The organism is Pseudarthrobacter sp. CC12 (assembly GCF_039907755.1).
In the GTDB taxonomy this organism is placed as follows: domain Bacteria; phylum Actinomycetota; class Actinomycetes; order Actinomycetales; family Micrococcaceae; genus Arthrobacter; species Arthrobacter niigatensis.
Genome location: NZ_JARDJH010000025.1, coordinates 1 through 55,584, shown reverse-complemented (window position 1 = coordinate 55,584; position 55,584 = coordinate 1). Strand labels below are relative to the sequence as shown.

The following is a 55,584-nucleotide window of genomic DNA, read 5'->3' as shown; positions in this document are numbered from 1 at the left end:
CCTTGCGTCCGTCCAGGATGAAGAGCAGGATCAGCGGAACGAAGGTTGCCAGCAACGGCGCCTGGCGGCCCACCATGGCACCAATGTCCGTGGCGTGCAGGCCGGTGAGTCCGGCAGCAGTGGTGATCGGGATGGCCATGGCACCAAAGGCGACCGGGGCGGTGTTTGCCACCAGCACGGCAGCAGCGGCCCGGAGCGGGGGCAGTCCCAGGGCAAGCAGCATGGTGGCGGTGATGGCCACGGGCGCACCAAAGCCGGCAAGGGCCTCGAGCAGGCCGCCGAAGCAGAACGCGATCAGGACGCCCTGCAGCCGGACGTCGCCGCCGCCAATGACATCGAACACCCGCCGGAGGTCTTCAAATCGGCCGCTAAGTACCGTGACCTGGTAGAGCCAGACGGCCATGACCACGATCCACAGCACAGGGAAGGCGCCGAAGACTCCGCCCTGGGTGGCGGACAGAAGCGCCAGTCCGGCGGGCATCTTGAAAGCCAGGATGCCTACCGCCAGGGCCACCAGCAGGGCGAAGGCCCCGGCCACGTGGGCTTTGGTCCTGACGACGGCGAGAAGGACAAAGAAGGTCAGCAGCGGCAGCAGGCCGACGATGGCCGACCAGGCAACGCTGTTCAGCACCGGGTCTGTGCTGGGGGTGAAGTGGTCCACGAAGTTCCTCCACGATGAGGGCGATGGGGATGGCTTTGGTCAGACCACAATGGTCCGACCACAGAAGTGTAGCCCACTTTCGGCCAAGATGTGAGCCGGTTCACCCTCCGCCGGCGGGGTTGTCAGTGGCCGCCATCACGTGGTCTACTGTGGTCAGACCATACCCTCACCCTTCCGGAAGGCCGTCATGAGAATTGCCTTGTTCGCCACCTGCATCGTGGACGCGATGTACCCGGCCACGGCGAAGGCCACAGTCAGGATCCTGGAGCGGCTGGGACACGAAGTGGTGTTCCCCTCCGGCCAGGCCTGCTGCGGCCAGATGCACGTCAACAGCGGCTACCTCAAAGAAGCTGTCCCGGTGGTCGCCAACCACGTGGCCGCATTCGATACCTCGGATTACGACGTCGCCGTCGCCCCGTCCGGGTCCTGCGTGGCCTCGGTCAAGCACCAGCACCCCATGGTGGCGCGCGCCTGCGGCGACGCTGCCCTGGAAGCCCGGGCCACCGCCGTCGGCACCAAAACCTACGAGCTGTCCGAACTCCTGGTGGACGTGCTGGGCGTGACCGACGCCGGGGCGCAGCTGGGTTCCTACTTCCCGCACCGGGTGACCTACCATCCCAGCTGCCACGGGATGCGGCTGCTGCGGCTCGGGGACAGGCAGTCCCGCCTGCTGCGGACCGTGCAGGGAATCGACCTTGCCGAGCTGCCCGAACAGGACCAGTGCTGCGGCTTCGGCGGCACGTTTTCCGTGAAGAACGCCGATGTTTCGTCGGCCATGCTCCAGGACAAGGCGGCCAACATCGAGTCCACCGGGGCCGAGCTCTGCACCGGCGGGGACGCCTCCTGCCTGATGCACATCGGCGGCGGACTGTCCCGCCAGGGCAGCTCCACCACCACCCTCCACCTGGCTGAAATCCTCGCCAGCACCTTGGAAGAACCGGCGTCCGTCACCGGCGAAGTCCGCGTCTCCACCGGAAAGGCCCTGCGATGACCACCTTCCTGGGAATGCCCTCCCTGCCGGCCTTCGGCTCGGGCAACCTGTTCGCCGGGGAGTCCTTCCCCACGGCGGCGCACCGTGAACTGGGCAACGCGCAGTTGCGCGCCAACCTTGGCCATGCCACCCACACCATCCGCGACAAGCGCCAGGCGGTGGTCTCCGAACTGCCTGACTGGGAACAGCTGCGTGATGCGGGGTCCGCCATCAAGCAGGCGGTGATGTCCAGGCTGCCCGAGCTCCTGGAGGAGTTTGAAACGAACTTCACCGCACGCGGCGGCGTGATCCACTGGGCACGCGACGCCGGGGAAGCCAACGAAATCGTGGCCGGACTGGTCCGGGACACCGGCGAAACCGAAGTGGTCAAGATCAAGTCCATGGCCACCCAGGAAATCGGTCTTAACGAGTACCTCGAGGAGCAGGGCATCGGGGCCTTCGAAACCGATCTCGCCGAGCTCATCGTGCAGCTGGACCACGACAAGCCCAGCCACATCCTGGTTCCCGCCATCCACAAGAACCGCACCGAAATCCGGGACATCTTCCTCCGTGAAATGCCCGGTGCCGATCCTGCGCTGACCGACGATCCCTCCGTCCTGGCCATGGCTGCCCGCGAGCACCTGCGCCGGAAGTTCCTCACGGCGAAGGTAGCCGTGTCCGGGGCCAACTTTGCCCTTGCCGATTCGGGCACCCTGGCGGTCGTGGAATCCGAAGGCAACGGCCGCATGTGCCTCACGCTTCCGGAAACGCTGATCACGGTGATGGGCATCGAGAAGCTGCTGCCCACCTGGCAGGACCTGGAAGTGTTCATGCAGCTGCTCCCGCGTTCTTCCACCGGGGAACGGATGAACCCGTACACCTCCCTGTGGACCGGAGTGACGGAGGGCGACGGGCCGCAGAACGTGCACCTGGTGCTCCTGGACAACGGCCGCAGCGCCGCGCTCGCCGATGAAATGGGCCGCTCCGCCCTGCACTGCATCCGCTGCAGCGCCTGCATGAACGTCTGCCCGGTGTACGAGCGCACGGGCGGCCACGCCTACGGCTCCACCTACCCGGGTCCCATCGGCGCGATTCTTTCCCCGCTGCTCACCGGCATCCAGGCGGAAGAAAACAACTCCCTGCCGTACGCCTCCTCCCTGTGCGGTGCCTGCTACGACGCCTGCCCCGTCAAGATCAACATCCCGGACATCCTGGTGCACCTGCGCAGCGTGGATGTGGACAGCAAACGCGGCAAGAAGAAGGTCCCCAGCCAGATGGACGTGGGCATGAAAGCCGCATCCTGGGCTTTGTCCTCGGGCAAACGGCTGGGCCTGGTGGAGAAGGGGCTGCCGCTGGGCCGCCTGGCTGCGGGGCCGGACAGGAAGATCACCAAGCTGCCCGGCATCGCCGCCGGCTGGACCCAAAGCCGCGACATCCCGGCGCCGCCGGCACAGTCATTCCGGGACTGGTGGGCCAAGGAACACCGGAACGCCGGCGACGCTCCCGGCACACCGGAAGCCGGTCCGTCCCGCACGCCGTCCCCAGACACAAAGGAAACCCCGCAATGACCGCACGCGAAGACATCCTCTCCCGGATCAGGGCCGCATTGCAGGACAGCCCGCAGGCGCCGCAGATTCCGCGGGACTACCGGGCAGCATCCGAACTCGACACGGACGCACTCATCGAGCTCCTGGTGGACCGGCTGGTGGACTACAAGGCGCAGGTGGCGGTGGTTCCGGAAACGGAGGTGCCCGCACGGATTGCCTCGCTCCTTGACGGGGCGAACAGCTTCGTCGTGCCCGAAGGGTTCGACGCCGGGTGGCTGGCAGGGACCGATGAAGGCGGCGGCGGCGGGTCCCGCCGCCGCGTCGACTCTCCGGCGGCACCGCTCAGCGTCGCCGAGCTCGATGGCATCGATGCCGTGGTCACCGGCAGCGCCGTGGCCGTCGCGGAGACGGGAACCATCATCCTGGACGGCAGCGCCAACCAGGGCCGCCGCGCCATCAGCCTGGTCCCGGACCACCATATCTGCGTGGTGAAGGCCGCCGATATTACCGGGATCCTGCCCGAGGCGCTGGGCCGGATCGACGGGACCCGGCCCATCACGATGATCAGCGGGCCGAGTGCCACAAGCGACATCGAGCTTGAACGCGTGGAAGGCGTCCATGGCCCGCGCAGGCTGGACGTCATCATTGCCCGCTAGAGTCATCCCATGACCACTGCTGCTCTACGGCCTGTCTACTTCCTGTCGGACAGCACCGGCATCACCGCGGAAACCCTGGGGAATACGCTGCTGACGCAGTTCCCCGTGGACAACTTCGACCGCGTCACCATCCCCTTCATCACCACGGCTGAACAGGCCCGCTCCGTAGTGCGGACCATTGACGGCCTGGCTGCCACAGGGCCGCAGCCGCTGGTCTTTTCCACCGCCGTCAGCAGCGAGATACGGCAGATCCTGGCCGGCTGCAAGGGTGTCATCGTGGACCTGATCGGTACGCACGTGGGGGTCCTGGAACAGGCGCTGGGGGCACCGGCCAGCGGCGAACCGGGCCGGGCGCACGGGCTGGGGAACGCCGCGCGCTACCAGTCCCGGATGGCGGCGGTGGAGTACGCGATGGAGCACGACGACGGGCAGAGCCTGCGTGCGCTGGAGAAGGCCCAGGTGATCCTGGTGGCCCCGTCCCGGTGCGGCAAGACGCCCACCACCATGTACCTGGCGCTGCAGCACGGGATCTTCGCCGCCAACTTCCCGCTGGTGGATGAAGACTTCCAGCGGGACGGGCTGCCCAAGCCGCTGAAGCCCTTCGTGTCGAAGTGTTTCGGCTTGTCGTCCAACCCGCTGCGGCTCAGCCAGATCCGCACCGAGCGCCGCCCCAGTTCGCCGTATGCGTCGCTGCGGCAGTGCGGGTTCGAGCTCCGCAGCGCCGAGCAACTGTATGTTTCCCACCGGATTCCCTACCTCAACTCGGCCACCGTATCCGTGGAGGAAATGGCGGCCACCATCCTGCAACGGATGAACCTCAAGCACTAGGGCATTTCACAAACGTGGCATGGGCCACATCATGTGGAAAGTCCGCCCAAGACCTGAAACTGTTAGCAGGGTTTTTCTTCCGGCCGGCACTACCGTGGGTGGCCGGCCCTGCCTACGCCACCCCACTGCAAAGGAGCAGCAATCATGACGACAGACGTTCTGTGGTTCTCTGAACTTGGACTCAAGGACCTGGACAAGGTGGGCGGCAAGAACGCCTCCCTGGGCGAGATGGTGCAGAACCTGACCTCCGCCGGCGTCCAGGTTCCGGATGGTTTCGCCACCACGGCGGACGCGTACCGCAGGTTCCTGTCCGATTCCGGCCTGGACCAGAAGATTGCCGACCGCCTGGTGGGGCTGGACACCGATGACGTGACGGCCCTGGCTGCGGCCGGCCAGGAAATCCGCTCCCTGGTCCGCGATACGCCCTTCCTGCCGGACTTCGAGGCGCAGGTCCGCGAGGCCTACCAGCAGCTGGTGGACAAGCACGCCGGCTCCGCCGACCTGTCCTGGGCTGTCCGGTCCAGCGCCACCGCGGAGGACCTCCCCGATGCCTCCTTCGCCGGGCAGCAGGAAACCTTCCTGAACGTCCGCGGGATCGAGAACATCCTGCAGGCCATCAAGGACGTCTTCGCCTCGCTCTACAACGACCGTGCCATCGCCTACCGCGTGCACCACAAGTTCGAACACGCCGAAGTGGCACTCTCGGCCGGCATCCAGCGCATGGTGCGCTCCGACGTCGGCGCGTCCGGCGTCATGTTCACCATGGACACCGAGTCAGGCTTCCAGGACGCCGTGTTCGTCACCTCCTCCTATGGGCTGGGCGAGGCCGTGGTGCAGGGCGCCGTGAATCCTGACGAGTTCTACGTGTACAAGCCCGCCCTGGAGGCCGGCCGCCCGGCGATCCTCAAGCGCGGCCTGGGCGAGAAGGCCCTGCAGATGACGTACACCAACAGCAGCGAGATCGGCCGGACCATCGATTTCGTGCCGGTGGAGGACTCCCTGCGCGCGCGCTTCAGCCTGACGGACGACGACGTGGAGCAGCTTGCGCGGCATGCCGTCGCCATCGAGAAGCACTACGGCCGTCCCATGGACATTGAGTGGGGCAAGGACGGGACCGACGGCGGCCTGTACATCCTGCAGGCACGCCCGGAAACCGTGCAGTCACGCCGCGCCCCCGGCAGCATGAGCCGGTTCCGCCTGAACGAAAGCGGTCCCGTGCTGGTGGAGGGCCGTGCCATCGGCCAGCGGATCGGCGCCGGCAAGGTCCGGATCCTCACCTCCATCGACCAGATGGCCTCCTTCCAGACCGGCGACGTCCTGGTGGCGGATATGACGGACCCCGACTGGGAACCCATCATGAAGCGAGCCTCCGCCATCGTCACCAACCGCGGCGGCCGTACCTGCCACGCCGCCATCATCGCCCGCGAACTGGGGATTCCCGCCGTCGTGGGCACCGGCAACGCCACTGACTCGCTGTCCGACGGCCAGGAGGTCACTGTCTCCTGCGCCGACGGCGAGACCGGCACCATCTACCAGGGCCTGCTGGACTTCAGTGTTGAGGAAACCGGCATCACCCAGCTGCCCGAGGCGCCGGTGAAGGTCATGATGAACGTCGGCACCCCGGAGCAGGCGTTCACCTTCGCCCAGCTTCCCAACCACGGCGTGGGCCTGGCGCGGCTGGAGTTCATCATCAACCGGCAGATCGGCATCCACCCCAAGGCCCTGCTGAACCTGGACAGCCAGCCCGAGGACGTGGCCGCCGAGATCCGGGAGCGGATCAGCGCCTACGACAGCCCCCGCGACTACTACATCAAGCGGCTGGCCGAAGGCGTGGCCACCATCGCCGCGGCATTCGCGCCGGAGCCGGTGATCGTGCGCATGTCCGACTTCAAGTCGAACGAGTACGCCAACCTGATCGGTGGACCGGCCTACGAGCCGCACGAAGAGAACCCGATGATCGGTTTCCGCGGCGCGTCCCGGTACCTGGAGCCGTCCTTCCGGGACTGCTTCGACCTTGAGTGCGAGGCGCTGTCCTTTGTCCGCAACGAGATGGGCCTGACCAACGTCAAGCTGATGATCCCGTTCGTGCGGACCCTGGACGAGGCGCAGGGCGTCATCGAACTGCTCGCCGAGAACGGCCTGCGCCGCGGCGAAAACGGCCTCGAAGTGATCATGATGTGCGAGCTGCCGTCCAACGCCCTGCTGGCCGACGAGTTCCTGGAGCACTTCGACGGCTTCTCGATTGGCTCCAACGACATGACCCAGCTGACCCTGGGCCTGGACCGCGACTCGGCCATCGTGGCCAACAGCTTCGATGAGCGGGACGCGGCCGTCAAGAAGCTGCTCAGCATGGCCATCAAGGCCTGCCGGGCCCGCGGAAAGTACGTGGGCATCTGCGGCCAGGGCCCCAGCGACCACGCTGACTTCGCCGAGTGGCTGGTGAAGGAGGGCGTCAATTCCGTGTCCCTGAACCCGGACACCGTGGTGGACACCTGGCTCCGGCTCGCCGGCGCGTCGGAGGAGACGCCGGATGTCGCCGCAACTGCCGGCGTCTAGCGCCTAGCCACTACCCCTGGGCCGGTTCGGGCAGCAGCCCGAGCTGGCCCAGGAGTTCCAGTTGGTCGAAGTAGGCATGGTGCGATGTGACCACGCCGTCCTGTACCGCGGTGACATCGCAGCTCCTGACCCTGACCTGCCTACCGGTGGGCGGCAGCGTACCGCCCGTAGGCAGGCCCAACTGCCCGGTGTTCGTGCCCACCACAAAGCCTTCGGCAACGGCCACGTCCCCGGCCTCATGTGTGGCTGTCCGTTCGTACCTGACGTCAGGCATCGCCTCCCAGAAGTGTGAGTAATAGTCCGCAATCGCCGTCCGGCCGCTGATGCCGGCCTGGTCAGTGGTCCGGATGACCGCGTCCTCGGCATAGCAGCCGGCCAAAGCGTCCCTGTCCTTTGCGTCCATGGCCGCCATCAGGCGGTCCATGGCATCACGTGCCTGTCCCATGTGAGCCTCCCCTGGGTGCCGGACGCCGGGCCCGGTGCCCGGCATCCATACAGGGAAAGTACGACGACGGAACGCACCGTTGCGATCCCCTCGCCGGGGGTTTCTGGGCACACTGGAATCCCCCCAACCAGGGGATTGCCGCACTGGCCGCCGGGACGATACTGGAAGTATGTGGGAGGAGCGCGCGGAGCGTGCCCGGCGGGAGATAGCGGCCATGGCCGCCGCCGGGATAGACCTGGCAGACCTCTACGCCTCGGCGCTCGCCGTCGTGCAGCGGGAGGTACCGTTCGAGCAGGGCTGCTGGGCCGGCGTCGACCCCGATTCGATGGCGATGACCTCCATTTCCAACTGGCAGCCATGGCCGGTGTCCAGCCACCAGTTCGAGGAGTACTTCCTGCGGTTTGCCCAGTCGGAGTACACCGGCCGGGAGCCGAACACTTTCGTGGAACTGCTGCGGCGTCCACGGCCCGTGGCCAGGATCTCGGACGCGCCGCACCGGGAGGTGGCCGGCAGCGTCCGGATCAACGACCTGCTCAGGCCGCTGGGCCTGGAACACGAGCTCCGCGCCGCGTTCCGGGTGGACGAGGCGTGCTGGGGAGTGGGCAGCATCTTCCGGGAAGCCGGCCGGGATTTCACCGACCGGGAGGTGGAGTTCCTCTCCGCCATCACCGCCACCCTGGCTGCGGCGACCCGCGCCGTGGTCCGCGTGGCGCGCGCCACTGGACCGGCCGCCGTCGGGCCCGTCATTGTGCTGGCCGGCCTGCACGGCGACCTGCGCGCCGCTACCCCCGCGGCCGCTTCCTGGCTCGCCGCCGTGGAGGATGCGGCGCCGGGGCGGTTCAGCCAGACGCTCTATGCGGTGGTGGCGCAGGCCCACGCGGCAGTTTCCGGGACAGCCCGGGCACGGATGCGGGACGCCGCGAACAACTGGGTGGTGCTGCAGGCCAGCCGGCTGATCACCGGCGATGACCCGCAGCAGATGGTGGTCACCGTTGAACCGGCCACCACCCACGAACTCGCGAGCCTGCTGCTGATGGCGTACGGCGTCACAGCCCGGGAACGCGATGTGTGCCTCGAGGTGCTGACGGGCAGCTCGACGGCGGAAATCGCCCGGCACCTGTTTATCTCACCGCACACCGTCCATGACCACCTGAAATCGGTCTACGGGAAGGTGGGGGTCGGCAGCCGGGGCGAGCTGGTGGCGCGGCTGGTGGCGTGACTGGCTGCGCCGACCTGCGTGGGGTGGCAGGGAGATGCCGGGCGGGATCGAACCGGTCGAAGGACGAAGCACCGATCCACGCCGCGTCAGCCAGTGCTTTCCTCCGCCAGGATCTGTTCGCGCAGGATGTCCGCGTGGCCGCAGTGCTGCGCCAGTTCGCGGAGCATATGCAGGTACAGCCAGCGCAGCGGGACGGGTCCCCGCCTGTTCCCGGTTACCACGTCATCCAGGCCAAGGGGAGCGGCCGCGGCCCGGGACGCGGCGCAGGCCTCCCGGTGGGCTGCCCGGACGGAGGCGATGGTGTCGCCGGCATCCAGGATGAATGACTCGTCCGGCGTGGCAGGGATGCCGATCTCGCGGCGCGGGCGGCCGGTAAAGGCCTCATCGAACCAGACCTTCTCCACGAACGTGGCATGCTTCACCAGGCCCAGCAGCGTGGTGCGGGACGGGACCAGCCGCCGCCGTGCCTGCTCCTCGGTCAGCCCATCCAGGCAGGCGTCGAGCCCTGCCCGGTGCTCATCCAGGAAGAACTCGAACTGGACGCGCTCAGGCTCGTGGATGACGTCGTCCATGGAGTGGAAGTGGGAGGCCATACGCAGACCCTAGCAAGTGGACGTCAGCTTCGCGGAGCCGGGGGCCGCCGGTGCCGGTGGTGGAGCTCGTAGTGGTCGAACACGTCGGAGGACGTGTCTCCCACATGGCCGAACTTTCCGCGCAGCACGCCCGCAAGGTCCTCCAGGGCCGCGTAGAGCATTCGACCCGCAAACCGGAGTTCGGTGTTGTCGCTGTCCTGGGCTTCTGACGCCAACTGGTGGGCGTAGGCGAGGGTGGCCGGCAGCGATCCCCGCTGTTCCACCTCGTGGAAGTAGTACGTTTCGTGGAACGACAGGAGGTCGATGCTGACGGACGCCACATTTTCGGCCATCGACTCCAGCAGTGCCGCCGCGTGGCGGGCTTCCAGGGAGGCGATGCCGGCGGGGCCGGCCGCTTCCCGGAACAGGTTCAGCTGGTGGGCCAGGGCGCGGCGCCGGCTCAGTGCCGGGTAGGTCTGCAGGATCCAGGAAACCGTGGCCGTGAGCAGGCCAAAACCGGCCACCGCCTGGAAGGCCATCACCAGCCGAAGTATCGGATGGACGGCAACGATCTCGCCAAATCCCGCCGTGGAGAGTGCCACCAGCGAGATGTACAGCGCCTCGGCGAAGTCGGCCTGGCGGGGGATGTCGCTGGAGTAGGAGAAGCCGGCGGGCAAATGCGGAAGGTACAGCAGCGCCCAACCCACCGCGGCCAGGGTGGCCCAGGCGGCGATGACCGCAGCCATGGCCAGCGGCGCGGCGACGGAGGAAGCACCGCCCCTGAGCTTCCTGGACAGGAGCCAGAACCCGCGCATGATGGTCCGGCCCACCGGTCCTGAACCATGCGGATAAAGCAGGGTGTGGAAGACGTCGGCGATCATCAGCAGGATCAGTGCCGCCCCCACCGCCGTCAACAGCACGCCTTCGAAGTCCATGCCTCATTTTAAGTGCACCGGGATTAAGTACCGCGGAGTGCCCGGTCCGCTGGCTAGGCTGGCGCAATGGACTTTCAACTTCGCCAGGCCACGCCGGGGGATGCCGAAGCGGTGGTGCTCATGCAGACGCAGGCTCACGAGGAGTGCTACCCGCACCTGCTGTCGCCGGATTTTTTCCAGCGGCGCAGGGCGGCCATCCCGGAACGGGTGGAACGGCGGCGGGCTTTCCTGGACACCGAGGAGCCGCGCATCCTTGCGTTCGACGCCTCCGGCCAGTTGGTGGGCTACGCGGACGCCGGTCCCGGACGCGAGGATGACGCCCCTGAAGCGCTGGAACTGTACTCGATCTACACACTCCGGCGGACCTATGGGACTGGCCTGGGGGCAGCACTGGTGAGCGCCGCCGTCGGCCCCGCCCCCACGTACCTGTGGGTGCTCGAGGACAATCCCCGAGCCTTGGCGTTCTACCTGAAGCAGGGATTCCGGCCGGACGGGAAGCGCAACACCCTCCCGCCCGAATGGGAGGCGCTGCCCGAATTCCGGCTGGTGCGGGCGCGGCTTACAGCGCTTGCGCCAGGGACCGTCCCACGGTCAGGCCGGTGAAGATGCAGCCTCCCAGGAAGGTGCCTTCGAGCGCGTTGTACCCGTGGGCGCCGCCGCCGCCGAAGCCGGCGGCCTCGCCGGCAGCATAGAGCCCGGGAATGGGATCGCCGTCGCGGTCCAGTGCCTGGCCGGAGAGGTTGGTCTGGATCCCGCCCAGCGTTTTGCGCGTGACCACATGCAGGCGCACGGCGATGAGCGGACCTGCGGCGGGGTCCAGGATCCGGTGCGGCCTGACAGTACGGAACAGCCTGTCGCCCAGGAAACGGCGGCTGTTGCGGATGCCCGTTAGCTGGGCGTCCTTGGAATAGGGGTTCCGTATTTCGGCGTCGCGCTCCTCGATCTGCCGCGATATTTGCCCTTCATCCAGCAGCGGCTGGTCCGTCAGTGCGTTCATCCCGCGGACCAGGTGCGGCAGGGTATCCGCCACAATGAAATCCGCGCCGCGCTCCTTGAAGGCCTCGATGGGGCCGGCGGCGCCTCGGCGCAGCCGGGTCTTTAGCAGGAGCTTGAGGTCCCGGTTGGTGATGTCCGGGTTCTGTTCGGAGCCGGAGAGGGCGAACTCCTTTTCGATGATCCGCTGGTTGAGGATGAACCAGGAATGGCTGTACTGCTGGATGTCCGGTGTGGTCCGGAGGAAGCGGAGGGTGCCCAGGGTGTCGTACCCGGGCAGGCCGGGGGAGGGGAGCCGCCGGCCCAGCGCGTCGAACCACATGGAGGAGGGGCCCGGCAGGATCCGGATGGCGTGGTCCGGCCAGATGGGGTTCCAGTTCTGGATCCCCTCGGTGTAATGCCACATCCGGTCCCGGTTCACCAGCCGCACCCCGGACTGGTCGGCGATGTCCAGCATCCGCCCGTCCACGTGCTGCGGAACGCCGGTGACCATCCTGCGCGGCGGTGTTCCCAGCCGGTCCGGCCACCAGCGCCGCACCTGCTCATGGTTGCCGCCGATCCCGCCGGAAGCGATCACCACCGTCTGCGCCCGAAGCTCAAAGTCCCCAACAATGTCCCGGTTGGAGGACATCCCACGCGGCGACGCATCAGGTGCCAGCACGGCGCCGTGCACCCCGGTGACCGTGCCGCCGTCGTAGCTCAGACCATCCACCCGGTGCCGGAAGTAGAACGTGACGCTGCCTGCCGCGGCAGCCTCGCGCGCCTTGTCCGCGAACGGTTCCGACACCCCCGTACCGGTGCCCCACGGGACATGGAAGCGCGGGACCGAGTTGCCGTGGCCGCCGGCCCTGCCGTCCCCGCGCTCGGCCCAGCCCACCAGCGGCGTGAACCGGACGCCCTGCTCCTGCAGCCAGGAGCGTTTCTCACCTGCGGCGAACTCCACATACGCCCGGCCCCACTGCGCGGCCCACTCGTCCTCCGGGTGCGGGCCGTGCAGCCGGTCCCATTGCGCCGAGCCCTGCCAGTCCTGCCACGCCAGCTCGAAGGAATCTTTTACGCGCAGCCGGCGCTGCATGGGGGTGTCCACCAGGAACAGGCCGCCCAGCGACCAGAACGCCTGCCCGCCGAGGTTGGCGGCGTTTTCCTGCTCCACTATGGCCACGCGCTTGCCGGCGCGGACCAGCTCGTTGCTGGCCGCCAGCCCGGCCAGGCCGCCGCCGATGATGATGACGTCCGCGTCCATGCGTGCCTGCCTGGTTTCGAAAGTTGTTGTGACTGCTTGCCAAGCTATCGCACGTTTTGGCCTGTGTCCGGCTTTTCATGCCCGGCGCGCAGCGGCCGCCTGCCGCCTGCTAGTCTGTACGCCTGATGCGACGCGGCTGGGTCCGCAAGCAGGCGTCCGCGTCAGGCGATGCCGTCCCCAGCTCCGCCCTGCCGGGCGGGTCGGCGCCGGGGCGGGAACAGGTGATGGCCGCGGCCCTGTTTGCGTAGGCCGCCAGGACGTGCAGGTCACCGGGAGCAAGGGCCGCCAGGCGGGGTCTTGCCCCGGCTCCCAGGAGATCCAACTGCGACAGGCCGGCAATCAGGGCGGCCATGAAGGAGTCCCCCGCCCCGACCGTGTCTGCCACGTCAACAGGTTCGCCCTGCAGTTCCACCCTGCCCTGCCTGGTCAGGAGCACGGGCCCCTGCGCGCCGCGGGTCAGGGCTACCAATGCGGGCCCGAGCTCCAGCCAGGCCGCCAGCGACTCGTCGGGAGTCCGCTCCGGATAAAGCCAGCGCAGGTCCTCGTCGCTTGCCTTCACGACGTCGCTCGCGGCCACGAAATCCTCAGCCTGCCGCCGGGCCGAGGCAACGCCGGGGCTGATACCCGGGCGGCAATTAGGGTCGTAGCTGACGGTGGCACTCCTCCGGGCCGCTTCCACCAGGGCAAGCGTGGCGTGGCTGCCCGGCGGAAGCAGCGTCGCGATGGAACCTGTGTGCACGTGCGTGGACGCTTCCACTGCCGCAAGGGCGGGAAGTGACGCGCCGTTAATGTCCCAGGAGACTTGGAAGGCATACGTTGCCGCGCCGTCGTCGCCGAGTGTTGCCGTTGCCGTAGAGGTGGGCGCAGTGCCGCCCCGGACCGGCGCGACGCCGTTGGACCGGAGATGCTGATCGACCAGCAGCCCGTAGGCGTCGTCGTCGTAATGCGTCACCAGGCTTGTCGCAAAGCCCAGCCGTGCGGTTCCCACCGCAACGTTCAGGGGGCTGCCGCCGGGGTGGGCGTGGCGCCCGGCGAACCCCCGCCGCGGGTCATTGATGATGTCTACCAGTGACTCGCCGATCACGGTGACCCGCGGACCGCCGGCCGCGAAATCCGTTGCGTGGGAGGGTGTTGGCATGCTGCTTCCTTGCAGGGTGTTGGTGGGGGTGTGGTGCCGTGGTCAGCGGCCGGGATAAACCACTGCCTTGAGCTGTCCGGCCTGCTTGCCTGCCTTCAGCGCCTCTTCAGACTCGGACAGGGCGAACTTTCCCGTCACCAGGACGTCCAGGTCCACCTTGCCGTCGGCGAGCAGTTGGATGGCGAGCGGCCACGTGTTGGTGTAGCGGAAGACCCCGGAAAGCCAGATTTCGCGGTTCTGGATGTAGGAGACGGGGAGTTCGACGTCGTCGGCCCCCAGCCCCACAAGGATGACCCTGCCGGCGGGGGCGACGGCCTTGATTCCGGAACGGACCGCCTGAGGTGCACCGGACGCATCGATGAACGCATCGACGTCGAGCCCCTCGGCGCTGTCAGTCCGGGCGTTCAGGGCGTGGGTTGCCCCATGCTCCAGGGCAAAGGCCAGCCGGTCCTCGGCGATGTCGGAAATGTAGATTTCGGTCGCACCGAACGCCCGCGCTGCCTGGGCCGCGATGATGCCGATGGGGCCGGCGCCGGCGATCAGGACCCGGCTGCCGGGCCTGATCTCCGCCCGCTCGCACGCCCACAGGCCCACGGAGAGCGGTTCGATCAGGGCTGCTGCTTCATCGCTGACGCTGTCCGGGATGTCGTAGGCAAAGTCGGACTGGATGGTTACGTATTCCGCGAACGCGCCGTCGATCGGCGGGGTGGCGTAGAACTCGATGTCAGGGCAGAGGTTGTAGCGGCCGGCCTTGCACTGCCTGCATTTGCGGCACGGCCGCTGGGGCTCGACGGCGACCCGTTGGCCGATGCGGGCCGGGTCAACGGCGCTCCCGACGGCGGCGATCCGGCCGGAGAGTTCGTGGCCAAGGATCAGCGGGTGGTCCACCACGTACGGGCCGATCCGGCCGTGCTCGTAATAGTGGACGTCGCTCCCGCAGACGCCGACGGCGGCGACCTGCACCAGGACCTGGTCCGCGTCGAGCTGCGGGAGCGGCAGGGTTGCCATGGCCATGCCGCCCTGGCCCTTCAGGATGTTGGCACGCATTGTTGCGGGCAGGCCGGCGGTGGGGGCGGGGGACTGGGCGGTGGTGGTCATCGGGATGTTCCTTTCGAAAGTGGCGGGCACATTACTTGACGGCGCCCAAGGAGAGGCCCTGGACGAGTTTGTCCTGGGCGGCGAAGCCGGCGAACAGCACCGGCAGGGAAATGACGACGGCGGCCGCGCAGACCTTCGCGAGGAAGAGGCCCTGGCCGGAGACGAAACCGGTCAGGAAGACCGGTGCGGTGCCTGCCACCACGCCGGTGAGGACGCGGGCGAGGAGCAGCTCGTTCCAGCTGAAGATGAAGCAGATCAAGGCGGTGGCGGCGATGCCCGGCATCGCCACCGGGGCGATGACCTTGCGGAGGATGAGCAGGAGGTTGGCGCCGTCGATCTGGGCCGCCTCGAGCATTTCCTCCGGAACTTCGGCGAGGAAGGACCGCATCATCCAGACCGCGATGGGCAGGTTCATGGACGTGTACATCAGGATCAGGAACCAGATGTTGTCCAGGGCGCCGACGGTGCGCGCGAAAAGGTACAGCGGCAGGATCGCAGCCACCACGGGCATCATCTTGGTGGAGAGGAAGAAGAACATGACGTCGGTCCACTTCTTCACCGGCCTGATGGAAAGTGCGTAGGCGGCCGGGATGGACAGCACCAGGACGAGGACCGTGGAAAGGATGGAGGCGGCAGCGGAGTTGATCAGGGACGGCCAGGGGCTGACGCCGGAGGTTTCGCCGAAGAATTCCCGGTACGCGTCCAGTGTCAGGTTTGCCGCGATCGACGGCGGATTGGTGGCTGCGTCCGTCTCGGAGTGGAAGGAGGTCAGGATCATCCACACCACCGGGGAGGCGAAGAGCAGGGCCAGCAGCCATGCAGCGATGCCGGCGGCGGTGTTGTTGCGGGTGGGGTCCATCCGGGTCTTGCCGCGGCGTGCCCTCGTGCTGCCCGGGCTGGCGTGGGTGCTGCTTTGGGGCGCGGCGGGAGTAAGGGTGCTCATCGTGCTGCCTCCTTCTTGAAGAGCGAAAAGACGGTGCGGAGTGCGAAAGTGGCCACGATGATGGTGCCGATGACCACCACGACGCCGGCGGCGGATGCCAGGCCGTATTCGTTGGCGTAGTAGAACGTCTGGTAAATGGCGTAGGGCAGGTTTGCGGTACCCAGGCCGCCCGCGGTGAGGGTAAATACGGAGTCGAAGTTCTGCACGATGTAGATGGCGCCGAGCAGGCCGCCGAGTTCCAGGTACTGGCGCAGATGCGGAAGGGTCAGGTGCCGGAAGATCGCCCACGGTGTGGCGCCGTCCATCTGGGCGGCTTCCACGGTGTCCATGGGTCGGGACTGCAGGCCGGCGAGCAGTATGAGCATCATGAACGGCGTCCACTGCCAGACCAGCGAAACGATGACAGCCATCAGGGGTGCCTGGGAGAGCAGGTCCAGCTGCGGCGGCGTGGTGTTCCCGAAGAGCGACCAGATCCATGTCAGGATCCCGTTGACCAGCCCGTAGGCGGGGTTAAGGAGGGCGTGCTTCCAGATGAGGGCCGCGGCCACGGGGACCACCAGGAACGGTGCAATCAGCAGGGTTCGTGCAAGGCCCCGGCCCAGGAACTTCTTGTCCAGCAGCAGCGCCAGGCCCAGTCCGATGAGCAGGCTGGCCAGGACCACGGAGACGGTGAGGACGATGGTGGTGAAGATGGCCTGGCGGAGGTCGGGGTCGGTGAGGACCGTGACGTAGTTCTCCAGGCCGGCGAAGGCTGTCTTGGTGGGGCTCAGGCTGTTCCAGTTCAGGAACGAGATGAACAGGGTCACCACGAACGGGAGCTGGGTGACGACGATAAGGAAGATCAGGGCCGGGAGCAGCGGCGCACGCCGTGCCCAGGCCATGGCGCGTTCACGCAACTTGGCACTTCGTGCGGGTTTGGCTGCGGTATGTCCCGGTCGGGAGATACGCGCCGTTGCGGTAGTCATGGGATTCTCCTGCGGTTTTGGTTGGTGCTACTTGTACTTGTTGCCGATTTTTTGGGCAGCGTCCTGGCCCTTGGCCAAAGCTTCAGCCACCGTGCCCTGCCCGGCGATGGCAGAACTGACGCCCTGGGAGACGGTGGTGCCCAGGGCCGCAAACTCGGGGATGCCCACAAACTGGATTCCGACGGCGGGCCGCGGCTGGGTGCCCGGGTTCTTGGGGTCAGCGTTCTCAATGGCAAAGCGTTCGGCCTGGAAGAACGGGGCTGCCTTCTGGAATTCGGCATTCTGGTAGGTGGAAATGCGTTTGCCGGACGGAACCTTCGCCCAGCCGAGCTTGGATGCCACGAGTTGTTCGTATTCCTTGGAACTGGCCCAGGCGATGAACTTCCCGGCGGCGTCCTGCTTCTTGGATGCAGCCTGCTCGGCCCAGGACCAGGTCCACAGCCAGCCGGAGGACTTGGTTTCCTTGACGGGGGCCTGGGCGTACCCGATCCTGCCCTTGACGGGGGAAGTGTCGGCTTCGAGGGCGCCTGCTGCGGAGGTTGCGTCGTACCACATGGCCGTCTTGCCCTGGCTCATGTTGTTCAGGCACTCAGTGAAGCCAGCCTGCGCGGCTCCCGCGTCGCCGTGCTGGCGGACCAGGTTGGTGTAGAACTCGGTGGCTGCCGTGAACTCCGGGCTGTTGACCCGGGCGTTCCAGTCCTTGTCGAACCAGGTTCCCCCGAAGGTGTTCACCACGGTGGTCAGGGGCGCGAAGACCTGTCCCCAGCCGGGCTGGCCACGGAGGCAAATGCCCTTCATCCCCGGTGCTGCGCCGTCCACTTTCGCCGCGATGTCCGCCACCTGGTCCCAGGTGGGTTTGTCCGGCATGGTGAGGCCCTTGGCCTCGAGGATGTCCTTGCGGTACATCAGGAAGGATGATTCGCCGTAGAACGGTTCGCCGTAAAGCTTGCCGTCCGCGCCGGTGAGTGAGGCCGTATAGGCGGGGAGAATGTCCGCCTGGTCGAAGCCGGGGTCCTTGGCAACACTGTCCAGGGGTGCCAGCCAGCCATTGGCGGAGTAGAACGGGATTTCGTAGTTGGACAGCGACGCGACGTCGTACTGGCCGGCCTGGCTGGAGAATTCCTGGCTGATCTTGGCGCGGACATCGTTCTCCGGCAGGATCGTGAAGTTGACGTTGATGCCGGTTTCCTTGGTGAAGTTGTCTGCGGTGAGTTTCTGCAGGTCCTCCATTTGGGGGTTGTTGACCATCAGCACATTGATGCTGTTGGGGTTGCCGGCGGAATTGCCTCCGCCGGCGCCCGCACAGGCCGTGGCGCTCAAGGCGATGCAGAGTGCCCCGGCAGAGAGGACGGCAGCGCGCGTTTTCGGGCGCATAAAGGACTCCTTTGTTCTTCAGGAAGATGCAGGACCGGTGCACCCGGATTGCTGCGTCGGGGTGCCGGGCTGGTGCGCGGCCACCCACCGGAATCCCCGGTGCGCCGTGCTGATGTTCCTCAAGGTTAGGTGTGGGACATACATCACAACTAGCGCCCTGGTTGCCCATTTCTGATACTTATTTTCCGCAGAGGCGCACTGCAGCACGCGCTACGCTGGGAGGGGCGGCCCGAACGCTGTCCGGAATTCATAACCAGCGGATGCACGGAGACCACCATGGCCACAGAGGATGCCGCGCAGGAAGCCACCGCGCGGCTGGCCGAAAGGCTGCTCGGCATGCGGGCCAACCGGGAGGTGATCCCACCGGATCCCAACCACTCGGTACGCTGGCACCAGCACAGCTACCCCAGCCCGCTGGCGCGGTGGAACTACCACCCGGAGTACGAGATCCACCTCATCCGGAAGGGCACCGGAAAGTTCATCGTCGGCGACCACATCGGAACGTTTGAGGCCGGCCACGTGTCGATCGTGGGGTCAGGCCTGCCGCACGACTGGGTCAGCGACCTGGAGCCGGGCGAAGTTTTGGAGAACCGGGACGCGGTGATCCAGTTCGACGGCAAGTGGGTGGAGCAAGCCTCGGCCCTGGTCCCGGAACTGGCGGAGGTCAAGCCATTGCTGGAGCAGTCGGCGCGGGGCATCGAGTTCCTGGGCCAGACCGCAGTGGCGGCAGCAGCGGCCATCGAAGACATGGGCCCAACCACCGGCCTGCAGCGGCTGCAGCACCTGTTTGAATTGTTCGCGCTCCTGGCCGGGGCGCCGGAAGGCGACCGCCGCTACCTGGCCGAAGCCTGGTTCAGGCCGCAGCTGGACGGCCAGGCTGCCGCCGTCGTCGACCTTGTCCTGGAGTACGTGTTCAGCAACCACGCCGGCAGTGTGCGGATGTCTGAGGCCGCCGCGCTGGTGGGCATGCCCGAGCCCACGTTTTCGAAGTACTTCAAGCGGGCAACGGGGCAGAATTTCAGTGACCTGGTCCGGAAGCTGCGCCTGGCCCACGCCCGGCGCCTGCTTGAGCGCAGCGACAAGCCCGTGTCCGAGATCTGCTACGAGGTGGGCTTTTCCAACCTGTCCAACTTCAACCGGCACTTCCTCAACGACGCCGGTGAGACCCCCCGGAACTACCGGCAGCGGCTGCAGGGGTGATTGGGCGGGAGACCGCCTAGGGTTAAGCTGGAGCCACCCGCACCAGGAACCTGGAGAACACGTACGCCATGGCTGATGACGGAGCACCCACCGCACCTTTTGACCGTGCCGTCCTGATTTTCAACCCCGGCCGGCCCGGGATGGGCCAGCGGCTTGAAGAATTGCAGCGGGATTTGGCCACGGACCTGCCGGGCCTGCGCGTCGACCTGCTGCCCACGGACTACGCGGGGCACGCCCGTGAGCTTGCGCGGACCGAAGCGGGCCGCGGCACGCCGCTCATCGTTTCGGTCAGCGGGGACGGCGGGTACAACGAGGTGGTCAACGGCGTGATGGACGTGCCCGCCAGCACGGCCGTCTGCACCGTCCTTCCTGCGGGAAACGCCAACGACCACTACCGGAGCATGCCGGTGCGGACCCTCCGGGAAGCCGTGTCGGCGGGCCGGGTCCGGCGGATCGACCTGTTGCGGATCACGTTCAGCACCGGGGCGGGGGAGCGGGTCCTGTACGCACACTCATACGTCGGGTTCGGACTGACTCCCTTGATGGCGATCGGCATCGAACAGGGCGGCAAAGGAAAAATCCTGGAGCTCATCTCCGTTGCCCGCACCCTCTCGGGACTTAAGCCCTTTGAGCTTGTGCGGGACGACGGGGCCACAGCTCGGTTCGACAGCCTGATCCTGGCCAACATTTCGCGCATGGCAAAGTACGGGACCGTCAGTGAGTCCCACCACCCGGACGACGGCCGGTTCGAGGTGGTGACGCTGCCACACGCCGGGCTGGTGAAAATGGCATTGATGACGCTCCGCGCCGTGACCCTTGGGCTGGGGCATCAGCCGAGCGTCAGCAGCTACGCCTTCTCAACCCGGGAGGCTGTCCCCTGCCAGATCGATGGTGAGGTGGTTTACGTTGAGGCCGGAACCCATGTCCTGGTTGAAAGTGCGCCGGGCGCCCTGGCCACTGTCTGACCCCCAGGCCGTCCAGAAGCGTGGCTAGGGCTGCACGGAGTCGAAGAATTTGTAGTCCGGGTCCGGTTGGCCGGGCTCGGCCTCATGGGATTTCATGCGAATGAAATCCACGTCCTGCTGGCAAAGCGTGGTCTCGCCGTGGGCATCGTCGTTGGTGCCTTGGCCCGTGGCCGCACTGATTTCCGCGGAAATTGTCCGCGGAAGGATCATGCAGCCGGGGTTGGCCAGCAACCACTGCGTCACCGGGCCGGGAAGCCGGTTCCACTGGTCTCGAATACGGATGTCTGTCATGGGGTGCCTTTCGTGGTGGGGGAGGACGCTGCCACGCCCGGGATGCCATGGTGCCGGCCGCGGTGGACGCAACCGGCACGGGGCAGTAAGGCTTAGTCGAAGTGGATCTCAGCGGCGGCCCTGCGAAGGGATCCGAGGCGCTCTTCCTCGACCAGGCCCAGCGCTTCCAGCTCGTTGCTGTGGTCAGTACGTTCCTGGGCCGCCTGGTTCGAGATATCACGCAGGATCATGCCCACGAGATGGGCCAACCCCGCCTTGAGGTCAACCAGGTTGGTGTTGCTGATCAGGAGGCGGCGGTCCGAGACCCTCAGCTCCACGTCGCTGTACCCGGCATCGGCCAGGCGCTGGCGGGTACCGGCCCCGTGCAGCAGATCGACCTCGCGGGGCTGGGGCCGGCGGGAAAAGACAGCCGGCACGGTGTACCGCGTAGGGCCTTGGGCAGTGCCCAGGTCGTGGGGCAACGCGGATGCGAGGACTCCGCTGACCGATAGCGCCGAGTCGGCGCGTACGGCAGAGTCTTGAATGGTGGTCATGGTGGTCTACCAGCCTTCTAAGGATGCACTGCCGGATCCCGGGACGCGGGCCGGAGGTGGCTGCGCAGGGGACCCGGGACCGGATCGCCTGCAGGGGAGGGCAACGGGTTATGCCGGTCTGGCCCGTGAATCACTTGCGGCCACCCTCGTTGTACCGATTCCTTGCCGCGCCGGCGTCGAAGTTACTCGGTACGGCGGGCGCCGGCGGCCGGTGAAGGCTGCTGGAGAATCAGGCTCATTTCCGGGGCAACGGATGTCCTGTCACGATGTCCCGAGATATTTTGAGTCTACGCCCAACAGCGGGTCCGCAGGGCGCGGAGCGGGAACCGGATCGCCGAATGAAGGACGCCGGCCGGACCGGTAGGCGGAATCAATGACGGATTCGACTTCGTCGAGCACTGTTTGGTTTCCGGGGAGGACCACATGGGCAAGGAATTCCGATTCAAGGGTTGCAATTCCCGCGGCCGCCGCGCCGAGCTTGCCGTCGATCGACATGGCCAGGGCTCGCCAGGATTTGCGGTTGGCCCGTTCGAGGACTTTCGCGTTGGCTTCGTGGACCCGGCTGTCCGCGATGTCCCCGCGAATGGCCAGGGCGCCATCTGACTGCAGCAACGGCATGACAATCCGGAATTGCCGTCCGGCGCCCCGGAACGCCACCGCGCTCCGGTCCCCTCGCTGGGTGAACAGGATGTCTGTTGCCCCGTAGTCCGTGAGCGCCTGCCTGATGTGCTTCCGGGAAGCCTCACTGCTGAAGGAATCGCCGCGGGTGTAAGGGCTTGTCATCTCCTAACTATGCGCCCCGCGGCCACCCTTTCCTAACACCGCCATAACGCATCAGCCGCGGAACAGCAATGGACCCGGCAAACGGTTCCATGCCGTCCGTTGCCGGGTCCATTCGAGGCAGGCGTGCAGCCCGGCCAGGCTCAGACGCCTGCGTTGTACACGTCCAGCCCAAACCGGTTCAGCCCGGGCGTCCCGGCGTAACCCAGGTAGGGCAGGCCGAAGGTATCCTCGATGCTGGCCAGCAGGCTGTAGTGGTTGTACGGCGTGGTGGACCAGGTGCCGCCCTTGGTGAACGGGGACAGCACCAGGGCGCCCACCCTGCCGCCGCCCATCCCGGTGATGCCGGGCAGCGCGGCGTTGGGTCCGGGACCTTCGCCGCAGCAGGCGCTGGCGTCGGACTGCGGCCCGTCTGACTCATCGAAGGTGATCACCAGGACGCCGTCCTGCTTAAACGCCGGGGAGCTGGTGATGACCGGAACCCATTGCTTGAGCCAGGCGTCAGCGCTGGCCAGTCCGCCGGGCTGCCCGTCCACGCAGGGGGAATCGTGTCCGTCGTGGCAGAGGTTGGGCGTGATCATGGACAGGTTGGGCGTTGTGGCAGCCGAGGCAAGGTCCGTCTGCAAGGCGGAGAGGTCGACGTCGTTCGTGGCGCAGTCCGGTGAGCCGGTGATCCCGGCAAAGTAGACGAACGGGTTGTGGCGGGCGGCGTACTGGTCGCCCACCTTGGCTTTCTGGGTGTCATCGACGGCGCCCAGCGCGGGGTGCCGGCAAGGGGTGCCCATGTCCTCCATGTACCCCTTCCAGGATTTCCCGGCGTCTTTGAGTTGCCCGGCCACGGTGGGAACGCTGGCCGGGAACACGCAGCCGTCGCCGACTGCCTGGCCCGGGCTGGCAGTGCCGCTGCCGACGAACGGGGTGTAGGTCTGGCAGTCGGCCTGCATCTGCGGGTTGGGTCCCTGGCCGGAAATCTGCGCCACATAGTTGGGCTGGGAGTTGTGCGCCGTGCCGTAGTACTGGTTCAGCAGGACGCCCTGGCTGCGCAGGGTCTGGGAAAGATAAGGAGCGGCCGACGCCGGGCCCCAGGTTTCGTCGTAGCCCTTGTTTTCGAGGTTGATGACGAAGACGTGGTTGGCTCCGGGCAGGTAGCCCTGGCTTGGTGTCGAGGCGGTGGGGGCGCTGGTGGCGGCGGCCGGGTTGAGGGTGGCCGCAGTTCCACCGATGGCGGCAGCAAGCACGGCCATGGCGGCCAAGGCGGTGCGGAGTTTCATTTTCACGGGAGCTTCCATCCGTCAGCGAGTGCTTTTTCTTTCAGGCCGGACCATTCCTCGGCCGGGGGCGGACCCACCGGGGTGCAGGCGGGGCCGGCCACGAAGGGCGGGACCAAGTAGGTGGGCGCAGCCAGGTTCGCGGGGGTGCCAAAATCCAGGACTTCGGCGATGTTGCGGGCCGCGTGGTCGCGTGGGGTCAGGGGAGCAAGGCTCCAGCGCCATTCGATGGCCTTCAGGACCGAGGTGTGGTCGTAGACGTCGTGGGCCACATACCGGCGCCGTGCCCGGGGTGAGACCACCACGGACGGAACCCGGAAACCGCGGAGGGCTGCTGTCCGGCGCCGTGGTGGGCGGCACGTGGTCATAAAAGCCGCCCCACTCGTCGTAGTTGACCACCAGCATGGTGTTGGCCCAGCCCGGACCGGACGTGACCGCGTTGTAGACCTCGGCGAGGAATGTTTCGCCGGAGCGGATGTCGGCATGGGGATGGTCGTCTCCGGAGGTTCCGGAGCCCTCGTCGGTGAACCGCGGATCCACGAAGGAAACGGCTGGCAGGGCCCCGGCGGAGCAGTCAGCGAGGAACTCCGCGTAGGGGCGGGAGATGCCTTGGTACTTGGTTCCCCAGAGTGCCGTGAACGGGATGTCGCCGTAGTAGTACTTGCCCGGAATTCCTGCCGCGGCCAGCCGATCCCAGATGGTGGGCAGGGCTGAGGTGGCGGAGGAGTTGTGGATCCGGTCCGTGGCCGCAGCATGCTGGTAGAAGCGGTTCGGGTAGGTTTCGGCCATGGTGGCGGCGAAGTAGCGGTCGCAGACGGTCCAGTCCGGGCCTGCCTGGCGCCAGAAGTCCAGATCGGCTTCGCCGTAGTAACCCACGGCGAACTCGTCGTTTTCGCCGGCCCGCAGCCAGCCGTCGTTCTTGCCGTTGTTGTACTGGATCCGGCCGCCCTCGTAGGAGTGGTCCGGGTCCGGGTGTCCGCAGCCTTGGAAATCGGCCAGGTGGTAGGTGGAGTGCGGGATGCCGTAGCGGTCGGTGTAGCTAAGCCCGGACTGCTTCCCGTCTGCCCCGGGCATCCAGCCCAGGAAGTGGTCAAAGGAACGGTTTTCCATCATCACCACGATGATGTGTTCAATGCCTGAGTCACCGGGCGCGGGAAGCGCGGGCGGTGCGGCTGAGGCCGGCCGGAAGGTGCTGCCGGCGGCCAGGGTAGTGGCGGCAGCCGTTCCCGCGGCCCCCAGGAAGTGGCGTCTTGAAAGATTCACGTCTGATTCCTTGCAGGTCAGATGGACGGCGACACGGGCACGCCCCCACCCTGGGCCGGTCGCCGGTAAGTTACTTGTCGGTAAGGTTTTGCGTTCACCAGTAGATCACGGAGAGGTCACGGCTCCGACGGAAACCGGGGTTCGTTCACGGAGAGTTCATTGGACGTTTCCGAACCTGTCCGGCGGGTCGCTGACGGGAGCCGGAGCGCCACTCGGCGTAAAATCCACACCGTTCGGCGCGCCAACAGTACGTTTGCTGATGATTTGCATGATGATTGCCCAAGGCAAGGGGCCGGGCTCACTAAGGTCTTTCGCCTCTGGATCGATCAGACATCGACGTCTTCGACAAGCAAAGGGAAACAACCATGGGCTTCCTGGACCGTGACCACTCCATCGCCCCGCCGGGCTTCAACCGCTGGCTGGTCCCGCCCGCCGCGCTCGCCGTCCATCTGTGCATCGGCCAGGCCTACGCCACCAGCGTGTACAAGACCGCACTGGTCAAGCATTTCGGCGCCAGCCTGACCGAGGTGGGCGTCATCTTTTCCATCGCCATCGTGATGCTGGGCCTTTCCGCCGCGGTCATGGGTACCTGGGTGGACACCAACGGCCCGCGCAAGGCGATGTTCACGTCCGCGATGTTCTGGGCCGGCGGCTTCCTCATCGGCTCGCTGGGCATCTTCACGCGCCAGCTCTGGCTGGTCTACCTGGGCTACGGCGTGGTGGGCGGCATCGGGCTGGGCATCGGCTACATCTCGCCGGTGTCCACGCTGATTAAGTGGTTCCCGGACCGGCCGGGCCTGGCCACCGGCATGGCGATCATGGGCTTCGGCGGCGGCGCGCTGATCGCCAGCCCTGTGTCCCAGGCCCTGCTCAAGGCGTACGATCCCAACTCCGGCGCCCAGGGCTGGGTTGCCAGCGGAGATGCCGTGGGCAAGCTCTTCCTCACCCTCGCCGTCGTCTATCTCGCCTACATGCTGTTCGGTGCGTTCACCGTCCGGGTGCCCGCCGACGGCTGGCGGCCTGCCGGTTTCGACCCCTCCAAGGTCAAGGCGGCCAAACTGGTGACCACCGAGAACGTCTCGGCGAAGAACGCGATCAAGACCCGGCAGTTCTGGCTGGTGTGGGTGGCACTGTTCTGCAACGTGACGGCCGGCATCGGCATCCTGGAGCAGGCGGCGCCAATGATCCAGGACTTCTTCCGGCAGTCCGACGGCAAGTCCCTGGTGAGCGCCGGCGTCGCTGCCGGCTTCGTGGGGCTGCTGTCCATCGGCAACATGTCCGGCCGGTTCGCCTGGTCCGCCACCTCCGACGTCACCGGCCGCAAGCGGATCTACATGATGTACCTGGGCGTAGGTGCCGTGCTGTACACGGTGCTGGCGCTGGCTGGGTCCAGCGCCACGGCCCTCTACGTGGTGCTCGCCTTCATCATCATCTCGTTCTATGGGGGCGGCTTTGCCACCGTCCCGGCCTACTTGCGGGACCTGTTCGGGACCTACCAGGTGGGCGCCATCCACGGCCGGCTCCTCACCGCCTGGTCCGCCGCCGGCGTGGCCGGGCCGCTGATCGTCAACAGCATCCTGGACGCGCAGGGCAAGCCGGGCCAGTTGAATGGCGCGTCCTACCAGCCCGCGCTGCTGACCATGGTGGCGCTGCTGGTGATTGGCTTTGTGGCCAACCTGCTGGTCAAACCGGTGGACCCACGGTTCCATGAATCCCGCCGCGAACAGCACCTAACCCCCAAGGAGGCCTGAAATGAGCAGCACCGCACATCCCCACGGCGCGCACGAGCCGGTCCGCAAGTCCACCGGCAGGCTGGTCCTGGCCTGGATCCTGGTGGGCATTCCCCTGGCCTACGGGGTCTTCCAGACGCTCACCCAGGTGGCAGCGCTCTTCGGCTAGCCCCGGGCCCGGCCTCGCGTCACGCAGGGCAGGCTTTAGCAGCAACGGACGACGGCGTGTCCCGGCCTTCCGGGGTTCCGCCGTCTTTCCTTGGTCAAAAGCGTGCCGTCCGTGACGCGGGGGCGCCGCGCGGATTCACGCCACGGCGGGTTTCCTGAGCCGGCGGCGCAGGACGGATGCGGTCACCCACGTCACCAGGCTGCATGCCGCGGCTCCCCAGAGGATGTCCGTCAAGGCCACCAGGGCGGTGAAATCCTTCAGCACGGCGAACCCGGTCAGCGCCCAAGTGGCGTAGGTGAAGAAGCCAAACAGCGCAGCGCCCGTTACCCGCTGCCGCACCGTGGCCCCAGGGCTGTTGGGCCGCACGCCGTAGTGCACCATTCCCGCCACGAAGACGACATAGAACAGCATTGCGCCGGGCAGGTTGGCCTTGGGTGCCAGCAGGTGGCCGATCTGGCTCTGGTAGAGCGGGTTGGCCACCAGCAGGATCCACACCACGTCCAGCACGGCGAAAATCAGGGCGCTGACAGCGTAGGCGGCCAGCCAGTTCTTGGTGCGGGGGCTCATGGGGGACTCCTTGCGTCGGGTGCGGGTCAGGAGTGGTTCGAAGCCACGGCCGGGGGTGGACTGCCTAAACCCGAAAGCTGTACACCTCCACCCATACAATCCCGCTCACGCTACGAACACCCAGTGGACAAGGCCACCACGGCTGAGTTGTTGTTGGATGAAACCGTGCCCGTCGGGGCGCGGACGGGACCGGCCGTGCAGCAGCGCGCGGCGGGCCAGGGGAAAGGAAGCTGTCTGTGAACCAGAAGAGCCGCAAGGCGCTCATCAGCACCGTCATTGCCGTTGTGGTGGCCGTGCTCATCGCCCTTGCCGGAAGCCAGGGCGGATCCAGGATTGGCGGGTTCCCGGTCTTCGCCCTGGGGGTGGCCATCGCCTTTGTGATCCAGTGGCTGGTGTTCATCCCGTCCTACAAGGCGCAGACGGAGAAGTTCTACGACCTTACCGGCGCCCTGACCTACATCTCCATCACGGTGTTCCTGGTGCTGGCATCCCCGGGCGTGGATGCCCGCGGCATGCTGTTGGCGGCCATGGTGGTGCTCTGGGCCGCGCGGCTGGGCAGCTTCCTGTTCCTGCGGATCAGCAAGCATGGCAAGGACGACCGCTTCGATGAGCTCAAGCCGGACTTCTTCCGCTTCCTGAACACGTGGACCATCCAGGGCCTGTGGGTGGTGCTTACGGCTGCGCTCGCGTGGGTGGCCATCACGTCGGACAAGAAGGTGGGCCTGGACGGGTTCTTCTGGGTGGGCCTGGTGGTGTGGCTCGCGGGCATCAGCATCGAGACCGCAGCCGATCTCCAGAAGAACCGGTTCAAGGACGACCCCAGGAACAAGGGCCGCTTCATCAGGACCGGCCTGTGGTCCCGGTCCCGCCACCCCAACTACTTTGGCGAAATCACGCTGTGGGTGGGCGTTGCCATCATTGCGCTGCCGGTCCTGCAGGGCTGGCAGTGGGCGGCGCTGGTCTCCCCGGTGTTCGTGGCGCTGCTGCTGACCAAGGGCAGCGGCGTACCGCCACTGGAGAAGAAGGCGGACAAGAAGTGGGGCGGCCAGGCCGACTACGAGGAGTACAAGAAGAGCACCCCGGTGCTGGTGCCAAAGCTCAAGTAGGGCTTGCCCGGCAGGGCGGGCGACGGCGGCACCCGGCCCGGGTGCCGCCGTCGCCCGTTAATCAGCTACCATTTAAGCCATCAAGGGGAGTACTCCCGTCTGTGCGTGGCCCGTCAATACGGATGCAGCGAAGCATCCCGGGCCACCGGCTCCGGTAGAACCGGGCGGAGGAGACCTTGGCGTCACTGTCAGCGCCAACCCCTTGGAGTACCCTCATGCAGGTCACACCGCTTATCTGGATCATCACCATTGCCGTGACGGTCCTGTTCTTCGTTTACGAGTTCTTCGCGCACGTCCGCAAACCCCACGAACCGTCCATTGCCGAGTCGGCACGCTGGTCGGCGTTCTACATCGGGCTCGCGCTGCTGTTCGGCGTCGGAATCGGAACCGTCTCGGGCTGGACCTACGGCGGCGAGTACTTCGCGGGCTACCTCACCGAAAAGGCCCTCTCGGTGGACAACCTCTTTGTCTTCCTCATTGTGATGACGGGATTTGCCGTCCCCAAGATGTACCAGCAGAAGGTGCTGATGGTGGGCATCATCATCGCCCTGGTCCTGCGCGGCGGGTTCATCGCCGTCGGCGCCACGCTGATCGAAAACTTCTCCTGGGTGTTCTACATCTTCGGCGCCCTGCTGCTCTTCCTCGCGTACCGGCAGGCGTTCAGCGGCCACGATGCCAACCCCGCTGACGGCCGTTTCATGCAGCTGGTGCGCCGCGTCCTGCCGGTCACCCCGGAGTACCACCGCGACCGGCTCACCGTGAAGCTGGACGGCAAGCGGTTCGTGACGCCCATGCTGCTCACCATTATCGCCATCGGGTTCGTGGACCTGGTCTTCGCCGTCGACTCAATCCCTGCGATCTATGGCCTGACCAGCGAGGCGTACATCGTCTTCACCGCCAACGCCTTCGCCCTGATGGGACTCCGGCAGCTGTTCTTCCTCATCGGCGGCCTGCTGGAGCGCCTGGTCTACCTGGCGCAGGGGCTGGCTGTCATCCTCGCGTTCATCGGTGTCAAGCTGGTCTTCCACGCCCTGCACGTCAACGAGCTCTCCTTCATCAACGGCGGCCAGCCGCTCCTCTGGGTACCCGAGATCCCCATCTGGTTCTCCCTGGTCTTCATTGGCGCCACCATCCTGGTGGCCACTGTGGCCAGCCTGGTCAAAACCCGCGGTGGGCATGCCGGCGAGGCCGTCGGCGATGCGATTACACGTGAGGACACGGATTCCACGGCGGGTACCCGCCGATAGTCCCCGGGCGGCCACGCAAGCAGGACGGACGACGGCGGCACTCGGGTGGGTGCCGCCGCCGCCATCTATGTGTCGTACATCCGCAGGGACACTTCGTACGGGCTGACGCAGAGTTCGACGTGCTCGTCCTCCTGCGCGGTTCCCGAGGCGCAGCCTGGATTGGGTCAGTGACCTGGGAGGCTTCCTGATATTCAGGCCGTGTACACGGGGCCTTAACGCAGCGCTGGCATAGTTCCCTGCGGGGGACATCAAAAGCCAACGCATTAGGAGCTCCCCCATGGCAGGTCTCAACCGCCGTCGTTTTCTTCAACTGTCCGCCGCAGGTGCGGCTGGCACTGCAGTTTCCCAGATGATGGGCCAGAGCATCGCCCGGGCCGCGGAAATCCCGGCGAACCGGGCCACGGGCTCCATCAAGGACGTTGAGCACGTGGTGATCTTCATGCAGGAGAACCGTGCCTTCGACCATTACTTCGGCACGCTGAAGGGCGTGCGCGGGTTCGCGGACCCGCACCCGGCACTCTTGCCGTCAGGCAAGGACAGCTTCCACCAGGCCAACGCCACCCGGGAAGTGACGCCGTTCCACCCGGACGCGCCGGACCTTGGCATGCAGTTCATGGAGGACCTGGACCACTCGTGGAAACTCACGCACGAGGCCTTCAACAACGGGAAGTACGACAAATGGTTGCCGCAGAAGACGGACGCGACCATGGCGTTCTACGGCCGCCAGGACATTCCGTTCCACTTCTCGCTTGCCGACGCGTTCACGGTCTGCGACCAGTACCACTGCTCGGTCCTTGGCCCCACCGACCCGAACCGCTACTTCATGTTCGCCGGCGGAGACGACCCCGACCGGAAGGGCGGCGGCCCGGACCTGTGGAACGGCGAGAAGGGCTACTGGTGGAGCACCTACCCGGAGGAACTGGAGAAGGCCGGGGTGAGCTGGAAGGTTTACCAGGACATCGGTGAGGGCCTTGATCCGGCACACTATGAGGGCTGGACTGATGACGCCTACATCGGCAACTACGGCGACAATTCACTCCTGTACTTCAAGCAGTACCAGGACGCGAAGCCCGCAAGCCCGCTGTACGACAAAGCCCGGACCGGCACCAATGCCAAGGCCGGCGACGACCTGTTCAGCATCCTCCGCAAGGACGTTGCGTCGGGCACGCTGCCGCAGGTCTCCTACATCGTGGCGCCCGAAGCGTACTCCGAGCACTCGAACTGGCCGCCGAACTTCGGCGCCTGGTACGCCGCCAACATCCTGGACATCCTCACCTCCAGCCCAGATGTGTGGAGCAGGACGGCTGTCCTGTTCATGTACGACGAGAACGACGGCTTCTTCGACCACATCGTCCCGCCGCACCCGAACACCCCGCAGATTCCCGGCGCCTCCACGGTTTCCACTGCCGGTGAATGGTACGACGGCAGCCCCACGTTCTACGGCGACAAGGACGTCCCCGGGCACTTCGGCCTGGGCGTGCGCGTGCCGATGATTGTGGCCTCGCCATGGAGCATGGGCGGCTGGGCCTGCTCCGAAACGTTCGACCACACCTCCATCGTCCGGTTCCTTGAGGCCCGCTTCGGCGTGGCGTCGCCGAACATCACGCCGTGGCGCCGCGCCGTCAGCGGGGACCTGACCAGCGCGTTCGACTTCTCCAAGGCGGGTGGGGCCGCACCGGCGCTGGCGGACACGTCCGCGTACAAGCCGGCCGACCACAAACGGCACCCCAGCTACGTGCCGGTACCTCCGGCGTCGAACTCAATGCCCAGCCAGGAAAAGGGCACCCGCCCGTCCCGCCCCCTTGGCTACGCCCTGGACGTCGAGACGACGGTCCAGGCCGGAAAGCTCGCGGCGCGGTGGGCCAACCATGGAACCCTGGGCGCGCACGTCCAGGTCCGTTCCAACCTGCTCCCGGCCGGCCCGTACTCCTACACCATCGGGGCAGGAGCGTCGCTGGATGCCTCGTGGGCGCTCGGTGCCGAGTACGACGTGCAGATGCACGGCCCGGCAGGCTGGTACCGGCGGGTCGCAGGTACGACGACGGCCGCGGACATCCGCGTGAGCGTCACCGGAGATGGCAAATCCCCGCACGCGCAGTTCCGGATCGACAACCCGGGCGCCGCGGCGGTCACCCTGACCCTCACGGACGCCTACGGCGCCGGTTCCCAGACCCTGACGCTCAACCCGGGACAGGGCAAAACCGTCGTCATCCCCACCCAGGGCGGCTGGTACGACCTCACCGTCACGTCCGCCGGCGATCCCAAGCTCGTCCGCGTCCTGGCCGGCCGCATCGAAAGTGGCGGCCCGCTCACCAGTGATCCCCAACTGGGCCGCTGACCCACTCCGGCGGCGGGGGAGATCTCCCCATGCCGGCTGCGGGCGGACGGCGAGGGGTGCCGCCTAAGCTGTGGTCATGGAAATAGCATCCGCAGGTTCCGCGTCCCCGATGAAGTCCTTGCTCTACTGGCGCAAGAGCATGATCAACGGAGCCAAGACAGTACCTGCCATCGTGGCCATGGACAGCGCGGGCACGTTCAGCATGCATGACGCTGCCGGGGTGCCGGTATTTTCCGTGCCGGCATCCCAGGCGGCGGTCCGGTTCACGAGCATGGGGACGATGGTGGTCACGGCGAACGGCCGGAAGTACGACGTCACGGGTGTGGGCGCGTCCTTGTCGCCCAGCCCGTCCTCCTGGCAGCTCGCGGAGATGGCCGCCGGCGTGGATGGCCGCACGGACCCCACCGGCTTGAGCCGCGCAGGTTCCGCCGGAGCCGCCATGAGCGGAGCGGGAAGCCTGGGCGCTGTGGCGGGCGCGGCTGGCGGCGCCGCAATGATGTTCGCCTACTACCAGGGCCTGGACGCCATCAAAGCGTGGCAGGAAGCGCTCCCCAGCGCCGGCGCCACGGTGCAGAAGAGTTCGATGAAGGCCGGACTCTACATCTCGCTGGGGGTCGTGGCCGCCGTGGTTATCGGCCTCGTGGTGGCGCTGGGCCTTCGGTAGCCGAAGCCCGACCAGGGGTGGGGCGTCTTTCTGCAGGGTGCCTCCGGCCATAAACAGGCGATGAGCGCCGGCGGCCGGTAATTCCTTGTGAGAGCGCGCACCGCCGAGTCATCCCCATCGCCCAGTATGGCGGTGCGCAGCAGGACAGTATCAAGGACCTTGCGGCAAATTTGAGGCGGTGGGGAGGCCTCCCCATGTTGCGCCCTGTCTTTTCGTCCAATCGGTGTGCTTATATGGGCCTGCGCTGCAGCACCTTCGCTGCACCAGGCCACCCATCACTTGGAGTCACCATGAAGTTCTCGCAGGACAAACTGAAAACAAAAGGTATCTCGCTGCTGGTCGCTGCCGGGGTCGCTGCCGGCGCCTCCCTGGTGGCGGCGGTTCCCGCTACCGCAGCGGGCCCGTGCGGCACGGGTTACACGTACATCGGGTCGCATCCCATCACCGTGCCGACCTACAGCAAGGACTATCGGTACGGGAAACCGGGCACCAAAACCGGCTCCATCGACGTGTACTGGAACTCCACGGCACGCAAGAACTGTTCGGTGGCCTACGCCTACGGACCCACGTACGGTATCAAGATGTACCGCCAGAACATGATCGGCAACTACCCGTCATACGGCCCGGACGACGTTTCGAGCGGCTACTACTCGTACTATGCCGGCCCGGTCTACACCAACACGCAGACCGCCGGTGGCCAGTGCATCACCCTGGACGCCAGCTTCGGTCCGAACGCCACCGACAAATCCAGTTGGGGCGCTGCGTTCTACAGCCCGGTCCACTGCTAAGCAGGGAATTACGACGGCGGCACCCCTGGTTGGGTGCCGCGATTCCGGTTTCTGCGGGAGACTTGGGACTGCCCTTACGAACGAAAGCAGGATTCCGTGATCACCCTCCAGCAGGACGCTGACGGCTACGTCCGCATGAACCGGCACTACCCGGCCAGTGTCCGTATCCGGATCGCCTTCAACGACGGAACCACCGGCGATTTCTCCGGCCGCGCCCTCAATAACGCCTACGATTCAGCGGTCGCCGAGTTCCGCGCCAAGAACGGACTCGATGCCAGGGGGTTCAACCGGGCCCCGGCCAGCCGGACCAATTCCGGAAACAAGGTGGATTTTGTTCCAGTGCATCCTGGCATGGGGGAGTAGAGGGAACAACGCTACCCGGCGTTCTCCTGGTGGGCCTTGACGACGAACTGTTCCACCCGCCGGTCCGGAACCAGCCAGATCAGCGCGACGACGGTGAAGACGGCCACCCCCAGCAGCGGCTGGAGGAACGTGAGGGCGATGCCGGTGAGGTAGATCAGCGGGGAGGCCTTGCCTTTCCAGTCCCTCCCGACGGCCCGGGCCAGGGCGCCGTCCTTCCCCTGCACCGCGATCAGCCGCCGTTCCAGGATGAAGTAGGCGATCGCGGCGCACAGCAGGTTGATGCCGTACAGCAGCACGGGGACCTGCAGGAACCCGGACTCGTCCATCCACCGGGTGGTGAACGGGAACAGGGACAGCCAGAACAGCAGGTGCAGGTTGGCCCAGAGGATGGTGCCGTTCACCCGGCTGGCGAGGTGGATCATGTGGTGGTGGTTGTTCCAGTAGATCCCCACATACACGAAGCTCAGCAGATAGGTGAAGAGCGTGGGCAGGATGGCGGCGACGCCTGCCCACGTTGGTTCCTCCGGGGTGTGCAGTTCCAGCACCATGATGGTGATGATGATGGCCAGGACGCCGTCGCTGAAGGCTTCGAGCCGGTTCTTGTTCACCCGAATATCATGCACGCAAAGTCCGGTGCCCGCGCGTTAAATGATGGTTACCGTGCCAGCGTCGCCGTCCACGCTCACCGTCTGCCCGCCGGCCAGCCGCTGGGTCGCCACCCCGGTGCCCAGGACGGCCGGGATGCCGTACTCGCGGGCCACGATGGAGCTGTGGCTCAGCGGGCCGCCCACATCGGTCACCACCGCGGAAGCCATCGCGAACAACGGCGTCCAGGCGGGAGTGGTCATGCGGGCCACCAGCACCTCGCCGGGCTGCATCAGGCCGAAGTCCCCGGGGCCGCGGAGGACGCGGGCGGCCGCTGTCACACGGCCGGAGCTTGCGCCGGTGCCTTTGATCACGCCGCCGGCCTGTTGTTGCGGGCCTCCCGGCATCATCGAGCCGAACGCCTTCTCCATCCAGGCCTTCCGCGGGAGCATCTGTGGCGCCGCAGCCTTGGACTGGCCGCGCCACAGCATCCTGCGCTCATCGACGGCGGCCGCCCGGACCGGCCGGGACGCTCCTGAGAGGGCCACGCCAGCTTCGGGCTCCGCCAGCCCGAACTCCACCGCAGCCTGCAGCTCGGAGAACCGGAGCCAGAACACATCATCGGCCTCAGCGATGACGCCGGAGGCCACAAGCCGCCGCCCGAGCTCCCGCAGGAACCGCCGGAGCAACGGCCAGGCGAGTCCGACGTCGGCCAGCGCGTCTTCGCGGACCGGGGCCGTCTCCTGCGCCCACCTGAGCAGACGGAGGAACAGTGCCCGACGTCGGGGACGCAGCCGGCCGGCGACGTCCCGAGTCAGTTCCTCCCGGCGCTCGGTCAGCAGCCGCTGCCGTTCATGCGGGTCGGTGCCCTGCCCGCGCAGGTAAAACTTCACCGTGTCCAGCTGGGCGGACGGGTTGTCGGCCGGCACCGGGGTGGCGAAGTCCAGGTTGTAGACCGCGTGCCCGTACCGGTCCAGATGCTCCTGGAAGGTGAACCGCCATTCCTGCCACAGGACGCCGTCCACTCCGGCCGGTGCTGAACCGGTGCGCAGGCACTCGGCGAGTTCCGGCGTCGTACTTTCCAACAGGGCGGATACCAGCGAGGGGTCGCTGCGCGCCCAGCCGGCGAGGTCGTACAGCGACTTTTCCGCCCGGATCGGTTCGCTGTCGAAGCCCAGGAGGAACTCCTGGGCCGGAGGATCGCCGCGCCGCCGGACGGTCTTATAGAGGCCCCGGAAGGAGAGTTCGCTCATGTCGGCCAGCGGGATGATGGACTGCACCGCCGTGTAGTACACGGTGCCGGCGTCCAGGAGGGCCTGCACGCCCGCCAGCAGATCGGCTCCGGAAAGCCCGGCCGGCGGCATCGTGGACCAGTCCTTAATGATCCGTTCGTAGCGCGGATGCGAGTAGTCGCGCCAGCCCGCCACCCCCATGTGCGCCGTGCCGCGGAACAGTGCGCTCATGGCGGGGACGGTCCGGGCCGTCATCCGCAGCATGGGCCAGGTGCGGTAGTAGTAATAGGCGTAGCCGTTGACGGTGGGGAAGCGGACGTCGCCCTCGCGCAGGGGGTGGCCGCCCAGCGCCTGGTTCATCAGGGCCGAGATGGAGCGGGACACGGATCCGTCGATGAGGTCGGCGAAGAGCGGGGAGAGCGGCTCCGGCATCTGTTCCACGATGCTCGCCCGGAAGTAGAGGCCCTTGGGGTAGGGGACGGGCCATTCCGTGGGGACGTCCCCCGCGGGTTCGGGCAGCGCGGTGATGGGCCGGGACTGGAGCAGGAAGAACCTGCCGCCTGCACGCGCCCACTCGATGTCCTGCGGGGATCCGAAATGCTCGGTGATCCGCTGGCCATGGGCAGCCAGTTCAGCCGCCGCGGCATCGTCCAGGACGGGCGCACGACGGCGGGCCTCCGCCACTTTTTCCTCGACCGTCCCGTTCTCCGTGGGTACGGTCATGAGTTCCTTGTCGGCAGTCTGCCGCGTGAGGATTTTGCCCGTGCGGGTCTCAACGGTCAGGTCGTCGGTGGTGACCTGCCCGCTGACCACGGCCTCGCCCAGGCCCCAGGCGGCGCTGATCACCGTCTGGTCGCGGCGGCCGTTTGAGGGGTTGGCAGTGAACATCACCCCGGCGGCCTGGGCCTCCACCATTTGCTGGATTACGACGGCGAGGCGCACCTGGGCGGGCGGGATGCCTTCGCGTGCGCGGTAGGCCATCGCACGCGCGGTCCAAAGGGAGGCCCAGCAGTTGATGACGGCCTTGGCCAGGGCGTCCATGCCGCGGACGTTGAGGTAGCTTTCCTGCTGCCCGGCGAAGCTGGCGGAGGCGAGGTCCTCGGCGGTGGCGGAGGAGCGGACCGACACGGCGGTGTCCCCGCCGCCGTGGCGCTCATAGGCGGCCTCGAGTTCGGCCCGGATGCGTGGGGGCATGGCATCTTTGCTGAACAGGGTCCGGATGAGGGCGGAGGCGTGCTCGTAGTCTTCCGCCGCCGCTTCAGGCGGGAGCGCGGCCAACTCCTGGATGGCCTCCCCGAGCTTGTTCTCCGCGACGAAGGCGGCGTAGGCGTTGGTGGTGAGGACCACCCCCGGCGGGACCGGCAGCCCGGCCCGGATGAGGCCGCCGAGGCCCACGGCCTTGCCGCCCGCCCCGGCGATGTCGTTCCGGTCGACGTCGCCCAGGTCCATGACGTAGGTCATGACGTGCCCTCCCTGATGCCCGCCGCCGTCGTCCGTTTCGCTGGGACGAAGGCGCCGCTCCCGCAGTTAACCGTTGCCCTCATCGGTTCCGGTGTCTTCCCACATGACGTCGAGGTTGTGGAAGGTCACCGGCCCGTCGCACAGCTCCGCCATTTTCGCGGCGAAGTCCGATGTTTCGGGCCTGTTCGAGTTCTCCATGGCCGACTCGTAGGAATCGAAGTCGACGATGGTGAAGTAGTGCCCGGGCTTGGCCCTGTCAGCTGCGCCTATGATGCGGCGGAATGTTGCAGGCGAGCTTTCCCCGGTCCTGGCGGGCCGGCCCAGGTCCACGATCTCGTTAATTCGCGAGCTGTTGAATTCGATGATCTGCACAAACCCGGCCATGACGGACTCCTGACGGTGATGGACGCTGATGCCGGTCAGGCTAGTCCCGGCACCGGGCTGTGCAAAGGGGAGGAATGCCCCACTTTGCCGTTAGGTATCCCGGGATATTGACTGCCTGGGATGGGAGGAATACTTTCTGCCGTAACGGCGATCGTGGAATCCCGTTGCCACCGAACCAGGTGCCGGGTGCCCGCTGCCCCCGGCGCCACTCACGGCGCCCTGCTGACATCGCCCGCTCCGCGCCGGCATGTATGAGAACACATCAAAGGGAAAGACCATGCCGAAGTATCTGTTCGAAGCAACGTACGTGGGCCAGGGCATCAAGGGGCTCATGCAGGAAGGCGGTACCGCGCGGCGCGATGCCCTGACGGAGGCGCTGAAGTCCGTGGGCGGAACGCTGGAAAGCTTCTACTACGCCTTTGGTTACTATGACGTCCTGGGCGTCTTTGACGCGCCGGACGATGCCAGCGCTGCAGCGTTGTCGCTGCTGATCAACTCGTCGGGGAACGTCAACGTCCGGCTGAAGCCGCTCCTGACGGTGGCGGACCTGGACGAAGCCGCGAAGAAGACCCCGACCTACCGGGCACCGGGACAGTAGGGGAGTTACGCACGTTGGCCGGCGCACCGCCGTCGGAAATTACGACGGCGGTGCGCCGGCTTGCGTGCCATACTGCGGACACTGCCTGGCAGCGAGGAGGGCGAGATCGTAGATCAGTTGCTGGACTTCGCGCTCGCGGCCGCTGACCCGGGGGACCGGCGCCTGGGACGCCGTGGGACGCCTTGTTGGGGGAGCGGGAACGGGCCGGTGGGCGGCGCCCGGAGGCTCCGGCGTCGTCCGATCCCTATTGCGGGCTGGTGATGCGTCCTGGCTTTTCATGGTGTCCCCCGTCCGGCCTGTGTGGACACTGTAGGAAGCCGCGCCGACGTACGGAAGGGGTTTTGTCCATCAGCGGGAATAATTGCCCGAATCTTGAGCCAAAACGCCACCTGTCCCGTTGGCTAGGCCGTGGCCACAATGCGGCGGAAGGTGGGCTGAGTGGTTCCCTCTGTTCGGGAGGGGCGGCCCAGCCCTTTCCATGGAAGGCCGTGCCGTCGTCGTACCCTGAACCAAGAGGCAACAAAGGAGGAAGTTTGTGGTGGACACTGCGGCGCACACGACCGTTGACGAAGCGATGGCCCAGCTGGCTGAGCTCGAGGATGCAAAGGTTCGCGAGGCGAACGAAAAGCGCGGCGATGACCACGGCGTGAACCTGGGCCAGCTGCGCGCGCTCGCGAAGCGGCTGAAAACCCAGCAGGACCTGTCGGTCCGGTTGTGGGAGACCGGCGATACGGCAGCCCGGCTTTTGGCGCTGCTGGTTTGCCGCCCCAAGGCGTTCCGGCGGGATGAGCTGGATGCGATGCTGCGCGACGCCCGCGCCCCCAAGCTGCAGGACTGGCTGGTGAACTATGTGGTCAAGAAGAGCCCGCACTGCGAGGAATTGCGCACCGCGTGGCTGGCTGACACCGACCCCGCGGTGGCTGCCGCCGGATGGGCATTGACCTCGGACCGCGTGGTCAAGAAACCCGAGGGCCTGGACCTGCCGGCCCTGCTGGACGCCATCGAAGCGGAGATGAAGGACGCCCCGGACAGGCTGCAGTGGGCTATGAACACCTGCCTGGCGCAGATCGGGATCGAGCACGCCGCCTACCGGAAGCGTGCCACCGCGATCGGTGAGCGGCTTGAAGTGCTGAAGGATTACCCGACGCCCCCGGGGTGCACGTCGCCGTTCGCCCCGGCATGGATCGGCGAGATGGTGCGGCGGAAAGAAGAGTAGCAGGTTTTACGACGACGGCGACGACGGCGCGTGCGAAGGTGCTTCCGGCCAGGTGCGGGTGCGGGCTATCCCACACCGCTGGGCATATCGACAGCCGTTTCCCGGTTTCGGTCCGCGTAGTACGAGCGCATGCCGTGCTTTACGCCCAGCCGGATGATCCAGTACAGCAGCGTGGCGCCCAAGGCGATAGGCACGATCAGCACAGCTGCGTTAAGCAGCATCCATCCAACATTCACAATTTCCCCCAATGTGAGTTTTTCCCAGCCTCTCACGAATGCTGTTCCGACGCCGAAGGCTCCGTCCCCACGGGGCGGAGCCTTCGTCAAACCGTTACCGAATCAGGAATCCTGGTTGACGGCCACCACGATCTTGCCCCGGGTGTGGCCATCCATGTTGGACCGGAAGGCATCGGCGGCCTTGTCCAGCGGGAAGACCTCGGCAACTTCCACGCGAAGCTTGCCCTGGTCCGCCATGTCAGCAAGAGCCTGCAAATCCGAACCTACGGGGGTGACCCACATCCACTGGCCGCCGTGCTCTTCCACGTCGCTGTCCGCGATGGAGGCGTGCCGGCCGCCGTCGGCCAGCACCGCCAGCGTGGCCTCAAGGTTGCCGCCGACGAAATCTGCGACGACCTCCACACCGTCGGGACGCAGCGCGCGCACGCGGTCCGCGAGACCGTCGCCGTAGGCAACCGGTTCGGCGCCGAGGGAGCGGAGGAAAGCGTGGTTCTTCTCCGAGGCGGTGGCAATGACGCTGGCGCCCGTGGCCACTGCGATCTGGATGCCGAGGGAGCCCACACCGCCGGAGCCGCCGTGGATCAGGACGGTTTCCCCGGCCGTCAGGCCCAGCCGGTTGAGCACCTGGTAGGCGGTGAGCCCGGCCAGCGGCAGGCCGGCGGATTCGTTCCATCCGAGCGTGGCGGGCTTCCTGGCCAGAACTCGCTCCGGCAGTGCGATGTACTCGGCGAAGCTGCCGCCGTGGACGTAGTCCTTGCGGCCGTAGGCGATAACCTCATCGCCGGGCTGGAACTGCCTCGCATCGATACCTACGGACTCCACAACGCCTGCCACGTCCCAGCCGGGGATGGCGGGGAACTGCAGGTCCATGACCGCGTCCAGTCCGCCGGCCATGATCTTCCAGTCCACCGGATTAACTGCTGCCGCCTTGACCTTGACCAGGACCATCCCGGGACCGACCTTCGGCATCGGCTGGTCGCCGTATTCGAGGACGTCCGGGTTTCCGTATTCGCTGTAAGTGATTGCCTTCATGGTTGCGACAACTGCGTGGCGGCACTTCGCTATTCCGGATAGGGCTGGGGAGTGGCGTATCGCACGGGCAGGGCGACGGCGGCTGTCGCCGTCGTCTCCACGCGGCCAGGCGGTGGCGGGCTACTGCGCAAGATCTACGGAGGCGTGCCAGTATCTGGCGTTTTGCCTCGAGGACGCCAGCACCACCAGGCCCGTCTGGCTGTTGACGTTTTGTTTGGTGGACGTGGGGTCGTTGATGTCCGTGTCGGTGCCGCTGCTGATGATGGGGGTGCCTGCCCCGGGCGCGAAGGAAACGTTGTCGATCGGCGACTTCTTGTAGTAGATGGTTCCGCCCTCTTCGGGCGCCACCGCGAACATCCAGATTTCGCGGTGCTCCTCGTCGATCATGACCATCGGCCTGGTGTGGAGGTCCTGCACCTCGCCGAACTCCGCGCTGGTCCAATCGCCCTTACCATCGCGCACCAGCAGCGCCACCAACGTTTGGCCGACCTTCCGGTTGGCGGTTTTGATCGCCGCGAAGAGGCGCCCGTTGCCGTCGCTGGTCAGTTGCCTGAGGTTCAGATGATCGTTGGCGCAGCCACCGGTGCAGTTCTTTCCCCCGCCGTAAGCCACCTCTGTTTGCCACGAGTTCTCCGGCTGCCCGTCCTGATGGACGGCAAAATAGAACTTCTTTTGTCCCGGCCGCTGGTTGCTCCACATGATGCCGATCTTGTCGCCCTGGAAAGACGTGACGGCGGAGATATCGTCGTAGTGCACCTGGACGTTGGCGGTGGGCAGGACGAACGGGGTGCCCCACGCCGTGTCGCTGGTGGTTGAGTGGTTGACGTAGACGCGGTTGCTGTTGTCGGAGGACACAGTGGTGTAGGTGACCCACAGCTTGCCGAGGGAGTCCTTGGCCACCGTGATCGATTCCGTGCTCCCGCTGTGCAGGGTGACGGGGAATCCAGCATCCTGCGAATAGGTCTTGGCCAACGCGTTATAGCTGAAGCGGTGCAGCTCCGCGGACCCGGACGTCACCGCCAGCTGGGACGGTGGCGAGTTCCACTCCGAGCGCACCGTCGTGCTCGACACGACATAGAGCTTGCCGTCGACTGCGTCCCACAGGGCGTCTCCCCGCGCCGTCTGACGCGGGTCGACGACTGTCTCGGTCCCTTGCCACGTCTGCGTTGCGGCATCAAGCCGGTGGATCGTTGTCGCATGGGCGGATTCGCTCCACAGCAGCCCCCACCAGCTCCCGTCCTGGAACCAGAGCTTGCTCTGGGCCTTGTCAGCCGTTGGCGTTCTTACGCCGTCGGCCGCAAAAGAAGGGCCAGGGATTCCGACGTCGGCAGCCTGGGCGGGGAGCGGGAGCGCGAGCGCAACGGACGCCGCGAGGAGGAGGGCGATGAGGAGGCGGAGCAGGCGCATAACAGTCCCCTTCGGTTATGTCAGTAACGCCGGGGCCGTTGCATCACCTGCCGGCGGGATCACCATACGTCCGCAGGCCACGCCCCGGATGGCCGCGGTGGCAGGAAGGGGAGCCAAAAGGGGAGTGCTTTAGGTAGGCGGCGGTGGATGCCCGGAAACCCCCTACCAGGACCGGGAGCGCCGGCTTTTACACGGCGTCGATGGCGTCGAGCATAAAAAACCTAATCAGCTACGACGGTGCTCCCTGGATACACCGTCAATCACCCGCGGGCCGGGCCAGGCGGCGGAGCAGCGATACGGCGTCGTCCACGGGCACGGGCTCGAAGAACGTGGCATCGGCGAGTTCGACGGCGGCGATGGCCCGGGGAGCCAGCTCGGCTCCTGCGCTGGTAACGCGCAGCCGTTTGGCCCGGGTGTCGGTGGGGTCGACTTCCCGTTCGATGAGTCCCTTCGCTTCCAGGGCGCGCAGGACTTGGGAGGCCATCTTGACGTCGGTGCCCGCCTGCCGGGCGAGGGCCAGCTGGTTGGGGTGCTCACCCTTGTTGTTGAGCCACCACGCGCAGGCGAGCAGCACAAACTGCACGTGGGTGAGATCAAGCGGGGCGAGTGCTGCCGCGATGTCCCGCTGCCAGCGCAGCGTGGCGTGCCAGAGCAGGAATCCGGGGCTCTCGCCGGGGTTGAGCGGCATCAGCCGCCTGCCATCGTGACCAGCGCGGCCATGGTTTCCGGCCAGTCCGCGGTGATGCCGGGCCCAATCTGCGGGCCGGCCTCGTCGGCGCCGTCGCCGCTGATCTCCATCCGGTACACCACGCGGATCCGGTCCTCGCCGGCTGCATCGATGCGGTGGGTGGTGCGCAGGAGCAGGCCGCCGAAGCGGGCCTCGTCCACGAACCGTTCGTTTTCGACTGCCTCGGCGATGACCAAGGGGATCGGATCGTCGCCTGGGGCCGTCATCAGGATCTGGGTGCCTTCAGCGAAGGGGCCGTTGATCTCGGTCTTCTCGATCTCCCCGTTCCAGGCACCCCAGTTCTCGACGTCGGACCAGAGCCGCCAGATGGCTTCTGGCGTGGCGTTGGTTTCGATACTGTGCTCGTATTCCCACATGGTGGCCTCCTCAGAAGATGATCTACACAAAGATTATCTGTGCACAGACTAACTTCTGTCTAGAGGGGAACCCGAAGGTTTACCTGTACCCTGACAGTAGGTTCTGGGCTTCAGCGCCGCATCGACCAAGCCCGCCTTTGTTGCCGGCGGGCGGTCTGGACTCCCGGCAGCGTTCCCTTCGATGTCGTCGAACCCCCGCTGCAATCGGCCCGAATCCGATCGCACCCAACATCTTGGAATGGAACTTCATCCCTACTGGCACCCCAGCTCCGGCGGAAGTTTCGCCCTTTGACCCCACCCCTTTGAACACAGCGGCGGCCGCCGGGCATGTGACCTGGATGGACGCTGGCACCGGGATGGCCGCGCGGTGGCGGTCGGCCAACGGCAGGTCGGCGCCGGGGCGGGTGGAGGTGGTGGACGATTCCCTCACGGCCGATGATGCGTACCGCAGAGCATCACAGGGAATCGCGATGCTCTGGCATGGAGACTTCCACAACGCGCGGCAGATCCTCAACGCCCTGGACCGCCGGATAGGCGCCGGAAAGAAGGCCGCAGGAACCCCCGCCGAGCAGTTCTACCGGCACCGGCAGGCCGCCTCGCACCGTGCACGAATCCTGGGCTTGGTGCTGATTCCGCTTGATCCGGGTCCGGTGGTGCCGCTGCGCCGCGCACCGGACATCGGCGAGGCCGCCGCGGAAGCATACGGAGACATTGCAGAGTCTTCCGTGGTGTCCCTGCACGAGCTTGTCGGGGCCATCGGCGCCCACGAGTGGCGGCGGACAGGCGTCTACGTCGATGCCCTGCAGGACCGCATCCACCCGCATTACGGCACATTCTTCCCCACCCGCAGCGAGTATGTGGATCTCGTGGCAGCGGCCGCGCTGCCCGCGGACACGCTCGCGTTCGACGTCGGAACGGGCACCGGGGTGCTCGCCGCCGTCCTCGCCCGCCGTGGTGTCCGCCGCGTGGTGGCGACGGACAACGAACCGCGTGCCATCGCCTGCGCCGCGGAAAACTTCCGCAACCTCGGAGTCGAAGACCGCGCTGAGGCAATGCTGACCGACATGTTCCCGCACGGACTGGCACCTCTGATCGTGTGCAACCCGCCCTGGATTCCGGCCACGCCGCATTCAAGCCTGGACAGCGCCGTCTACGACCCCGGAAGCAGGATGCTCTACCGCTTCCTGGCAGAACTCCCCGGACATTTGGAGCCGGGCGGTGAGGGCTGGCTCGTTCTGTCCGACCTCGCCGAGCACCTGGGCCTGCGGTCGCGGGCGGACCTGCTGGCCGCCATCGAAGCGGCCGGCCTGAAAGTGGTGGAACGGCTGGACACCAAGCCAACGCATCCTAAGGCTTCGGACCGCGACGATCCCTTGTTCGCGGCGCGCTCGGCCGAAGTCACGTCATTGTGGCGGCTGGTCAGCCAATAGTCACAAGGGATGTGTCCCAGGACAGCGCGGACTGGTCTGGGCTCTCCTACTCGGTCAGCCCATTCCTGATCGCGAACAAGGTAGCCCCCACCCGGTTGGTTGCACCGATCTTGGTGTAGATGTGCTCCACATGGTTGCGGACGGTTTTCCGGGAAAGGAAGAGGCTGTCTGCGATCTGGGCCGGCGTCAGGCCGCGGCACAGCATGCCGAGGATCTCCACTTCCCGCGGCGTGAGTCCGCCCGCGGCCGAATGCGGGCAGCGGGGCTGCTGGCCGGCCGCCACGAGCACCGCCTCCACCGCTCCGGCGGCGAGCCTCCCAGCCGAAACTTCCTGCCGCAGCCGGGCCGCCGCATCAGCTGGCGTCAGAGCGGGCCGGTGCGGGCGTAGCTCCACGGAGGCATGGTAGGAGTCCGCAGCCGCCAGGATCCGCTGCTTTACACCCAGCTCGTTTCCGCCAATCCCGCGGGGATAACCGGACCCGTCGAGCCGCTCGTGGTGTGAGCCGGTGAGGGCCGCCTCGCCCTTCAGCCCGGGAACGCGGCTGAGGATCCGTTCGCCCAGATACGGGTGCATGCGGATGCGTTCCTGCTCCAGCGCGGAGAGGGGTTCCTTCTTGTCCCACACCTGGTTGGACACCCCCAACCGGCCCAGGTCGTGCACCCAACCCGCGCGGCGGAGCTCCCTGACGTCGTCCGGGGGCAGCCCGTGTTCCTCGCCGGCGGCGGCCGCCAGCGCCGCCACCGCGCGGGAGTGTCCGGCGGTGTAGGGGGACTTAAGGTCAGCGAAATCGCCGATGGCGCGCAGCACCGTATCGAGCTGGCTGCCGGACAGTGGAGCGTCGGTGGGAGCGAGGTCAAGGGCCGCCTGCCAGCAGTCGACGTCGAGGAGTCCTTTGGTGAGAACCTCGGCCTGTTCGATGAACAGCCCGGCCAGTGCGGGATCGAACTGGCTACCGCGGCGTGCCCGCACCATGGCCACCGCGCCGGCCACGCCTTCCGTCCGCAGGAACACCTCGGCGGTATCGGCCAGGTGCATAATCCGCATCTCTAATGGAATGTCCGGCCCCGCGACTCCCTCCGGCAGCCCCTTGCCGTCCCACCGCTCAAAGGTGTGGGTGAGCAGTCCTGCCACGCCGTCGTCGAGCCCTACACTGCTGGCCAGCACCCCGGCGGAGACGCAGTGCGAGGCAATCATGGTGCGTACCGCGCCGCTGCCTGTCGCGGCGAAACGCGTCCAGCGGGCGAGGCGGAGGAGCGGCGGGAGGCCGGCGCCGGCGTGGCTGAACATGCCGGCGTACATGGGCAGGCCGTGCTGGTCGCGGCGGTAGTAGTCGGCGCGGAAGGCGATATCGTCAGTGAACAGCGCGGCGAGTTCAAAGGAATCCGCGTGGCAGCCGATCCAGGCCAGCTGGTTGGCGTAGTAGATCCTGCCCTGGCCGGCGTCGTCAACGCCCGCCGCGCCGGCGATCCGCAGCGCCAGCAGGGACGCACGCAGCATGTGCTCCATCGGCTGCCCCAGCCCGAGGTCGATGGCGAGCGACAGTGCGGCCAGGACTTCGCTGCGGCGGGGCGCAGCCGGTGACTGCATCACACCTGCCATTCTAGGAAGCCGCCAGCTTGGGCAGTAGGGACCATCCTTGGCCGTTATGCCGCTTGGTTCTTCCTTGTCCGTACCTGGACAGGACCTGGTCCGGCGGATTGTGCGGTGGAGGGGAACCTGACGCCCACCTGCGCTCCGAACAGTCCACGCTGTGGAAGCCAGAAGTCCGCCAGGTGGTCCTGAACCTTGAGCGGGCCGGGCCGTCCGGCGCCCTCGCCCTGAATAGTGGCCTCGGAATTCGTCACGAGCCACAGCCGCCGCGGCTGGGCCTGGAACGTCTGGCCGTTGGGCACCACACCCGAGACTTTCATCCTGCCCGCGCCGAGCAGCGGACCGGCGAATGCCCCCATGGCCCGGAGCACCAGCTCGTTCCGCCACAGGCTCTCCGGCATCCGCACGGCCATGGCGGTCAGCATCGTTGTGGCCGCGGAGGTGCCCAGATCCAAGCGCCAGTCCACGACGCCCGGCACCGTAATCAGCGCGGTAAAGGGCCCGCTCCACTGGATGTCGACGTCGGTCTCCACCGTATGGTGGACGGCTTTCCCGAAGTAGCGGGCGCAGCTGAACTCGGGCGCGGTGTTGGCGTAGATGGTCCACTCGCCGCCGGGTGTGCGGTGCCAGACAGAGCGGTAGCCGGGGCCAACGGAGCTCACCGGGAAATCCCGGAACGCCAGGTAGTGGCCGCTGGTGAAAGGCAGCCCCAGGACGGCGTAGCCGGCGAAGTGCTCGGCAGCGTCCTGGGGAAGTTCGGCAAGTTTTGGTGTTGCCTCTGCTGATGACTGCGGCTGGTAGATGGTCATGGCCGCCTCCTTTTTTCTATGCCTTGAGACTAGGAGCGGGCCGCGGCAGGGACATGGGGCAGTTGCCCCATTTAGCGTCGGTTTTACGCGGCCTGGATGCCAAGGGACCCGCTGCCACCCGTTCCACCTTCGATCAGGACAGTTTCGCCGGATTAACGGACCAGCCGGCTGAGTGCCTGGTAGCGGTGAGGCAATCAGCAGCGGGGCCGACCGATTCGTTCGAACCAAGTGATGCGGGCTTCTTCGCCAGGGTCCGCTCCGGCAGCGCGATGTATTCGGCGAAGCTGCAGCGTCGACGTAGTCCTTGCCGCCTTAAGCGGTGACCTCGTCACCGAGCTGGAACTTTGCGGGGGGATGCACGCTGACTACACGACGCCTGCCACGTCCTAGCCGGGGATGGCGGGGAACTGCAGGTCCGTGAGGGCATCCAACCCGCCAGCCATGATCTTCCGGTCCACCGGGTTCACCGCGGCCGCCTTGACCTTGACCAGGACCATCCCGGGTCCGACCTTCGGCATAGGCTGGTCCCCGTAGCCATGGACGTCCGACTGTCCGAAATGGCTGCAAGTGATTGCCTTCATGCCTGCGACAACCAGTTGGCTTGGCCCGGCTATTCCGGATGTGGCCGGGATGCGGAGTGTCGCACACATGGGATGGCCAGAGTGTAAAGGCTGGTTAATCGAGATGACAGTGCTTTGGAGAGCGACGTGTCGAGTCAGGGGGTAGTGAACGGAAACATAATAGGCTCGTCCTCAAGAGCCCCAGTCTTGCTGGCACGCGGCATTTGGCTACGGAGGAGACGAGTAAATGCGCGCTGGCCAACGTCCTTACACAGTCACTACAAATCGTTGTGATAGGCCTGCGCGCAGACGAGAATTCACAGGAGATATTCGAGACCCTGAATGCAAGGGGAACGCCCTTAACTGCTGCCGATCTGATCAAGAATTTTGTCTTTCAGCGTCTTACTGCTGAGGGCATAGATACGCATATGGCATACAGGGACCTGTGGCCGTTTGATACGAAGTTTTGGGAAAAGGAGATCAGCGTGGGGCGGTATCCTATCTCACGCAGTTCACTGTTCCTCAATCAATGGCTCGTCTCCAGGGTAGGAGAGGAGATTGGCCCGAAATCAACATTCACTCGCTTCAAGCATTATGTGGAGCATGAGGCCGGGTTCCCGATGGCGCCGCTACTGAGGAACATTAAGGATCAGGCGTACCAATACCAAGGATGGGCAGAACGCGCGGCCGATCCGCATGCGGAGCTCAGCGTCGTTGAGATGTGCGTTTATCGCAGTCAAGCTGCGGAGATTGAGGCACTAAAGCCGGTCTTGTTGTGGCTTCATGAGCCTGGGTCAGAGGTCTTGCCGGGCCCTCGGGACAAAGTTGTTGCCATGCTTGAGAGCTGGTTCATGCGCCGAGCGTTGCTCAGACTTTCGTTGGGTGACATGGGGCGAGTGGTTGCCGAACTCATTGGTGTTCATCGTCGTATTGCTGACACCGACTTGGTGGAAAGTATCGAACGCTATCTCACTAATTTGAATGCCGCCAGTACGTATTGGCCCGGAGACGAAGAATTGCGCTCAGTACTGGCCGCCGATTCAGCGTATAGGCGCTTCAGACGTGGTCGCCTGCGTATGTTTCTCGAAGCAGTTGAGGATCATTACCGAGGATATACAGGCACAACCCCGTCCGCGACGGGAACGCGTGTTGCACGAGTAGGCCTTCCCATTGAACACTTAATGCCCCAAAGCTGGGTCCAGCATTGGCCGATGAGCGATCTAGCGGAAGAAGTGGAGCGCGAATCGCACATACATAGGTTCGGGAACCTTACTCTTCTAACCGCGACTCTAAACTCTGCAGTCTCTAATGGGCCCTGGCTGGGAGCGAACGGGAAACGAGCCAAACTCGAACGTCACGACGTTCTTCTAATGAATCGTAGAATCCGCGAAATTTCCGTGGACGGTTGGAGCGAGAAAGAGATTGACCGCAGGACCTCCGAGGTTGCGGATGCACTTATAGCAACTTGGCGCATCCCAGACGGCCACGTCGGCGCCGTGAGTACGGGGCCCACGGCAGCACTACCTGAGACAAGCACGCGTGAACTTGTGGCATCGGGGCTTCTTCCAGTAGGGACCGTGTTGCGGGCCCGGTACGGCCAATGGGCCGATCGCAAATGTGAAGTGCTTGCAACTGGCGAGTTCCTCACGGACGATGGGAAGAAGTTTTCAACCCCTTCAGGCGCTGGTCATCACATTCGTAAGGGGGCCACTAATGGCTGGTCCTTCTGGGAACTACCCGATGGTCGTCGTCTCAGCGCTCTCCGAACCGAGTATCACGAAACACGCCGCTTAACGCAGGACACTCAAAGGAGCGAGCCGAAGTAGATTGTCCTGGCTTCAACCAGCCGCCGGAAACGGCCGCACTTGTGTCGTGGGAACTACCTACCCCGCCACCGCAGCCTTCGCGGCCCGCGTCGCGTTCATCCACTCGGTCAGCCAGGGCGCACGGACGCTCGAGGTGATCCGGCAGTCGGCCACGAACGTCCCCTTCGCACCGGCGTCGATCCAATCCTGCAGCGCGGACAGGTCGCCAAGGGAGCGGATGACAGCTGACTCAGCCCCAAGAGCCCTCGCAACTCCACTGAAGTCCACTTCGGGGATCAGCATGGGCTTCTCGGTGAGGCCCTGCGAGCCGTACTGGTGGATCTCGGCCCCGTAGGCGGCGTCGTTGTAGATCACCACGATGGCGCTGCGGGCCGTAGAAATGAGCGATTCGAGGTCGGACAGGCCCATCAGGAACCCGCCGTCGCCGGACGCCAGCACCAGGGTGCGGCCGTCCTCCAGCGCACGGGCCGCCCCGACGGCGCTGGCCAGGCCCAGCCCGATGGACTGGAAGGCGGTACCCACCATCACCAGGTCCTGCGGCCGCGGGATGTTCCAGTACATGGGCGCCCAGCCGATGAAGTGGCCGCCGTCCTGGACCACCGTGCGGCGCTCCGGCAGGACGGCATCCAACGCAGTGGCGAGGGCGCGCGGGTCCAGCCGGCCGTCCTCGGTCACCTCGGATCCGGCCTCATGCCCCGGCCCTTCAGCCAGACGCTTCGAGGCTTCGGCCCGCCACCCCACAACAGCAGCCTCGCCATCCACCAACGACAACAGCCGTGAAGCAGCGGCCTTCGCATCAGCCTGAACGAACAGGTCCACCCGTGGATTCGTCGGCTCCACCGCGGTGTCGATCTGGATGACGGTGGTGTCCGGGCCCAGCAGGTGCCCGAACCTCATGGTGAACGGGCTCAGGCTGGCCCCTGCCACCAGGACCACGTCGGCCTCGCCCATTAGTCCGGCCGCGGTGTCGGTGCCGAAACCGCCGGCCACGCCCAGGTACCCCTCGCCATTGAGGAGGTTGAGCGCCAGGGCGGTTCCGGCGGTCAGTGCGCCGAGCCGGTCGGCGAGTTCGCGGAGTTCCGGGCCGGCACCGGCGAGGTGCGCACCACGGCCGGCCAGGATCAGCGGCCGCCTGGCACCGGCCAGGAGACGGGCAACCTGCCCAAGGCCGCCGTCGACGTCGTCCGTCACCTTTGGTGCCGACGGTTCCGGAAGGTCCTCGTTCCTGGTCTCGAGTGCGGCGAGGTCGTAGGGGATGGCAAGGACGACGGCGGTGCGCCGGGTGAGTGCGTACTCCACGGCCTGCCGGGTGATGGCGCCCGCGGCGTCCCGGGTGACGGTGAAGGTGGCCGCGCCGAGGCCGGAGGCGATGGCCGCCTGGTCCACGTCCCAGGGCCGGGCACCGGTGGTGGGGGCGTCGCCGGTGACCAGCACCACCGGGATCTGCGCCTGGACCGCCTCGGCGAGGGCGGTGAGCGCGTTGGTGTAGCCCGGGCCGTAGGTGGTGGTACCCGCGGCAAGCCGTCCCGAGGTCCGGTAGTAGGCGTCGGCAGCGGCGATGGCAGCACCCTCATGCCGGACAGCGGTGAAGCGGAGACCCTGCTGCTCCGCAGCGTCCAGGAAGTACACGTTGCCGTTGCCCATGACGCCGAAGACGTCGCTGACATAGCTGCTGAGAACCTGTGCGACGCGGCCCGAGACAGTGAGAGTAGTCATGCAGGCATCGTGTGGGCTGCATCTCACGTTTGCAATACCGTGGAATGCCGCTGGGACTTTTGGCAGCAGGAAGCACTTGCGCTGACAATTTGCCCATTGGTGGCCGGCGTCACCGTCTACTCCGAAGGACGCGATTCCTGCTCCGACAGCCGGCTGATGAGCCCGTCGTAGCGGGGCGGCATGAGCTCCAGGATGGAGATGGCCGTGCTGGTCCGCTGGATCCCGTCGATCTCAAGGATCTGATTGGTGATGCGGTAGAGGTCGGCGGTGCCGCGGGCCACCACCTTGGCCATGAGGTCCGCGTCGCCGGTGGTGGCGTGCACCTCGATGACCTCGGGGATGGCGGCGAGCCCGTTCTCCACCGAGCCGGTGCGGGTCTGGCTGATGGAGAGGGAGAGGAAGGCCATGAGTTCGTAGCCGAGCGCGGCCGGGTCCAGCCTGCGGCTGAAGGAGCGGAGCGCGCCGCTGCGCTCCAGCCGCGCCAGCCGCGCGTGGACGGTGTTGCGCGCGACGCCGAGTGTCCGGGAGAGTGCCAGGGCGCTGGCTTCGGGGTCCTTGTCGAGGGCAAGAATGATCCTGCCGTCGAGCGAATCGAGGGTGCGAGAGTTTGCGATGGTCATATTTTCACCAGAGCTACTAGAAGTTGAGCAGAAGTCCCAAGCACCGGAGCCTACCTTGCATTGTGGTCCGGGTCACTTCCATGATCGGACTTCATGACCAGTGATCAGCTTGTTGCCGCTCCCGAAACTGCGTTGCCCACCCTGCGTGGCGCGGTGGCGGGCCTTCCGTCCTACGTTCCGGGCCGACGCGGCACCGGCGTGGACATCGCCGCCCTCGCCAGCAACGAAAGCCACTATCACCCGCTGCCCGCCGCCATGGCTGCGGTGACCGAAGCGGCCGGCAGGATGAACCGCTACCCGGACATGGCCGCCGTCGAACTCCGCGAACGGCTCGCCCGGCATCTGGGCGTCACCGCGGAGGAAGTGGCGGTGGGGCCCGGAAGCGTGGGCGTCCTGCAGCAGATCATCACCGGACTGTGCGACGCCGGGGATGAAGTGGTGTTCGCGTGGCGCTCCTTCGAGGCATACCCCATCCTCGTGGAGCTGGCAGGCGCCCGGCCGGTCCGCGTCCCGCTGGACGACGCCGAAGGCCACGACCTCAACGCCATGGCCGCCGCCGTCACCGGCCGCACCAAAGTCATCCTGCTTTGCACGCCCAACAACCCCACCGGCGTGCCGATCAGCCACGGCCGACTCGAGGCCTTCCTGCAGTCCGTGCCCTCCAGCGTCCTGGTGGTGATCGACGAGGCCTACGTGGAGTACGCCGACGCAGGCCCCGACTCCCTGGCGCTCTACCGCCGGTACCCGAACGTCTGCATCCTGCGCACCTTCTCCAAGGCCTACGGGCTCGCCGGACTTCGCGTGGGCTACGCCGTTGCGTCGCCGGCCATCGCCGAGGGGCTGCGCCGGACCGCCCTTCCGTTCGGCGTGAGCGCGCTGGCCCAGAAGGCGGCCATCGCGTCGCTGGACGCGGGGGAGGAGATGGAAGCGCGGGTTTCGGCGGTGAAGCAGGAGCGCGCACGGATGGCCGTGGAGCTGGCGGCCCAGGGCTGGAAGCTGCAGCCCAGCCAGGGCAACTTCCTGTGGATCCGTGTCGGTGACCAGCTCCTGGCAGGGCTGGTGGATGCGTTTGACCGCGCGGGCATCCTGGTCCGGGCGTACCAGGGCGACGGCGTGCGGATCACCGTTGCCGACCCCGCCTCCAACAACCGCGTGCTCCGGCTCCTCGAAACCCACGCGGCCTGAACTTTTATCCCCAACAGTTACCAACAACTAAGAGGAATCCCCATGGAACAACAGACAAAGACGTCTGCCCGCCCACTCGGCGCAGCCCTCAAACCCCGCCAGCTCACCATGATGGGCCTCGGCAGCGCCATCGGCGCGGGCCTGTTCATCGGCTCCGGCGCGGGCATCCAGGCCGCGGGCCCGGCGGTGCTGATCTCCTACCTTGTGGCCGGCACGCTCATCATCCTGGTGATGTGGGCCCTCGGCGAGATGGCCGCCGCCAATCCGGACAGCGGTGCCTTCTCCGTCTACACCGCCAAGGCCTACGGGCCCGTGGCCGGTGCAACCGTCGGCTGGCTGTGGTGGCTGCAGCTGGTGGTGGTCATCGCCGCCGAAGCGCTCGGCGCGGCAGGCCTGCTGGCCACCATCTTCCCGGCCCTGCCCGTGTGGATGATGGCCTTCGTGTTCATCGTGATGCTCACCGCCGTGAACCTCACCAGCGTGAAGAACTTCGGCGAGTTCGAGTTCTGGTTCGCCCTGCTCAAGGTGGCGGCGATTATCGGGTTCCTGCTGGTGGGCTTTGCCCTGCTGTTTGGTCTGATTCCGGGCGTGCAGTCGCCGGGCCTGGCCAACTTCACGGGTGCCGGTTTCGCGCCCAGCGGTTTTGCCGGGATTGCGACGGCTCTGTTCGTGGTGGCGTTTGCGTTCGGCGGCACCGAGATTGTGTCCGTGGCCGCAGCCGAGACTGCTGAGCCGGCCCGCAGCGTGAAGAAGGCTGTCCGGACGGTGCTGTGGCGCATTCTGGTGTTTTACATCGGTGCCATCTTCGTGATTGCTGCGGTGGTCCCCGTGGGTTCGGCGGGGCTGAAGAGCCCCTTCGCCGCGGTGCTGGATGCAGCGGGCATGCCTGGCGCGGCCACGGCCATCACCCTGGTAGCCGTCGCGGCACTGCTGTCCGCGCTGAACGCCAACCTCTACGGCGCTTCCCGGATGGCCTACTCCCTGGCTGAGCGCGGTGAGGCTCCGCGGTGGCTGGCCTCTGTGTCCAAGGCCCGGGTTCCCGTTGTCGCCGTGCTCGCGAGCGTTGTCTTCGGTATTGTCACGGTTGTGCTGGAGCTGGCGTTCCCCGAGAAGGTCCTTCCGGTCCTGCTTAACATTGTCGGCTCGACGTGCCTGCTGGTGTGGACGTCCGCGCTCCTGGCCCAGCTCGCTCTGCGCGTCCGCGCGGACCGCGACGGGACGGCGCTTCCCCTGCGGATGCCCGGGTTCCCGTGGCTCACCTCCCTTGGCCTGCTGATCCTTGCGGCGATCTTCACGGTGGGCTTCATCGGCGAGGATTCCCGCCCTCAGCTGCTGAGCACCTTTGGGCTTGTGGCGGTTCTGGCGGCGGGGTGCTGGGTGAACCACCGGTCCAGGAACGTTCCGACTGCTCCTGGATCCACGGACGAGGCCAAGCCCCGGGTGCTCGTCGACTAGACCAGGCCGCTGGCCCCCTTCTTGGGTTCGGCGCAGGCATAGGGCGCGTCCGGCTTTGGCCGGGCGCGCCCTGGGCAATAGAGGAACTACTTGGTTACGTGAACTACTACTGCCTTATCCACTGGTTGCTGCTGTCCTGCATTGTCAATCCCAGTAACTGTCCAGTTGCTAAGCAATAGAACCGTCTTGCCAGTGTTTGAGTTGTAGACGATCTTCTTGAAGCCCAAAGCCGACAGCTCATCGTTGAGTGCCTCTGCATTCATTCCGGCAATGTTGGCAGGAATTACCGCCGTAGCTGGAGCAGCGGGAGTTACTGCCTGGGCAACCGCGGCGGCCGGAGCCACAGAGGCAGGTGCGACCGTGGAGGTGGCCGTTACGGTCACTGTTGCCGTGGCCGTCTCTGTCACAGTGTGCGTGACTGCGGGAGCTGCTTGGGGTGGCCCCGAGCAGCTTGAAAGTGCCAGACACAGGAGAGCGCCGCTGGCCAAAGTTGTGGTGAGTTTCAAAATGAGTTCCCCTTTTGCTTGTTATTCCCGACTGTGATGGCATTTCGCAGCGCCTTTCCCCTCCAGCGCCCATCGATTAGAGTCCCTGAGCCGGTCCCTGGGTCAGATCGTTCGGTTGGGACTTTTGCGAGCCTTGGCCTTAGGGCGCGGGGCGCCATCGACATGGATGGCTAAAGTCCGGTCGTGCTCGCTCCGAACTCAGCCTGCTCTGGGGTGAAACCCTCGAAGAGGAGTTGATCGACGAGCCCGGGGCGCGAGAAAGAAGTGAATTTCAGGTAGTCTTTGGCCTTCTTGGCGGCTTGATCGTTCCAGTCGATAGTCATGTGGTCGACGGCCCAGGTTGCATCCTCAACGGAGTATTTCTCAAAGACAAGTTGATCGATCAGACCGGGGCGCGAAAATGCGGTGAACTGGAGGTAGTCACCGGCCTTTCTCGTCGCGCTCTGTTGGCTGATTGTTCCCCTCTTCGCAGCTGCTTCCGCTTCGGCTTGAGCTTTGGCGGCAGCGTCTGCGTCGGCCTTTGCCTTAGCCGCAGCGTCGGCCTGAGCTTTGGCGGCAGCATCTGCGTCAGCTTTTGCCTTAGCGGCGGCATCGGCCTCAGCCTTAGCTTTCGCCGAGGCCTGCGCTTCGGCTGCAGCGACAGCCGGATCCTTCGATGGCGTGGAGGCGGGTGCAGCAGATGCCGCTTGAGTTGCCGTGGCGACCTTGGGTGTGGAAGCAGCAGGCGCGGACGAGGGGGCAGAGCCGGCCTTGGCGGAGTTGACGACGATACTCAGGAGAATAACAACGCCGGTGATAATCAAGGCCACCTTCTTGTGCCTGTCATAACCTTCCAGCGGGAGCCCTTGCCTGTCGCGAGTTTTATTCGACAGCACCAAGATGAGGTCGATCAGTGCCCAAATGCCGATCCCGCCAAAGGTTACTAACTTCAGGGTTCCGGTCCCGACTTTGCCAAGGTAGAAGCGGTCAACACCGAACACGCCAAGGAGCAGTGAGAGGAGCCAAGTCGTCAAGAACGACTTGTTGCTAATGGGCGCTTGACCGTAGCCGAAGTTTGGGGGGTAGGGAGCGGTGTAGGGTTGGTGGCTCATGAGAGTCCTTCCATAGGACACCTGACCGACGTGCGATGCAAAGCGTGCTGGGGTTGCCCGCAAATCGTGGACAGTTGATCAGGCGGCTTGTGCCGGCTGAGGTTGTGCTGTGGAGAGCAGTAGCT

General features: G+C 66.2%; 53 protein-coding genes and 1 pseudogene (1 of these 54 only partly in view). 23 read left to right on the top strand and 31 right to left on the bottom strand.

The window, feature by feature from the left end:
* Nucleotides 1–661, bottom strand: partial view of an L-lactate permease gene (locus PV772_RS16205; protein ID WP_141157911.1) — the start only. 1,085 nt of this gene lie to the left of the window's left edge; only the first 661 of its 1,746 coding nucleotides appear in the window; its start codon is at nt 659–661; the stop codon falls past the left edge of the window.
* Between the two features lie 187 nt (nt 662–848).
* Between PV772_RS16205 and PV772_RS16200 the strand changes: the two genes are divergently transcribed.
* The 5 genes from PV772_RS16200 (at nt 849) to ppsA (ending at nt 7,218) form a co-directional block, all read left to right on the top strand.
* Nucleotides 849–1,652, top strand: coding sequence for a (Fe-S)-binding protein (locus PV772_RS16200; RefSeq protein WP_175319279.1), 804 nt, complete (start codon nt 849–851; stop codon nt 1,650–1,652).
* On the top strand, nt 1,649–3,199 hold the full coding sequence (locus PV772_RS16195) for a LutB/LldF family L-lactate oxidation iron-sulfur protein (protein WP_141180897.1): 1,551 nt from the start codon (nt 1,649–1,651) through the stop codon (nt 3,197–3,199). Before PV772_RS16200 ends, PV772_RS16195 begins: the two co-directional genes overlap by 4 nt.
* Complete coding sequence (locus tag PV772_RS16190) at nt 3,196–3,834, top strand: lactate utilization protein C (protein ID WP_141157908.1); 639 nt, start codon at nt 3,196–3,198, stop codon at nt 3,832–3,834. Before PV772_RS16195 ends, PV772_RS16190 begins: the two co-directional genes overlap by 4 nt.
* Nucleotides 3,835–3,843: 9 nt before the next feature.
* On the top strand, nt 3,844–4,662 hold the full coding sequence (locus tag PV772_RS16185) for a pyruvate, water dikinase regulatory protein (protein ID WP_347886813.1): 819 nt from the start codon (nt 3,844–3,846) through the stop codon (nt 4,660–4,662).
* Nucleotides 4,663–4,806: 144 nt separating this feature from the next.
* Complete coding sequence (gene ppsA / locus PV772_RS16180) at nt 4,807–7,218, top strand: phosphoenolpyruvate synthase (RefSeq protein ID WP_141157906.1); 2,412 nt, start codon at nt 4,807–4,809, stop codon at nt 7,216–7,218.
* 10 nt (nt 7,219–7,228) lie between these two features.
* Here the strand turns inward: ppsA and PV772_RS16175 are convergent, their stop codons facing one another.
* Complete coding sequence (locus PV772_RS16175; protein WP_347886812.1) at nt 7,229–7,663, bottom strand: nuclear transport factor 2 family protein; 435 nt, start codon at nt 7,661–7,663, stop codon at nt 7,229–7,231.
* Between the two features lie 169 nt (nt 7,664–7,832).
* On the opposite strand from PV772_RS16175, the gene PV772_RS16170 reads away from it, so the two are divergent.
* On the top strand, nt 7,833–8,882 hold the full coding sequence (locus PV772_RS16170) for a helix-turn-helix transcriptional regulator (protein ID WP_347886811.1): 1,050 nt from the start codon (nt 7,833–7,835) through the stop codon (nt 8,880–8,882).
* An 86-nt stretch (nt 8,883–8,968) separates the two neighbouring features.
* Here the strand turns inward: PV772_RS16170 and PV772_RS16165 are convergent, their stop codons facing one another.
* Both PV772_RS16165 and PV772_RS16160 read right to left on the bottom strand, forming a co-directional pair.
* Complete coding sequence (locus PV772_RS16165) at nt 8,969–9,475, bottom strand: DinB family protein (protein WP_347886810.1); 507 nt, start codon at nt 9,473–9,475, stop codon at nt 8,969–8,971.
* A 23-nt stretch (nt 9,476–9,498) separates the two neighbouring features.
* Nucleotides 9,499–10,389: a potassium channel family protein gene (locus PV772_RS16160; RefSeq protein WP_347886809.1), complete on the bottom strand. Its 891-nt coding sequence runs from the start codon at nt 10,387–10,389 to the stop codon at nt 9,499–9,501.
* Nucleotides 10,390–10,455: 66 nt separating this feature from the next.
* Here PV772_RS16160 and PV772_RS16155 point away from each other — a divergent pair, with 66 nt between their 5' ends.
* Complete coding sequence (locus PV772_RS16155) at nt 10,456–10,992, top strand: GNAT family N-acetyltransferase (RefSeq protein ID WP_347886808.1); 537 nt, start codon at nt 10,456–10,458, stop codon at nt 10,990–10,992.
* Here PV772_RS16155 and PV772_RS16150 read toward each other — a convergent pair.
* The 6 genes from PV772_RS16150 to PV772_RS16125 form a co-directional block, all read right to left on the bottom strand.
* A complete protein-coding gene (locus tag PV772_RS16150) occupies nt 10,949–12,625 on the bottom strand; it encodes an FAD-binding dehydrogenase (RefSeq protein ID WP_347886807.1) in 1,677 nt (558 codons plus the stop codon). The two genes, PV772_RS16155 and PV772_RS16150, sit on opposite strands and share 44 nt — an antisense overlap.
* Nucleotides 12,626–12,734: 109 nt before the next feature.
* On the bottom strand, nt 12,735–13,763 hold the full coding sequence (locus tag PV772_RS16145) for a carbohydrate kinase (protein ID WP_347886806.1): 1,029 nt from the start codon (nt 13,761–13,763) through the stop codon (nt 12,735–12,737).
* A 42-nt stretch (nt 13,764–13,805) separates the two neighbouring features.
* Nucleotides 13,806–14,861 (bottom strand): NAD(P)-dependent alcohol dehydrogenase, encoded by a 1,056-nt coding sequence (locus PV772_RS16140; RefSeq protein WP_347886805.1) that lies wholly within the window; start codon nt 14,859–14,861, stop codon nt 13,806–13,808.
* 31 nt (nt 14,862–14,892) lie between these two features.
* Nucleotides 14,893–15,804 carry a carbohydrate ABC transporter permease gene (locus tag PV772_RS16135; protein ID WP_347886804.1) on the bottom strand — a complete coding sequence of 304 codons (912 nt, stop codon included), beginning with the start codon at nt 15,802–15,804 and terminating at the stop codon, nt 14,893–14,895.
* Complete coding sequence (locus tag PV772_RS16130; protein ID WP_347886803.1) at nt 15,801–16,769, bottom strand: sugar ABC transporter permease; 969 nt, start codon at nt 16,767–16,769, stop codon at nt 15,801–15,803. Before PV772_RS16130 ends, PV772_RS16135 begins: the two co-directional genes overlap by 4 nt.
* 27 nt (nt 16,770–16,796) lie before the next feature.
* On the bottom strand, nt 16,797–18,143 hold the full coding sequence (locus PV772_RS16125) for a sugar ABC transporter substrate-binding protein (RefSeq protein WP_347886802.1): 1,347 nt from the start codon (nt 18,141–18,143) through the stop codon (nt 16,797–16,799).
* A gap of 276 nt (nt 18,144–18,419) precedes the next feature.
* On the opposite strand from PV772_RS16125, the gene PV772_RS16120 reads away from it, so the two are divergent.
* Both PV772_RS16120 and PV772_RS16115 read left to right on the top strand, forming a co-directional pair.
* Entirely contained in the window at nt 18,420–19,343 is a 924-nt protein-coding gene (locus PV772_RS16120; protein ID WP_307361649.1) for an AraC family transcriptional regulator, read from the top strand.
* A 68-nt stretch (nt 19,344–19,411) separates the two neighbouring features.
* A complete protein-coding gene (locus PV772_RS16115) occupies nt 19,412–20,308 on the top strand; it encodes a diacylglycerol kinase family protein (RefSeq protein ID WP_347886801.1) in 897 nt (298 codons plus the stop codon).
* Between the two features lie 24 nt (nt 20,309–20,332).
* Here PV772_RS16115 and PV772_RS16110 read toward each other — a convergent pair whose 3' ends face one another.
* From PV772_RS16110 to PV772_RS16090, 5 genes and pseudogenes are all read right to left on the bottom strand, one after another.
* Nucleotides 20,333–20,599: a hypothetical protein gene (locus tag PV772_RS16110; RefSeq protein WP_141161340.1), complete on the bottom strand. Its 267-nt coding sequence runs from the start codon at nt 20,597–20,599 to the stop codon at nt 20,333–20,335.
* Between the two features lie 92 nt (nt 20,600–20,691).
* Complete coding sequence (locus PV772_RS16105) at nt 20,692–21,132, bottom strand: hypothetical protein (RefSeq protein WP_347886800.1); 441 nt, start codon at nt 21,130–21,132, stop codon at nt 20,692–20,694.
* A gap of 261 nt (nt 21,133–21,393) precedes the next feature.
* Nucleotides 21,394–21,915, bottom strand: coding sequence for a hypothetical protein (locus PV772_RS16100; RefSeq protein WP_307361640.1), 522 nt, complete (start codon nt 21,913–21,915; stop codon nt 21,394–21,396).
* Between the two features lie 140 nt (nt 21,916–22,055).
* Nucleotides 22,056–23,183, bottom strand: a complete 1,128-nt coding sequence (locus tag PV772_RS16095; protein ID WP_347886825.1) for an alkaline phosphatase family protein — start codon at nt 23,181–23,183, stop codon at nt 22,056–22,058.
* Between the two features lie 2 nt (nt 23,184–23,185).
* A pseudogene (locus tag PV772_RS16090) lies at nt 23,186–24,254 on the bottom strand (alkaline phosphatase family protein).
* Between the two features lie 554 nt (nt 24,255–24,808).
* On the opposite strand from PV772_RS16090, the gene PV772_RS16085 reads away from it, so the two are divergent.
* Complete coding sequence (locus PV772_RS16085) at nt 24,809–26,194, top strand: OFA family MFS transporter (protein ID WP_347886799.1); 1,386 nt, start codon at nt 24,809–24,811, stop codon at nt 26,192–26,194.
* Nucleotide 26,195: 1 nt separating this feature from the next.
* On the top strand, nt 26,196–26,342 hold the full coding sequence (locus PV772_RS16080; protein ID WP_168223104.1) for a hypothetical protein: 147 nt from the start codon (nt 26,196–26,198) through the stop codon (nt 26,340–26,342).
* Nucleotides 26,343–26,477: 135 nt separating this feature from the next.
* On the opposite strand, the gene PV772_RS16075 is transcribed toward PV772_RS16080, so the two are convergent.
* Nucleotides 26,478–26,909, bottom strand: coding sequence for a DUF2177 family protein (locus PV772_RS16075; protein WP_347886798.1), 432 nt, complete (start codon nt 26,907–26,909; stop codon nt 26,478–26,480).
* A 236-nt stretch (nt 26,910–27,145) separates the two neighbouring features.
* On the opposite strand from PV772_RS16075, the gene PV772_RS16070 reads away from it, so the two are divergent.
* The 6 genes from PV772_RS16070 (at nt 27,146) to PV772_RS16045 (ending at nt 33,415) form a co-directional block, all read left to right on the top strand.
* Nucleotides 27,146–28,015 carry a DUF1295 domain-containing protein gene (locus tag PV772_RS16070; RefSeq protein ID WP_347886797.1) on the top strand — a complete coding sequence of 290 codons (870 nt, stop codon included), beginning with the start codon at nt 27,146–27,148 and terminating at the stop codon, nt 28,013–28,015.
* Between the two features lie 215 nt (nt 28,016–28,230).
* On the top strand, nt 28,231–29,262 hold the full coding sequence (locus PV772_RS16065; RefSeq protein WP_347886796.1) for a TerC family protein: 1,032 nt from the start codon (nt 28,231–28,233) through the stop codon (nt 29,260–29,262).
* Between the two features lie 277 nt (nt 29,263–29,539).
* Nucleotides 29,540–31,600 carry a phospholipase C, phosphocholine-specific gene (locus PV772_RS16060; protein ID WP_347886795.1) on the top strand — a complete coding sequence of 687 codons (2,061 nt, stop codon included), beginning with the start codon at nt 29,540–29,542 and terminating at the stop codon, nt 31,598–31,600.
* Nucleotides 31,601–31,676: 76 nt separating this feature from the next.
* Nucleotides 31,677–32,264, top strand: coding sequence for a hypothetical protein (locus tag PV772_RS16055; protein ID WP_347886794.1), 588 nt, complete (start codon nt 31,677–31,679; stop codon nt 32,262–32,264).
* 290 nt (nt 32,265–32,554) lie between these two features.
* The gene (locus tag PV772_RS16050; protein ID WP_347886793.1) at nt 32,555–33,052 is read left to right on the top strand and encodes a hypothetical protein; all 498 of its coding nucleotides are present in this window, start codon (nt 32,555–32,557) and stop codon (nt 33,050–33,052) included.
* A gap of 96 nt (nt 33,053–33,148) precedes the next feature.
* Nucleotides 33,149–33,415, top strand: a complete 267-nt coding sequence (locus PV772_RS16045) for a hypothetical protein (RefSeq protein WP_141180921.1) — start codon at nt 33,149–33,151, stop codon at nt 33,413–33,415.
* Between the two features lie 11 nt (nt 33,416–33,426).
* On the opposite strand, the gene PV772_RS16040 is transcribed toward PV772_RS16045, so the two are convergent.
* The 3 genes from PV772_RS16040 to PV772_RS16030 form a co-directional block, all read right to left on the bottom strand.
* Nucleotides 33,427–34,023 carry a TMEM175 family protein gene (locus PV772_RS16040; protein WP_347886792.1) on the bottom strand — a complete coding sequence of 199 codons (597 nt, stop codon included), beginning with the start codon at nt 34,021–34,023 and terminating at the stop codon, nt 33,427–33,429.
* Between the two features lie 36 nt (nt 34,024–34,059).
* Nucleotides 34,060–36,693 (bottom strand): PEP/pyruvate-binding domain-containing protein, encoded by a 2,634-nt coding sequence (locus PV772_RS16035; protein ID WP_347886791.1) that lies wholly within the window; start codon nt 36,691–36,693, stop codon nt 34,060–34,062.
* A 66-nt stretch (nt 36,694–36,759) separates the two neighbouring features.
* On the bottom strand, nt 36,760–37,077 hold the full coding sequence (locus PV772_RS16030; protein WP_347886790.1) for a hypothetical protein: 318 nt from the start codon (nt 37,075–37,077) through the stop codon (nt 36,760–36,762).
* 277 nt (nt 37,078–37,354) lie between these two features.
* Here PV772_RS16030 and PV772_RS16025 point away from each other — a divergent pair, with 277 nt between their 5' ends.
* Nucleotides 37,355–37,675 (top strand): GYD domain-containing protein, encoded by a 321-nt coding sequence (locus PV772_RS16025; RefSeq protein ID WP_141161327.1) that lies wholly within the window; start codon nt 37,355–37,357, stop codon nt 37,673–37,675.
* Between the two features lie 574 nt (nt 37,676–38,249).
* Nucleotides 38,250–38,891 carry a DNA alkylation repair protein gene (locus PV772_RS16020; RefSeq protein ID WP_347886824.1) on the top strand — a complete coding sequence of 214 codons (642 nt, stop codon included), beginning with the start codon at nt 38,250–38,252 and terminating at the stop codon, nt 38,889–38,891.
* A gap of 65 nt (nt 38,892–38,956) precedes the next feature.
* Here PV772_RS16020 and PV772_RS16015 read toward each other — a convergent pair whose 3' ends face one another.
* The 5 genes from PV772_RS16015 to PV772_RS15995 form a co-directional block, all read right to left on the bottom strand.
* On the bottom strand, nt 38,957–39,112 hold the full coding sequence (locus tag PV772_RS16015; RefSeq protein ID WP_168225769.1) for a hypothetical protein: 156 nt from the start codon (nt 39,110–39,112) through the stop codon (nt 38,957–38,959).
* 117 nt (nt 39,113–39,229) lie between these two features.
* Nucleotides 39,230–40,159: an NADP-dependent oxidoreductase gene (locus PV772_RS16010; protein WP_347886789.1), complete on the bottom strand. Its 930-nt coding sequence runs from the start codon at nt 40,157–40,159 to the stop codon at nt 39,230–39,232.
* 120 nt (nt 40,160–40,279) lie between these two features.
* Entirely contained in the window at nt 40,280–41,566 is a 1,287-nt protein-coding gene (locus PV772_RS16005) for a hypothetical protein (protein ID WP_347886788.1), read from the bottom strand.
* A 256-nt stretch (nt 41,567–41,822) separates the two neighbouring features.
* Entirely contained in the window at nt 41,823–42,254 is a 432-nt protein-coding gene (locus PV772_RS16000) for a MarR family winged helix-turn-helix transcriptional regulator (RefSeq protein WP_347886787.1), read from the bottom strand.
* A complete protein-coding gene (locus PV772_RS15995; protein ID WP_347886786.1) occupies nt 42,254–42,670 on the bottom strand; it encodes an SRPBCC family protein in 417 nt (138 codons plus the stop codon). Before PV772_RS15995 ends, PV772_RS16000 begins: the two co-directional genes overlap by 1 nt.
* 338 nt (nt 42,671–43,008) lie before the next feature.
* On the opposite strand from PV772_RS15995, the gene PV772_RS15990 reads away from it, so the two are divergent.
* Nucleotides 43,009–44,100 (top strand): class I SAM-dependent methyltransferase, encoded by a 1,092-nt coding sequence (locus tag PV772_RS15990; RefSeq protein ID WP_347886785.1) that lies wholly within the window; start codon nt 43,009–43,011, stop codon nt 44,098–44,100.
* Nucleotides 44,101–44,146: 46 nt separating this feature from the next.
* Here PV772_RS15990 and PV772_RS15985 read toward each other — a convergent pair whose 3' ends face one another.
* From PV772_RS15985 to PV772_RS15975, 3 genes are all read right to left on the bottom strand, one after another.
* Nucleotides 44,147–45,688 (bottom strand): HD domain-containing phosphohydrolase, encoded by a 1,542-nt coding sequence (locus PV772_RS15985; protein WP_347886823.1) that lies wholly within the window; start codon nt 45,686–45,688, stop codon nt 44,147–44,149.
* Nucleotides 45,689–45,744: 56 nt separating this feature from the next.
* Nucleotides 45,745–46,500: a hypothetical protein gene (locus tag PV772_RS15980; protein ID WP_347886784.1), complete on the bottom strand. Its 756-nt coding sequence runs from the start codon at nt 46,498–46,500 to the stop codon at nt 45,745–45,747.
* A 386-nt stretch (nt 46,501–46,886) separates the two neighbouring features.
* Nucleotides 46,887–47,018 (bottom strand): hypothetical protein, encoded by a 132-nt coding sequence (locus PV772_RS15975; RefSeq protein WP_347886783.1) that lies wholly within the window; start codon nt 47,016–47,018, stop codon nt 46,887–46,889.
* A 266-nt stretch (nt 47,019–47,284) separates the two neighbouring features.
* Between PV772_RS15975 and PV772_RS15970 the strand changes: the two genes are divergently transcribed.
* On the top strand, nt 47,285–48,886 hold the full coding sequence (locus tag PV772_RS15970; RefSeq protein WP_347886782.1) for a DUF1524 domain-containing protein: 1,602 nt from the start codon (nt 47,285–47,287) through the stop codon (nt 48,884–48,886).
* 57 nt (nt 48,887–48,943) lie between these two features.
* Here the strand turns inward: PV772_RS15970 and PV772_RS15965 are convergent, their stop codons facing one another.
* Complete coding sequence (locus PV772_RS15965) at nt 48,944–50,602, bottom strand: thiamine pyrophosphate-binding protein (RefSeq protein WP_347886781.1); 1,659 nt, start codon at nt 50,600–50,602, stop codon at nt 48,944–48,946.
* Between the two features lie 116 nt (nt 50,603–50,718).
* Nucleotides 50,719–51,222 carry an Lrp/AsnC family transcriptional regulator gene (locus tag PV772_RS15960; protein WP_347886780.1) on the bottom strand — a complete coding sequence of 168 codons (504 nt, stop codon included), beginning with the start codon at nt 51,220–51,222 and terminating at the stop codon, nt 50,719–50,721.
* 93 nt (nt 51,223–51,315) lie between these two features.
* Between PV772_RS15960 and hisC the strand changes: the two genes are divergently transcribed.
* On the top strand, nt 51,316–52,407 hold the full coding sequence (gene hisC, locus PV772_RS15955; RefSeq protein WP_347886779.1) for a histidinol-phosphate transaminase: 1,092 nt from the start codon (nt 51,316–51,318) through the stop codon (nt 52,405–52,407).
* A 42-nt stretch (nt 52,408–52,449) separates the two neighbouring features.
* Nucleotides 52,450–53,862, top strand: coding sequence for an amino acid permease (locus PV772_RS15950; protein ID WP_347886778.1), 1,413 nt, complete (start codon nt 52,450–52,452; stop codon nt 53,860–53,862).
* A gap of 86 nt (nt 53,863–53,948) precedes the next feature.
* On the opposite strand, the gene PV772_RS15945 is transcribed toward PV772_RS15950, so the two are convergent.
* Together PV772_RS15945 and PV772_RS15940 are read right to left on the bottom strand one after the other, a co-directional pair.
* Nucleotides 53,949–54,125: a hypothetical protein gene (locus tag PV772_RS15945; protein ID WP_347886777.1), complete on the bottom strand. Its 177-nt coding sequence runs from the start codon at nt 54,123–54,125 to the stop codon at nt 53,949–53,951.
* Between the two features lie 413 nt (nt 54,126–54,538).
* On the bottom strand, nt 54,539–55,459 hold the full coding sequence (locus PV772_RS15940; RefSeq protein ID WP_347886776.1) for an Ltp family lipoprotein: 921 nt from the start codon (nt 55,457–55,459) through the stop codon (nt 54,539–54,541).
* Between the last annotated feature and the right edge of the window lie 125 nt (nt 55,460–55,584).

Bases quoted from the DNA above. Each gene is read 5' to 3' on its own strand.
- PV772_RS16200 (WP_175319279.1), top strand. From the start codon at position 849: ATGAGAATTGCCTTGTTCGCCACCTGCATCGTGGACGCGATGTACCCG.
- PV772_RS16195 (WP_141180897.1), top strand. From the start codon at position 1,649: ATGACCACCTTCCTGGGAATGCCCTCCCTGCCGGCCTTCGGCTCGGGC.
- PV772_RS16190 (WP_141157908.1), top strand. From the start codon at position 3,196: ATGACCGCACGCGAAGACATCCTCTCCCGGATCAGGGCCGCATTGCAG.
- PV772_RS16185 (WP_347886813.1), top strand. From the start codon at position 3,844: ATGACCACTGCTGCTCTACGGCCTGTCTACTTCCTGTCGGACAGCACC.
- ppsA (WP_141157906.1), top strand. From the start codon at position 4,807: ATGACGACAGACGTTCTGTGGTTCTCTGAACTTGGACTCAAGGACCTG.
- PV772_RS16175 (WP_347886812.1), bottom strand. From the start codon at position 7,663: ATGGGACAGGCACGTGATGCCATGGACCGCCTGATGGCGGCCATGGAC.
- PV772_RS16170 (WP_347886811.1), top strand. From the start codon at position 7,833: ATGTGGGAGGAGCGCGCGGAGCGTGCCCGGCGGGAGATAGCGGCCATG.
- PV772_RS16165 (WP_347886810.1), bottom strand. From the start codon at position 9,475: ATGGCCTCCCACTTCCACTCCATGGACGACGTCATCCACGAGCCTGAG.
- PV772_RS16160 (WP_347886809.1), bottom strand. From the start codon at position 10,389: ATGGACTTCGAAGGCGTGCTGTTGACGGCGGTGGGGGCGGCACTGATC.
- PV772_RS16155 (WP_347886808.1), top strand. From the start codon at position 10,456: ATGGACTTTCAACTTCGCCAGGCCACGCCGGGGGATGCCGAAGCGGTG.
- PV772_RS16150 (WP_347886807.1), bottom strand. From the start codon at position 12,625: ATGGACGCGGACGTCATCATCATCGGCGGCGGCCTGGCCGGGCTGGCG.
- PV772_RS16145 (WP_347886806.1), bottom strand. From the start codon at position 13,763: ATGCCAACACCCTCCCACGCAACGGATTTCGCGGCCGGCGGTCCGCGG.
- PV772_RS16140 (WP_347886805.1), bottom strand. From the start codon at position 14,861: ATGACCACCACCGCCCAGTCCCCCGCCCCCACCGCCGGCCTGCCCGCA.
- PV772_RS16135 (WP_347886804.1), bottom strand. From the start codon at position 15,804: ATGAGCACCCTTACTCCCGCCGCGCCCCAAAGCAGCACCCACGCCAGC.
- PV772_RS16130 (WP_347886803.1), bottom strand. From the start codon at position 16,769: ATGACTACCGCAACGGCGCGTATCTCCCGACCGGGACATACCGCAGCC.
- PV772_RS16125 (WP_347886802.1), bottom strand. From the start codon at position 18,143: ATGCGCCCGAAAACGCGCGCTGCCGTCCTCTCTGCCGGGGCACTCTGC.
- PV772_RS16120 (WP_307361649.1), top strand. From the start codon at position 18,420: ATGGCCACAGAGGATGCCGCGCAGGAAGCCACCGCGCGGCTGGCCGAA.
- PV772_RS16115 (WP_347886801.1), top strand. From the start codon at position 19,412: ATGGCTGATGACGGAGCACCCACCGCACCTTTTGACCGTGCCGTCCTG.
- PV772_RS16110 (WP_141161340.1), bottom strand. From the start codon at position 20,599: ATGACAGACATCCGTATTCGAGACCAGTGGAACCGGCTTCCCGGCCCG.
- PV772_RS16105 (WP_347886800.1), bottom strand. From the start codon at position 21,132: ATGACCACCATTCAAGACTCTGCCGTACGCGCCGACTCGGCGCTATCG.
- PV772_RS16100 (WP_307361640.1), bottom strand. From the start codon at position 21,915: ATGACAAGCCCTTACACCCGCGGCGATTCCTTCAGCAGTGAGGCTTCC.
- PV772_RS16095 (WP_347886825.1), bottom strand. From the start codon at position 23,183: ATGAAACTCCGCACCGCCTTGGCCGCCATGGCCGTGCTTGCTGCCGCC.
- PV772_RS16085 (WP_347886799.1), top strand. From the start codon at position 24,809: ATGGGCTTCCTGGACCGTGACCACTCCATCGCCCCGCCGGGCTTCAAC.
- PV772_RS16080 (WP_168223104.1), top strand. From the start codon at position 26,196: ATGAGCAGCACCGCACATCCCCACGGCGCGCACGAGCCGGTCCGCAAG.
- PV772_RS16075 (WP_347886798.1), bottom strand. From the start codon at position 26,909: ATGAGCCCCCGCACCAAGAACTGGCTGGCCGCCTACGCTGTCAGCGCC.
- PV772_RS16065 (WP_347886796.1), top strand. From the start codon at position 28,231: ATGCAGGTCACACCGCTTATCTGGATCATCACCATTGCCGTGACGGTC.
- PV772_RS16060 (WP_347886795.1), top strand. From the start codon at position 29,540: ATGGCAGGTCTCAACCGCCGTCGTTTTCTTCAACTGTCCGCCGCAGGT.
- PV772_RS16055 (WP_347886794.1), top strand. From the start codon at position 31,677: ATGGAAATAGCATCCGCAGGTTCCGCGTCCCCGATGAAGTCCTTGCTC.
- PV772_RS16050 (WP_347886793.1), top strand. From the start codon at position 32,555: ATGAAGTTCTCGCAGGACAAACTGAAAACAAAAGGTATCTCGCTGCTG.
- PV772_RS16035 (WP_347886791.1), bottom strand. From the start codon at position 36,693: ATGACCTACGTCATGGACCTGGGCGACGTCGACCGGAACGACATCGCC.
- PV772_RS16030 (WP_347886790.1), bottom strand. From the start codon at position 37,077: ATGGCCGGGTTTGTGCAGATCATCGAATTCAACAGCTCGCGAATTAAC.
- PV772_RS16025 (WP_141161327.1), top strand. From the start codon at position 37,355: ATGCCGAAGTATCTGTTCGAAGCAACGTACGTGGGCCAGGGCATCAAG.
- PV772_RS16020 (WP_347886824.1), top strand. From the start codon at position 38,250: ATGGCCCAGCTGGCTGAGCTCGAGGATGCAAAGGTTCGCGAGGCGAAC.
- PV772_RS16015 (WP_168225769.1), bottom strand. From the start codon at position 39,112: ATGCTGCTTAACGCAGCTGTGCTGATCGTGCCTATCGCCTTGGGCGCC.
- PV772_RS16010 (WP_347886789.1), bottom strand. From the start codon at position 40,159: ATGAAGGCAATCACTTACAGCGAATACGGAAACCCGGACGTCCTCGAA.
- PV772_RS16005 (WP_347886788.1), bottom strand. From the start codon at position 41,566: ATGCGCCTGCTCCGCCTCCTCATCGCCCTCCTCCTCGCGGCGTCCGTT.
- PV772_RS16000 (WP_347886787.1), bottom strand. From the start codon at position 42,254: ATGCCGCTCAACCCCGGCGAGAGCCCCGGATTCCTGCTCTGGCACGCC.
- PV772_RS15995 (WP_347886786.1), bottom strand. From the start codon at position 42,670: ATGTGGGAATACGAGCACAGTATCGAAACCAACGCCACGCCAGAAGCC.
- PV772_RS15990 (WP_347886785.1), top strand. From the start codon at position 43,009: ATGGACGCTGGCACCGGGATGGCCGCGCGGTGGCGGTCGGCCAACGGC.
- PV772_RS15985 (WP_347886823.1), bottom strand. From the start codon at position 45,688: ATGCAGTCACCGGCTGCGCCCCGCCGCAGCGAAGTCCTGGCCGCACTG.
- PV772_RS15980 (WP_347886784.1), bottom strand. From the start codon at position 46,500: ATGACCATCTACCAGCCGCAGTCATCAGCAGAGGCAACACCAAAACTT.
- PV772_RS15975 (WP_347886783.1), bottom strand. From the start codon at position 47,018: ATGCCGAAGGTCGGACCCGGGATGGTCCTGGTCAAGGTCAAGGCGGCC.
- PV772_RS15965 (WP_347886781.1), bottom strand. From the start codon at position 50,602: ATGACTACTCTCACTGTCTCGGGCCGCGTCGCACAGGTTCTCAGCAGC.
- PV772_RS15960 (WP_347886780.1), bottom strand. From the start codon at position 51,222: ATGACCATCGCAAACTCTCGCACCCTCGATTCGCTCGACGGCAGGATC.
- hisC (WP_347886779.1), top strand. From the start codon at position 51,316: ATGACCAGTGATCAGCTTGTTGCCGCTCCCGAAACTGCGTTGCCCACC.
- PV772_RS15950 (WP_347886778.1), top strand. From the start codon at position 52,450: ATGGAACAACAGACAAAGACGTCTGCCCGCCCACTCGGCGCAGCCCTC.
- PV772_RS15945 (WP_347886777.1), bottom strand. From the start codon at position 54,125: ATGAATGCAGAGGCACTCAACGATGAGCTGTCGGCTTTGGGCTTCAAG.
- PV772_RS15940 (WP_347886776.1), bottom strand. From the start codon at position 55,459: ATGAGCCACCAACCCTACACCGCTCCCTACCCCCCAAACTTCGGCTAC.